Source organism: Pseudomonas sp. FSL R10-2964 (assembly GCF_009600035.1).
Lineage (GTDB): Bacteria > Pseudomonadota > Gammaproteobacteria > Pseudomonadales > Pseudomonadaceae > Aquipseudomonas > Aquipseudomonas bubulae.
The window spans coordinates 1-57,671 of record NZ_WIWH01000023.1 but is presented as its reverse complement, the minus strand read 5'-3'; the positions used below and the strand labels follow the sequence as shown (position 1 = coordinate 57,671).

The following is a 57,671-nucleotide window of genomic DNA, read 5'->3' as shown; positions in this document are numbered from 1 at the left end:
CGCTCGCCATAGCGTACGAACTTGTCATAGGTTTTGGACTGCTGCCAGTCCAGCGGGCTGATGCGCCAGCTGTGCAATGGGTCATCCTTGAGGGTTTGCAGGCGTTCCTTCATTTGTTTTTTGGACAGGTGAAACCAGAACTTGAAGATCACTGCGCCCTCATTGCACAGCATCTTTTCCAGACGTTCGGCGCCCGTGATCGCCTGATCAAGCACGGCATTCTTGAACAGGCCGTGAACCCGGCCCTGGAGCATCTGGCTGTACCAATTGCCAAAAAACACGCCCATCCGCCCCTTGGCGGGCAATTGACGCCAGTAACGCCAGGCCGGCGGATGAGCCAGCTCTTCATCGGTCTGGTTATCAAAAGTCCGCACTTCGATCAGACGCGGATCCATCCATTCACTAAGCAGTTTGACTGTTTCACCCTTGCCGGCGCCTTCAATGCCATTGATCAGCACAATGACCGAAGCACGCTTTTGCTGATGGAGCTCAAACTGGGCTTCAAGCAACGCTTCACGTAAAGCGGGGGCTTCCCTGTCGTAGGTTTCTTTATCGATGAAATGGCCGATTTCAGCTGATTCGAACATGGAATGCTCCCTGGCAAGATGAACCAAGCCTAGCGGATTGCTCTGCAATATGCAGGAAGAAACCGAGCAAACCTGTCATGGATCAGTCCCGGCCTGACTGATCGGCTAGAATGGCTGCCTTGCCGTTGCCGAGCCACACATGACTACTGAAACTGCCAATGCCCAGATCGACTGGGATGACCAAGGTCGCCCCCATTCACGGGTGTTTGATGACGTGTATTTTTCGGACAAGTCGGGGCTTGAAGAAACCCGCTATGTCTTTATCGAACAGAACGCCCTTGCAGAGCGTTTCGCCGCCCTGCCCGCTGACGGCCATCTGGTTATTGGCGAAACCGGTTTCGGCACCGGGCTGAATTTTTTGTGCGCATGGCAGCTGTTCGAGCAACATGCCCACCCCGATGCGCGCCTGCAGTTCATCAGCGTCGAAAAATACCCGCTGACCCGCAACGACCTGCAACGCGCGCTGGCCCTGTGGCCGGAGCTGACGCCCCTCAGCGAACAATTGCTGGCCGTGTATTTTGCAATCCATCCGGGCTTTCAGACCCTGACCCTGGCCGAAGGCCGGGTCACGCTCACGTTGTTGATCGGCGATGCACTTGAACATTTGCCGCAACTCGACGCCAAAGTTGATGCATGGTTTCTCGACGGTTTTGCCCCGGCGAAAAACCCCGACATGTGGACCCCGGAACTGTTCGCGCAATTGGCACGTCTGGCGGCACCCGATTCGACAATCAGCACATTCACCAGCACCGGCTGGGTACGCCGCGCGCTGAATGACGCCGGATTCAAGATGCGCCGCACGCCAGGTATAGGCCATAAGTGGGAAATCCTGCGCGGCACCTTTGTCGGCTTGCCGGACACCGCTTCAACAGCACCCACAGTCAAACCCTGGTTTGCCCGCCCGCCCCGGGTCAAAGGCCCGCGTACAGCACTGGTCATCGGTGGCGGCCTGTCGGGTTGCGCCAGCGCCAATAGCCTGGCCCGCCGCGGCTGGACGGTGATATTGCTGGAGCGCCACGAAAGACTGGCCAAGGAAGCGTCGGGCAACCCGCAAGGCGTTCTGTACCTCAAGCTCTCGGCACACGGTACGACTTTGTCGCAGATGATCGTCAGCGGCTTTGGCTACACCCGTCGTCTGCTGGAACACCTGCAGCGCGGGCGCGACTGGGATGATTGCGGGGTCCTGCAATTGGCTTTCAACGCCAAGGAAGCCGCACGACAGGCCCAACTGGCCGCAGCCTTCCCCCCGGCGCTGGTGCATCTGCTTGACCAACCCCAGGCACAAGCCCTGGCCGGGATCGAACTGGCCCACGGCGGCCTGTTCTACCCCGAAGGCGGCTGGGTTCACCCTCCAGCGCTTTGCCACTACCAGGCCTTGCACCCCAAGGTTCGGGTGCTGACCCACCATGACGTTTTGCAACTGCACAAGGTCAATGAGCAATGGCAGGCGTGCCATAACGACCAGGTACTGGCCAGCGCTCCGGTTGTCATTCTGGCTGGCGCTGCCGAGGTCAAGCGCTTCCCGGCCAGCAGCGGCCTGCCACTCAAACGGATTCGCGGGCAAATCACTCAACTGGTAGAAACCCCTGCCAGCGCCGTATTGAAAATCGTAGTGTGTGCCGAGGGCTATGTGGCTCCTGGCCGCCTCGGTGAGCACACGCTGGGCGCCAGCTTCGACTTTGATAACGAAGACCTGACCACCACCCCGCAGGGGCATCAAGGTAACCTCGAGCTGCTCGAGGAAATCTCACCGGACCTGGCCCATCGGCTCGGTGACGAACAACTCAACCCTGACACCCTGAGTGGATGGGCAGCGTTCCGCTGCACCAGCCCGGACTACTTGCCAATTGTAGGCCCGTTCGCGGATCCGGAGCAGTTCGCCAGCGCCTATGGCGTGTTGCGCAAAGATGCCCGACAGGTGCCTGACGTCCCCTGCCCGTGGCTTGATGGCTTGTACGTCAACAGCGGCCACGGCTCTCGCGGGCTCATCACCGCACCCCTGTCTGGCGAAATACTCGCCGCCTGGATCAACGATGAACCCCTGCCCGTATCCAGAGCAGTGGCCGAAGCCTGCCTGCCGAACCGGTTCGGGCTGCGGGCCCTGATCAAAGGGCTGTAGAGGGCGACCCCTCAAGGGACTTGGGCGCCAGCAGCGCCTCGGTCTTTTGCAGGCTCCAGACATCGACAGCCGCGTCCATCTGATGGCGAACTTCGCTGACCTCGCGCAGATAGCGCTCACTGTTCATTTCTGGAGATCTTTTAAGCAAGTTGCTTAACGCCTCGAAGTACGGCTCGGTCAGCGCGCCATATTGCGTCCTGTGGGTACGTATCAAGTACTCCCGCCAAAACTGGCGGGTGCTGATAAAGATGTTCAGCGAGGCCGTTTTCTCGGCCTTTTCGACTTCCAGCCGCGCAATGTCCAGATCTGCCTGAGTCACCCCGGCCAGTGATTTAAACACCATGCTTTCAGGTTGCCCCGGCAGCTCAAGGGCTCGCGCCAGGCCCACACGGTAAGCCAGGTGCATCTCAAGCTCGTCCGGTGCCGGGCCTGCCCCCTCAAGGCGTAACAAAAAGTGCTCGTGGGCGATTCTGGCGAGCCTGTCGAGCCTGAAAAGCCCTTTGCTCAAAGTCAGCAGTTGCTGCTTCTGAGGCGAGCCCGCGCCTGAAAGCCCGGACAGTTCCATTTGCACTTCCATCTCGCTGAACGTAAAAGCCACACTGTCTGTACAGCTACGCGGCGAAGCCGCAATATCCAGCACATCACGGCGCAAGGAGGAGCTCTCGTTGGCCGCTTCAATCATTTCCCAGACACGTCGGCTGAAATCCTGACGCACTTCATGGGCGTCCGCAGTCGATGTCAAACGGCTGAGCACCGTAAAAAAATCGTCTGAAGCCGCATCGGCTCGCAAGCTGTTCCATAACAGCTCTCTTCTTCGCAATTCCTGAGCAGTAATACCCGCCGTCCAGAACTCGAACGCCGCCGCCTCGCTCATCAACTGTTCGCTGTTGATGCCCATGCTGCTGCCACCCTGCATGGCATAGCGGGCCAGACGCAGGCGGCTGGTGGCGGACAACGGGTTGCCGGCCAGGGAAATATTGCGCGTCACAGTGGGCGAGGCCTGATAGACATGTTCAGGTATGTCGATAATACGGTTTTCCCGCAGATCGGCCGACTCAAGAAACGGGCGGGATATCAGGTCTTGCGGCCATTGGTCGATCCAGGTACGACGCAAATAGACCCGACGCAAAAAACCCAGATTACTGAGGCTAAGGTTCGGACCCAGCAGGTTGTCATTGAGGTTGAGCACTTGCAGCTTGCCCAGCGAGTTCAATACCGACAGGTTGCCCGGGTTCAGATACAACAGGTTACGGGCCAGGGACAAACGCTGCAGATTGGGCATGCGCTCCAACTGCCTGGGCAGGTTGACCATGCGATTGTTATCCATTTCAAGGGCAACCAGCCCGCTGAAATGTTCAAGGAATGCATTGGCCGTGTCCCGGCAATTCATGTTGCTGAGTTTCAATTCCCGCACATGGCTGAAGTCGGCAATGGCTGGCAGATCCGGAAAGTTGCCCAATCGAAAGCCGTCCAGGCTCAGGCTGTGCAACTCTTCGTTGTGAGCCCAGGGAATATGAGCGGGGTTTTTACGCCAGCAACGCTCAATCAGCCCTGCAGCCTGATATCGGTTCTCGGGGTAGTCATATAGGGTATCGGTCGGAACAACTTCACCCGGAGTGGCATCGATCCAGGCTTGCAGGCTCGTTAGCAAGGCCCTTCTCTCGCGCTTGCGCTCACGCAGGATATTGAGCGGTTCAAGCCCCCGCTCGACCAGGGTGTCGAGGTATTCAATGACTTGCTCATCTTCAAAGTCGGAGTAAATCCTGCGCACACGGCGCTGCAATTCCCAGGAGTGCTCACCGGATGTCACTCCGCACAGGGGGTAGCCCACCTGACCATCTGCCAGGGTAATCGGCGGTTTGAACCCCGGTTTGATCGGCTGTATGCGCAACACCTGGGCGGACTCCTGACGGGCATTGGCCGCCCGCTTTGCCAGGGCCGCATTGAACGCCGGGGCATCCGTGTTTGCAGCAAAGCCCATGGCATCGCGCTCAAGATCGGTCAGGGATTCAAACACGGCAGTGGATAATGGCAGAGGACCGCCAGGCGCAAGCAAATGGACATGACCGCGAGGCCGGTAACGCTCGTAGCCCCGCAGCGTTTTGACCAGCACGTGCGGTGGGGTCGTCTGTACGCCGCCCCAATAATGAGTCATGGCGCCTGAAATCGAATCTTCGCGAATCTCCAGCGCCTTGTCAGCAGGCCAGCCGGGCAGTTGATCCAGATAATGCAAGGCCAGCCGCTCAGTGTCGTCATTGGCCTGATGCTCAAGATAAAAGCCTTCGATCGCCCGGTTTATCCTGGCCTCACGCAGGTGCATGCGCGCCAGCTCGGCCAGTTCCAGAGGCACCCTACCCCTGCGCAAATGTTCAAGCTGCGGATTACTGGCCGACTCGACCAACGCTTGCGCTACCGTACGGGGCAACCCCGGAAAGTCACGTTCGATGGGCAAAGCTTCTGCCGCAGACGAGATATTGAAAAGCCCATACAACCTCTCGAAGACCTGACGTTTGTTATCCCGCGCATGACTGCCCAATACCAGGGCCAGTCTGCGGGCCAGTGCCCCCGGAGCAGGCAGGTCATTGCCCAGCAGTGCCCTGACCTGTGAGTCGGACAAGGCAGCAAGAACAGCATCCAGCAACTTGCCTTGCTCAACGACAGAGCTTGTCAGGTTGATATGGGACGTAGCCGGCCACATCACACTGGCATAGTGCGCAAGGCGGTTTCCCGTATCGTCGGCAACCGTCAACACCTTGCCCGCTGGCCATTTCGGCAATGCCGGCAAGAGCTGTAATTGCAGCTCGCTCCAGCGCCGGGAGGCATACTGGTCGGTACTCATCTGTGCGACAAAGGTGTCGATAAGCTGGTTGATTTCAAAGCGCTTGAGGCTGACTTTCAGCAAGGAAGGCGGCGCCAGACTTTCCAGATGCATGCGGCGCAGGACGCCCGGTGCGGTGTCAGTCAGTTCCCGAATCCGTTCCAGTGTCTGCCTGTCCAGTGCTGCTGTTGCCGATCCCAACCGGCCCAGTAGCGTCGCACTGTCTTGCCACTCCAGTGGCCGCTCATGGGCATGCTGCCAGGCCCCTTCGTTGTTATGTAGCAAGGCAGGCTTGAAAGCATCGGCCCTGCGCGGATGAGGTATGCGCCATTGCCTGCGCTCGCTGTCGAATTCGACAGGATAGTGCTTGCCGTCCACGTCTACATACTGCCTGCCATGAAGGCTGAGTAAACCTTGGGCATCAGCTGTATAGCGATGCTCGCCCATTACTTTATGCTCGTAGTGCTGCAGGTTTTTATTCCATAACCGGGTGGTGCCATCATCACGACTGACGGGTTGATGGCCTTCAAAGTGCGCCCGGGTGGCTGCACTCAAACGACTGGCAGCGGCTTTGACAGCTCCCAGCCCGACCACTACCCCTGCGTTGACGGCCAGATCCGTGGCGACATTGAGCAAGTGCTCGCGAGCATGGTCAACATCGCCCTGGGCCCAGTCTTCCACCCCCTCATAGACTTCTTTGAGCATCTCCCCAATGGCCACCGCCAGCATCAGATCGCCCAGCACCGGCACAAAAAGGGCCGCGACGTTTACCAGAAACAACCCTGCCGTTTTGTACATCTGCCAGCGCTCTTCGCGTTCGCGCTCGTCCAGCACGCCGGTGGGCACGGCCAGTTGCCGGGCATCGGCAAACATGCTCCTGAGCTGCACCGTGCACAGGTAATGCGCTGCGCTGATGGTCAGAGGGGTTGCGGTAAGGGCCAGATGCTCGGGACTGCCAGCGACCTTTTGCATAAACAGCGGCCGTACATTCAAGGCCGTGAAGCGGGAGAAAAACCTGGCATACCCCGGATCCAGCAGGCGATGCTTCAACTCATCGGTGAATACCTGCAATGAACTGAACTCGAACAAGGGTGCCCGCGGGTCATTGGGGATATAGGCAATCAAGCGGTTGCCGGGGTGCAACAACAAGGTGTCGGAAGAGAAGACCACCACCCCGTCAATTGCCGTGTCCAGTATCGACAAGGAACTTGGCACCATCGGCTTGCCGTCCAGTTGCACCCCGTGCACCTGGGCAGTACTGGCGGGCAGAGCCAGGGCGGCAAGCAGTGTGGTATAGGCTGCCTGACTGATTTGTTTCTTGAGGTAGGCGACATGCGCGTCGACCGCCATGTCATGGGTTTTTAAAAGCCTGAGGTTCGACTCTGTCGCCAAATGCCTGGGCCCGGGAGTTCCCGACGCCGTAACGCCCAAAGCGTGCTCCAGATACTGTTGATACTTGAGCCCCAGATCCAGCCTGCGGCATAGCGCGGCAAAGTGGCAGGGCTCAAGAGGGCTGATCTGCTGAGGATGGCCACCGTAGCGGATATGGCTTTGCGGATTAAAGCCGTTTGCAAGGGCCTCGTCGGCCGAAAAATTCTGCAGGGCTGCCCACAGCAGGGTTTTCGGCTCGTCATGCACCAGGTAATGGCGAACGGAACTGAACAACGTGATATTGGGGATCAGGTGAACATGCACCACCGCCAGATAGTCACGGTGAATATTCAGTGACGACCCGAACTCACGCCTGACCTCGGCTGCCAGCAATGCCCCGCAGTACACCTCGACACTTTGCAGCTCACCGAACTTCTTGCCGACCAGGCCATGATAGAAACGGCTACTGGCCATGGATGCATTCATGGCCGCAATGACCTGTGGATCAGCGCCCAACAACCATTTGGGCATATGGCTGTGGACCAGCTCCAGGGGTTCCAGGTCACTGAGCGTGGTATCGCGAGCATCCAGCGGGGGCATATGGCGGGGCATATCCGGTCTTCTGCAGGTCAGAGAGCGCCTAACCTAACGTGGCGTCGCAGGGGATGTGACATAGATAAATAGTGCTCTTCAGCCAAAACCCTGCTGGCCTCCCAAGCCCCGACAAAACAACCACTTGTAACTTTTATTGAACGATCCGGGCACAGGTCACTCGATAAAACACGGTCATTTATGCCGGAGCGAGTGCCTTGTGCCTTGCACCGCAAGGGCTGGCGATGCAGTCAAAAACTGCATCGCCCTTTAAAACCGGGCCCAAAGCGCTACCAGGCGTCCTGCAAAGACGCTGACTCATCCCTGTAGCACCACATGCCGAAAGACCAAGGATTTACACACCATGTGCGGATTAGCTGGCGAGTTACGTTTTGATCAACACCCTGCCGACCTGGCAGCCATCGAACGCATCACCCACCACCTTGCACCACGTGGCCCCGATGCCTGGGGTTTTCACAGCCAGGGGCCGATAGCCCTGGGCCATCGCCGCCTGAAAATCATGGATTTGTCGGATGGTTCAGCCCAACCGATGATCGACAGCCAGCTGGGTTTGTCGCTGGCCTTCAACGGCGCAATCTATAACTTCCCCGAGCTGCGCGCCGAGCTTGAAGCCCTGGGCTACAGCTTTTATTCGGGTGGCGATACCGAAGTGCTGCTCAAGGGCTATCACGCCTGGGGCGAAGCGCTGCTGCCCAAGCTCAATGGCATGTTTGCCTTTGCCATCTGGGAACGCGATGCCCAGCGCCTGTTTCTGGCCCGCGATCGTCTCGGGGTCAAGCCGCTGTATCTGTCGCGTACCGGTGAGCGCTTGCGCTTTGCCTCGACCCTGCCGGCGCTGCTCAAGGGCGGTGATATCAGCCCCATGCTCGACCCGGTGGCGCTTAATCACTACCTGAATTTTCATGCCGTTGTACCAGCGCCACGCACGCTGATTGCCGGTATCGAAAAGCTGCCACCCGCGACCTGGTTGCGTATTGACGCCAATGGCCACACCGAGCAAAAAACCTGGTGGACCCTGCCCTACGGCCCCCGTGCCGATGAAGTCAATCTGACCCTGGAAGATTGGCGCGATCGTGTCCTCGACAGCACCCGCGAAGCCGTGGCCATCCGCCAACGGGCGGCGGTGGATGTCGGCGTGCTGCTCTCTGGCGGTGTCGACTCCAGTTTGTTGGTGGGGTTGTTGCGCGATGTGGGCGTACAGGATCTGTCGACTTTCTCCATCGGCTTTGAGGACGCAGGCGGCGAGCGCGGGGATGAATTCCAGTATTCGGATTTGATTGCCCGGCATTACGGCACGCGCCATCACCAACTGCGCATTGGCGAGCACGAAATCATCGAGCAACTGCCAGCGGCCTTCCGCGCCATGAGCGAGCCGATGGTCAGTCATGACTGCATCGCCTTTTATCTGTTGTCGCGTGAAGTGGCCAAGCATTGCAAGGTGGTGCAAAGCGGCCAGGGCGCTGACGAACTGTTTGCCGGCTATCACTGGTATCCACAAGTAGATGGCGCCAGCGATCCTTATGCCGCGTACCGCGAAGCCTTTTTCGACCGCAGTTACGACGAGTACAAGGCCACCGTCCAGCCACAATGGCTGACAGCCAATGACGCCGCTGGCGACTTTGTGCGTGAGCATTTCGCACAGCCGGGGGCCCAGGCCGGGGTGGACAAGGCCTTGCGCCTGGACAGTACCGTGATGCTGGTGGATGACCCGGTCAAACGGGTGGACAACATGACCATGGCCTGGGGCCTGGAAGCCCGCACGCCGTTTCTCGATTACCGCCTGGCCGAGCTGTCAGCGCGGATTCCAGCGCGCTTCAAACTGCCCGACGGCGGTAAGCAGGTACTCAAGGAAGCCGCACGACTGGTGATCCCCAGCGAAGTCATCGACCGCAAAAAAGACTATTTCCCGGTGCCGGGGCTCAAGCACTTGCAGGGCAACACCCTCAACTGGGTGCGCGACCTGCTGCTGGACCCGAGCCAGGATCGCGGCCTGTTCCAGCCAGCCATGCTTGACCAGTTGCTGACCAACCCGCAAAGCCAGCTGACCCCCCTCAACGGCTCCAAGCTGTGGCAACTGGCCGCCCTGAACCTGTGGCTGAGCGAACAAGGAATCTGATCGATGAAACCTCTCGCTACGGCTTATAGCCAGCGTTTACTGCGTGGCCAGACGCCTTCCTATGAACGCCTGCAAGCCCGCTTTGCCGAAGACGGCAGCGAACTGAATGCCTGCCCCGTGGCCGTACACTGCGGCTGGGGCCGGCTGTTGATCGGGCATACCTTTCCCGATCCCGTCACCCTGGCCGAAGAGCTGCTCAACGAGCAGCCCGGCGAGCGCGATATTGCCCTGTATGTCGCCGCGCCCCAGCAGGTGCTGGCGCAGTCGCCGCAACAACTGTTTCTCGACCCCTCGGATACGCTGCGCCTGTGGTTTACCGATTACCGCCAGGCCACCCGAGTGTTTCGCGGCTTCCGTATCCGCCGCGCACAAAGCGAGGCGGACTGGAACGCGATCAACACCCTGTACCTGTCACGCTCCATGCTGCCCATCGACCCGACCCTGCTGACCTCGCGCCACGACGGCGGCCCGGTGTACTGGATGGCCGAAGACGAGGACAGCGGCGCGGTGATCGGCAGTGTCATGGGCTTGAACCATCACACCGCATTCAACGACCCCGAAAACGGCAGCAGCCTCTGGTGCCTGGCGGTCGACCCGCTCTGTTCACGCCCGGGAGTGGGTGAAGTGCTGGTGCGGCATTTGGTCGAGCACTTTATGAGCCGCGGCCTGAGCTATCTCGACCTGTCGGTGCTGCATGACAATGCCCAGGCCAAGAACCTCTATGCCAAACTGGGGTTTCGCACCCTGTCGACCTTTGCCATCAAGCGCAAGAACGGCATCAACCAGCCGCTGTTTCTGGGGCCTGGCCCCGAGGTCGGACTCAACCCCTATGCCAGCATCCTCGTTGAAGAAGCCTACAAACGTGGCATCGACGTGCAAATTGACGACGCGGCCGCCGGCCTGTTCACCCTTAGCCACGGCGGGCGACGGATTCGTTGCCGCGAGTCCCTCAGCGACCTGACCAGCGCCATCAGCATGAGCTTGTGCCAGGACAAGTGCCTGACCCACAAGGTGCTCAGCCAGGCCGGCCTGAACGTGCCGACCCAGCAACTGGCGGGCAATGCCGATGACAACCTGGCGTTTGTCGAAGAGCACGGCCGGGTGGTGGTCAAACCGGTGGATGGCGAGCAAGGCAATGGCGTAGCGGTGGACCTGGACAGCATCGAACAGGTGCAACAGGCCATCGAGGCAGCGCGGGCGTTCGACAGCCGGGTGCTGCTCGAGAGCTTTCACGAAGGCCTCGACCTGCGCATTGTGGTGATCGGCTTTGAAGTGGTGGCTGCCGCCATCCGCCGTCCCGCGCAAGTGATCGGCGACGGTCAGCACCGCATTCAGCGCCTGATCGAGGCGCAAAGCCGCCGACGCCAGGCCGCCACCGGTGGCGAAAGCCGCATCCCGCTGGACGCCGAAACCCTGCGCACCGTGCAGGCCGCAGGCTATGACTACGACAGCATCCTGCCCGCCGGGCAAGTACTGGCCGTGCGCCGCACCGCCAACCTGCACACCGGCGGCTGCCTGGAAGACGTCACCGCCGTGCTGCACCCGGTGCTGGCCGACGCCGCCATTCGCGCAGCCCGGGCCCTGGATATTCCGGTGGTGGGGCTCGACCTGATGGTGCCCGCCGCCGACCAACCCGACTATGTATTTATTGAAGCCAACGAACGCGCCGGGCTGGCCAACCATGAACCACAGCCCACCGCCGAGCGCTTTATCGATCTGTTGTTTCCCCACAGTCAGCCTGCTCAATAGCTGACCGGCCCTCAGGAGTTTTTATGAACCGCAGCCTCCCTGAACCCGACCTCGACTACCTGCAACGGGTATTGCTGGAAATGCTCGCCATTCCCAGCCCCACCGGTTTTACCGACACCATCGTGCGCTATGTCGCCGAACGCCTCGACGAATTGGGGATCCCTTTTGAACTGACCCGCCGCGGCACTTTGCGCGCCACCCTCAAGGGCCAGAAAAACAGCCCGGACCGCGCCGTGTCCGCGCATCTGGATACGATTGGCGCCAGCGTGCGGGCGATCAAGGACAACGGCCGGCTGGTGCTGGCACCTGTTGGTTGCTGGTCGAGCCGGTTTGCCGAAGGCAGCCGCGTCAGCCTGTTTACCGACAACGGCGTGATCCGTGGCAGCGTCCTGCCATTAATGGCTTCTGGCCACGCCTTCAATACCGGCGTGGATGAACTGCCGATCAGTTGGGACCATATCGAGTTGCGCCTGGATGCCTACTGCGCCACCCGCGCGGATTGCGATTCCCTGGGGGTCAATATCGGTGACTTCGTAGCGTTCGACCCACTGCCGGAATTTACCGAAAGTGGCCATATCAGTGCGCGGCATCTGGATGACAAGGCGGGTGTGGCGGCCCTGCTCGCCGCCCTGAAAGCCATTGTCGACAGTGGCGAACAGCCCCTTATCGACTGTCATCCGCTGTTTACCATCACCGAAGAAATCGGCAATGGTGCGGCAGCGGCCTTGCCGTGGGATGTGAGCGAGTTTGTCGGGATTGATATTGCTCCGGTGGCTCCGGGCCAACATTCCAGCGAGCATGCGGTCAGTGTGGCGATGCAGGATTCGGGCGGCCCCTATGACTATCACCTGTCGCGGCATTTGCTGGGGCTGGCCAGTGACAATGAGTTGCCGGTGCGCCGGGACATGTTCCGTTATTACTTCAGCGATGCTCATTCGGCCGTGACGGCGGGGCATGATATTCGCTGTGCGTTACTGGCGTTTGGCTGTGATGCCACCCACGGGTATGAGCGCACCCATATTGATAGCCTGGCGGCGTTGAGTCGTTTGCTGGGTGCCTACATCCTCAGCCCGCCGGTGTTTGCCAGCGATGCCCAGCCGGCGCAGGGCTCACTGGACCGCTTCAGCCATCAGATCGAACATGATGCGCAGATGGAAAGCGATACGCGAGTGCCGTCGGTAGAGAGTCTGGTGGGGGAAAATCGGAGCTGAAGCAAAGCCCCAACCCTCTCCCAGAGGGAGAGGGTTGGGGTGAGGGCAGACGTCAGACCTGAGCCTGAGCCCCTTCAAACCATGCCAGTTTCTCACGCAGCAAAACCACTTCGCCCACGATCACCAGCGTAGGCGCATGCACTTCATGCTCCGCCACCAATGTCGGCAAGTCGGCCAGGGTACCGGTAAACACGCGCTGGTTGGACGTAGTGCCCTGCTGAATCAACGCAGCCGGGGTATCTGCCGAACGACCATGCTTGATCAACTGCTCACAGATGATCGGCAAGCCCACCAGGCCCATGTAGAACACCAGGGTTTGCGCCGGAGCAACCAGGTCGCTCCAGGGCAGGTTGCTGGTGCCGTCTTTCAGGTGGCCGGTAACAAAGCGCACAGACTGCGCGTAGTCGCGATGGGTCAACGGAATACCGGCATACGCCGCGCAACCACTGGCGGCGGTAATACCCGGCACCACCTGGAACGGAATCCCGTGGGCGGCCAGCTCTTCGATTTCTTCACCGCCACGGCCAAAGATGAACGGATCGCCACCTTTGAGCCGCACCACGCGCTTGCCCTGCTTGGCCAGGTCGACCAGTTGCTGGTTGATCTGGTCTTGTGGCACCGCATGGTCAGCGCGACGCTTGCCCACATAAATACGTTCGGCGTCGCGACGGCACAGTTCAAGAATCGCCGGAGCCACCAGACGGTCGTAGAGCACCACGTCTGCCTGTTGCATCAGGCGCAATGCACGGAAGGTCAGCAGATCGGGATCACCCGGCCCGGCACCCACCAGATACACCTCACCGGTGGTTTCGGCGGCCTGACCTTCAATCTTGGCCAGCAGCAAGCGCTCGGCTTCAGCGCCCTGCCCGGCCAGCAAACGATCGGCAATCGGGCCCTGGAACACATCTTCCCAAAACCCGCGACGCTGCTGCACATCCGGAAACAAGCCTTTGACCCGGCTACGGAAGCGCGCCGCAAGGCCCGCCAACTGGCCGTAGGTCGACGGAATCCAGGTTTCGATCTTGGCCCGGATCAACCGCGCCAGCACGGGCGCATCACCACCACTTGAAATGGCAATTACCAGCGGCGAACGGTCGACAATCGCCGGGAAGATCACGCTGCACAAGGCGGGCGCGTCGACCACGTTGACCGGTACGCAACGGCGATGGGCGTCGGCGGAAACCTGAGCGTTAAGTGGCTCATCGTCGGTGGCGGCGATGATTAGGACGCACCCTTCAAGGTCGGCCTCGGCATATCCGCGCAGCACCTGTTCGCCACCGCTGCTGTTTATCAACTCGCACAACTGTGGCTCCATGGCGGGTGCGACCACCCGCAGCACGGCACCGGCATCGGCCAGCAGGCGGGATTTGCGCAAGGCAATCTCCCCACCGCCAACCACCAGTACACGGCTGCCACGCAGGTTATGAAACAGCGGCAGAAACTCCATTTAGCCGATGACCTCAATACCGCCCATGTAAGGCTTGAGCACGTCCGGCACACGGATCGAACCGTCAGCCTGCTGGTAGTTTTCCAGCACGGCGACCAGGGTGCGGCCTACCGCCAGACCGGAACCGTTAAGGGTGTGTACCAGTTCCGGCTTGCCGGTTTCCGGGTTACGGAAACGCGCTTGCATGCGACGGGCCTGGAAATCACCGCAGTTGGAGCACGACGAAATTTCGCGGTACTTGTCCTGGCTCGGGACCCACACTTCCAGATCGTAGGTTTTAACTGCGCTGAAACCCATGTCACCGGTGCACAGCGCCAGGGTGCGGTAAGGCAGTTGCAGCAGTTGCAGAACCTTCTCGGCATTGCCGACCAGGCCTTCAAGGGCGTCCATCGAGGTGGACGGCTCAACGATCTGGACCATCTCGACCTTGTCGAACTGGTGCTGACGTATCATGCCGCGGGTATCGCGCCCCGATGCACCGGCCTCGCTGCGGAAGCACGGCGTGTGCGCCACCAGCTTGATCGGCAGGGCCTTGTGTTCAACGATTTCGCCGGCAACGATATTGGTCAGGGTGACCTCAGCGGTCGGGATCAGGTAGAAATCGGCTTCGCCTTCACGGCTGATCTTGAACAGTTCTTCTTCGAACTTTGGCAACTGGCCAGTGCCTTGCAGCGCCGGGGCCTGTACCAGATAAGGCGTGTAGGCCTCTTCGTAGCCATGCTCACCGGTGTGCAGGTTGATCATGAACTGTGCCAGAGCACGATGCAGACGGGCAATCGGGCCGCGCAGCAAGGCAAAACGGGCACCGGACAGTTTGGCGGCGGTTTCAAAGTCCAGCCAGCCGTGCTGCTCGCCCAGGGCGACGTGGTCCTTGATTTCGAAATCAAAAACAGTCGGGGTGCCCCAGCGACGGATTTCGACATTGTCGTCTTCGTCAGCGCCTACCGGCACGGACGCATCCGGCAGGTTGGGCAGGCCCAGCAGGATCGCGTCCAGTTCAGTCTGGATGGCTTCCAGTTCAACCTTGCCATTGGCCAGGTCGCTGCCCATGGTCTCGACGCTGGCCATCAGTGGCGCGATGTCTTCGCCGCGAGCCTTGGCCTGGCCAATGCTTTTGGAGATGGCATTGCGCTCGGCCTGCAGCTTCTCGGTCAGGGTCTGGACTTCTTTACGCTTGGCTTCCAGCGCGTCAATGCGCGCCACGTCCAGCTTGAAGCCACGGGATGCCAGGCGATCCGCTACGTCCTGCAGGTTGCTACGTAACAGTTTGGAATCAAGCATGTCGGTTTCTCGTTTATCAAAGTTTGGTCAAGGACAGGCCAGCCCAGGTTGCGAGCAGCCCGCCGAATACGCTGAGGGCCGCATAGCCCAATGCCAGTGGCACCTGCCCGCTTTCCAGCAGGCGCACCGTATCCAGTGAAAAGGATGAAAAAGTGGTCAAGCCACCCAGGAAACCGACCATCAGCCCGGCGCGGACTTCAATCGGTACTTCCGGGCGTATCAGAAAAAGTCCGTACAGGACGCCAATCAGCAGGCAGCCCACGATATTAACGGCCAATGTCGCGGTATAAAAGTGCCGCGGCCAATTGGCGTTGATCCAGTTACCCGTAGCGAAGCGCAACAATGTACCTGCAATGCCACCCACCGAGACCGCTGCAATCAATGGAATCACGGTTTTCTCCGCTGTTTGGGGCTGGCCCGGTCCAGTGCGGCGAGGTATTTCAACTTTTCGCCGATTTTGAGCTCAAGGCCCCGTGGCACCGGCTGATACAGGTTCAAGGGTTCAAGTTCGTCCGGGTAATAGTCTTCCCCGGCCGCGTACGCGTCAGGCTCGTCATGGGCATAGCGATACTCGTCGCCATAACCCAGTTGCTTCATCAGCTTGGTCGGCGCATTGCGTAAATGCAGCGGCACTTCCAGCGAGCCGTGTTCTGCCGCGCTGCGCAGTGCGGCCTTGAAACCCATGTACACCGCGTTGCTTTTCGGTGCGCAGGCCAGGTAAGTGATGGCCTGGGCCACTGCCAGTTCGCCTTCCGGGCTGCCGAGCCGCTCTTGCACATCCCAGGCCGACAGGCACAGGCTCAGAGCTCGCGGGTCGGCGTTGCCGATATCCTCACTGGCCATGCGTACCACGCGCCGGGCGATGTAAAGCGGATCGCAGCCGCCGTCGATCATGCGTGCAAACCAGTACAGGGCACCGTCAGGATTCGAGCCGCGCACCGACTTGTGCAAGGCAGAGATCTGGTCATAAAAGGCTTCGCCGCCTTTGTCGAAACGACGCTGGGTATCGCCCAGCAGGTTGTGCAGCAGCTCGGTGCCGATTTCGCTGTGGTCTTCGGCGAGGTCCGAAGCGTTTTCCAGCAGATTGAGCATGCGCCGGCCATCGCCGTCAGTCGCCCGCAGCAAAATCTGAAAGCTTTCTTCGCCAAGGGTCAGACCGCGCTTGCCCAGGCCCTTGTCCTCGGTCAGCGCACGCTGCACCAGCTTGCGTAGCGCCGCTTCGTCCAGGCTTTTGAGCACATAGACCCGCGCCCGCGAGAGCAAGGCGTTGTTCAGTTCGAACGAGGGGTTTTCCGTGGTGGCACCGATAAAGATCAGGGTGCCATCTTCGACGTAGGGCAAAAAGGCATCTTGCTGCGACTTGTTGAAGCGATGCACTTCGTCGACAAACAGGATGGTGCGCCGGCCGTACTGGCCCGCCTGCTGCTTGGCGATTTCGACGGCCTGGCGAATCTCCTTGACCCCGGCCAGGACCGCCGAGACCGTTTCAAAGTGGGCATCCGAGACTTCCGCCAGCAGCCGCGCCAGGGTGGTCTTGCCCACGCCCGGCGGGCCCCAGAAGATCATCGAATGCAGTGCACCCTGCTCCAGTGCCTCACGCAAGGGCTTGCCGCGGGCGAGCAGGTGCTGCTGGCCGACATACTCGTCCAGGTTGGCCGCACGCAAACGGGCAGCCAGTGGCTGGGCTATCGGGGCACTTCGAAACAGATCCATGGGCAGCGTTTGAAACCTCTTCCAGGGCTTATTCCTGGATAACATCAGCCCCTTTCGGGATATCGAACTTGAACTTGGAAGCCGGGATCGGCTCGTTGACCTTTACCCCGGTGAACAGGATGTTGGTGCGCTGACCCACGCTGTCGATCAACTGCATGTCGTTGATCTTGCCGCCGCGAAACGACAGGCGCAGGGAGTCGAACAAGGTGTCCTTGGTCTTGGGCTTGAGGGTGAAGTCCATTACATCACCGGCCTGTTTGGAGGTGATGTCAAAACTTTCACTGATTTTTGATACATCACCGGACAGCAACAAGGCCGGGGTCTGGGTCAGGCGCTGATCGAGCTTCTTGATCGTGACCTGCTCCAGGTCCGGGTCCCACAGCGAGACTTTCTGGCCATCGGAGACCATCAGTTGCTCCTGAGGAGCATCGGTGTGCCAGTAGAACAGCCCAGGACGCTTTACCGACATTTCGCCGGCAGTTTCCTGCAACTGGGTGCCACTGCCGTCGAGAGTCAGCTGGGAAAAACGGGCCGTGATGGTATCAGAGCCCAACAGTTGGCCAAGACGCTTCACACTCTCGGCGTCGGCATGGGCCGACAGCGAGGAAAAGGCCAGTACCGGTAGCAACAGCATGCTGACAAAACGCATGGACATCCTCATTGATTAGTTAGAAGCCCTGGGGCTGATCAATCGCGCATCGGGGCCGGCGCCAGTACTTCGCGCGAGCCATTAGTGTTCATAGAGGTTACGACCCCGGCCATTTCCATGGATTCAATCATTCGCGCAGCGCGGTTGTAACCGATCTTCAATTTGCGTTGTACAGCAGAAATGGAGGCACGACGGCTTTCCAGTACAAACTGTACGGCTTCGTCATACAAGGCATCCGTTTCAGGGTCGTCCCCACCTTCGCTGCCACCGCCTTCAAAGCCGCTGCCCGCCTCTTCAACACCGTTGAGGATATCTTCGTTGTAGTCCGGAGCGCCGCGCAGCTTCCAGGCTTCAACCACGCGGTGAACTTCATCGTCGGACACAAACGCGCCATGAACCCGGATCGGCAAGCTGGTACCTGGCGGCATATAGAGCATGTCACCGTGACCCAGCAGTTGCTCGGCGCCACCCTGATCGATGATGGTACGCGAGTCGATCTTGCTCGATACCTGGAACGCCATGCGGGTCGGGATGTTGGCCTTGATCAGGCCGGTAATCACGTCCACCGACGGGCGCTGGGTCGCGAGGATCAAGTGGATGCCCGCAGCCCGAGCCTTCTGGGCAATACGGGCGATCAATTCTTCAACTTTCTTGCCGACGATCATCATCATGTCGGCAAATTCGTCGACCACTACCACGATGGTCGGCAACTTCACCAGCAGCGGCGCTTCGTCGTGAATGCTTTCGCGCTTGTACAGCGGATCGACAAGTGGCTCGCCGGCATCCTGGGCGTCCTTGACCTTCTGGTTGAAGCCGGCGAGGTTACGCACGCCCATTTTGGCCATCAGCTTATAGCGGCGCTCCATCTCGGCAACGCTCCAGCGCAGGGCGTTGGCGGCGTCCTTCATGTCCGTTACAACCGGGCACAGCAGGTGCGGGATGCCTTCGTAGATCGACAATTCAAGCATTTTCGGGTCGATCATGATCAGCTTGGCGTCTTCCGGGCCAGACTTGAACAGGATCGACAGGATCATGGCGTTAACGCCTACAGACTTACCAGAACCGGTAGTACCGGCTACCAGCAAGTGCGGCATTTTCGCCAGGTCGGTGATCACTGGCCGCCCACCAATGTCATGGCCCAGGGCCAGAGCTACCGGCGACTTGGCGTTATCGTACTCAGGGGTCGACAACACTTCGGAGAAGCGCACGATCTGGCGGTCTTCGTTGGGAATCTCGATACCGACGGTGGTTTTGCCAGGAATGACCTCAACCACCCGCACACTGGTCACGGCCAGCGAGCGCGCGAGGTCCTTGGCCAGGTTGGCAATGCGGCTGACCTTTACGCCAGCAGCAGGTTGAATTTCGTAACGGGTAATCACCGGGCCCGGGTGGATGGAATCCACCGTCACTTCGACGCCGAATTCCTTGAGCTTGATTTCCAGCAAGTGGCCAACGGCCGCCAGGGATTCGGGGGAATAATTGAGCTGTTTTTTCTCGGCCGGATCCAGAATCGAGATCGGCGGCAAGGTACCTTCAACCGCGCTGTCCACAAACAACGGCGCCTGTTTCTCTTTTTGCACGCGCTTGCTCGGCTCGGGCGCCTTGGGCGGTGCCGGGGCAATCACTGCCGGCACGTGTTTTTCACGCTCGGACATGTGCTTGCTCAACGCCTGCTCGCGCTCGATCAGACGCTCTTTGGCCTTGGCCTGCTCACGCTTGTCGGAAACGCTTGGCGCGACCACTTCATTGACCCGGGCATCCACTTCGCGCAGCTTGGCCTGCAGTTGCTTACGCTCGTTACGTTCGGCCCACCAACGGTTGGCTGCGCCCTGGATCAGCTCGAACAGGTCGAGGGTGATCTTGCCCGTCACGTCCATGACCTTGAACCATGACAGGTCGGTAAACACCGTCAGGCCAAACAGGAACAAGGCAATCAATAGCAGGGTACTGCCCTGGATATTCAGTGCATTCCTGGCCAGGTCGCCCAGGCTTTCGCCCAGCGCACCGCCCGCCCCCGCAGGCAGACCCGAGGCAGAGTGAAAATGGATATGGGCCAGCGCCGCACCGGAGAGCACCAGAAAAATCAGGCCGACCAGCCGCCACGAAAACAGCCAGCCGCTCCACTGCCAGGGCTGATGCCGCTCGCGGAAGATCTGGTAGGCCTTGACCGCCAGCAGCAGCGGAAAAATATAGGCAAAGTAACCCAGCACCATAAACAGGATGTCGGCACTGTAGGAGCCGGCTGGCCCGCCGAAGTTCTGTACATCGACAACCCGGCTGTTATGGCTCCAGCCGGGGTCATCCTTGCCATAGGTCAGCAGGGCCATCATCAGGAACAGGCACAGGGCGCCGATAGCGATCAATGCACCTTCCTTGAGCCGGTAGTGCAATTGCTGACGCCAGAGAGGAACTGCTTTGGGTGCTGCTGTGGATTTCTTCAAAACGGGTCTTTTCCTGCGCCTGTGGCGCGCCCAACTATTAATTGACTAATGTGACTGCAAAATACTGCTCATAGCGAGCAGACGACAAGTTCGGACTTGAAATGAGCCCTGCCCTTATTATTGCGTGCTGCAACGTGGAGCAGTTTAGATCAGCTCATACAGGCAGGCCATTGTACGGGTTTGAGCCGCTGATGCCATGCTGGCCATAACTCGCCGGGAAGCGCCAATTTGAGCATGTATTACCTTTTGTGACAAAGACTTATACCACCACCAAAACACAGCTTGTAATTAACTGGCAGATCGACTGAGACCGCACTTGCGTGACAGAGTTGCAGCCGCCCTCCCCTTCTTGTGCAAGACTCAATGCCATGCTGACCTGGTTAAAACGCGACACCCTGACATTTCCGCCACTGGCCAACGCCATGCGCGAACCCAATGGCCTGCTGGCCGCTGGCGGTGACCTGTCCGCCGACCGGCTGATCCAGGCCTATCGCCATGGCTGTTTTCCGTGGTTCAGCGAGGGCCAGCCAATCCTGTGGTGGTCGCCTGATCCGCGCACGGTGCTGTTTCCCGAAGAGCTGCATATCTCCCGCAGTTTGGGCAAACTGCTGCGCAAGCAACGCTACCAGGTGAGTTTTGACCGCGACTTCGCAGCCGTGATCCAGGCCTGTGCCGCTCCACGAGACTATGCGGATGGCACCTGGATTACCGACGACATGCAAAACGCCTATATCGAACTGCATGCCCGCGGCCATGCCCATTCGGTGGAAGTCTGGGACAACGGTGAGCTGGTGGGCGGATTGTATGGCCTGGCCATGGGCCAGTTGTTTTTTGGCGAGTCCATGTTCAGCCGTGCCGACAACGCCTCAAAGTTCGGCTTCGCCACGCTGGTCAGACAGCTGCAGGTCTGGGGGTTTGTGCTGATTGACTGCCAGATGCCCACAGATCACCTGCAAAGCCTGGGAGCGCGTTCAATCCCGCGCCAGATATTTGCTGAGTATTTGCAAAAACATCTGGATCTTCCCACAACTGCGCAGTGGGTTTAGTAGGCGACTTTTGCGCGCTGGCTTACACTTAATTTAAAGATTTTCCGAGGGTTCATCATGACCGAGTTGGCGCGCTTGAAGTTTTATGCCACTCAACCTCACGCATGCAGCTACTTGCCTGGCGAACAGGCCACCACGCTGTTCCTCGACCCCAGCCAGCCGATGGATGTGCAGGTTTATGCCGATTTGTCCGAGATGGGTTTCCGGCGCAGTGGCGACCATCTTTATCGCCCGCATTGCCTGAAGTGCGATGCCTGCACCCCGGCGCGCATCCCTGTTGCCCGCTTCCTGCCCAACCGCCAGCAAAAACGCATTTTCAAGCGCAATGCCGACTTGCAGGTAGAGGCGGTAAAACCGGCGTTCAGTGAAGAGAACTTTGATCTTTACCAGCGCTATATCGAGCAGCGCCATGCCGATGGCGATATGTACCCGCCCAGTCGCGATCAATTTTCGACCTTCCTGGTGCGCGACCTGGCGTTTTCCAGGTTTTACGAATTCCGCCTTGATGGCCGTTTATTGGCGGTCGCCGTCACGGACGTGCTGCCCAATGGCCTGTCGGCGGTCTACACCTTCTACGATCCCGACGAAGAGCGGCGCAGCCTGGGGCGCTATGCAATCCTCTGGCAAATCGCCGAAGCGCGCCGCCTGGAGCTGGATGCGCTGTATCTGGGGTACTGGATCAAGAACTGCAAGAAGATGAATTACAAGACCGAATATCGGCCCATTGAGCTCTTAATCAATCAGAGATGGAGCTCTCTTGATTGAACCCTTGGCTTAACCCCCATTTTTCGGGCACAATGCACGCCGCTTTTGCCTGGCGCAGTTGCACCGGGCCATTCATTGGACACCGAGGGCTTTACTGCATGTCGAAAGAAGACAGCTTCGAAATGGAAGGCACTGTCGTCGACACCCTGCCCAACACCATGTTTCGTGTGGAGTTGGAAAATGGGCACGTCGTAACCGCGCATATCTCCGGCAAGATGCGCAAGAACTACATTCGTATTCTTACCGGTGACAAAGTGCGCGTCGAGCTGACGCCCTATGACTTGAGCAAAGGGCGCATCACTTACCGCGCTCGCTAAGCAAGTCAATACAAAACGCCCGGCTCTGCCGGGCGTTTTTGTTTGTCTGCGATTTGAGCCTGCCGTGGGAGCAAGCCTGCTCGCGAAGCAAACGACGCAATTTTTCGGGCAAACCGCAGTGATCCCTTCGCGAGCAGGCTCGCTCCCACAATCAGGGCTCAACATATAAAGTTTGAACTCCTGTAACTGTTTTGTCTTATTAGCTATATACCCAAACCTAACTTCCAAACTTCCTGAACCCTGGCTGTACCAGCCACACTTGCCGGGTTTAAACATTGACTTGCACCCGCGGCCTGAGTAGATTGCACAGGCCGGTCATTCAGGCCGCCTATAAACTTCACAAAAGAAGCCAATGGACACAGTATCTAGTCGCTGTCCGGTCACCGTCACTACGGCGATCCGGGCGCTAAATCCAGACATTGACAGGACTCGCCTGCACGGCGGGGTCAACTGCGCTAGAGCCTGACGCTCCATCGTAACGACCTCACCGGCGACAGTCCGGTCACGAGGTGTGTTATGACCTTTAAAACCCATGTACTACCCGGCGTTCAAGCCTTTGCCTCAAGCATGCGCGTGAAACTTTCACGCGAGCCCACCCTGGCCCGCTCGACCCGCTCACCCTTTTCCACATCCGTTGCCGACGCAAAACCTGCGCACCGCCAGGTGCATTGGCGCGTCAGCCCTGCCACAGGCCAACTGGAGCAGCGCTGGAGCATGGCCGACACCCAGGACCCGCAGAGTCGGTTCTTGCGCTGATTCATAATTAATTAAAACCCTGCCAACCCACTGGAGTTCCTTATGGAAGAAGCCAGTAGTCACCCGCTGCCCGCGTATTAATTACTTCGCAGCAGCGGGACTTTAAAGCGCACTTAACACTTCAATTAAACCGATTGCGAAGTTTGCGACTCGGCATACATTGGCACGCCTGTTAAAAGGCCATTCAATATATGCCCGGTCAAGAGTTGGCGACAGGAGTACTCATCATGAGCGCCGTAAAAAATACTAAAGTTCGGGACAAGAACAGCGCCAGCGACAGCAATAAACTGTCCATGCGTGCCGCTAGGGAAGCACAAAACGGCCTTTCAGCCACCCTGGCCAATGTACGCGCCACTACCGCAGGCCTGACCGAGCAGGAAGCCACTGAACGCCTGCAAAGCGATGGCTACAACGAAGTGGCTCACGACAAGCCGCCTCACGCACTGGTGCAGTTTCTGCTGGCCCTGCACAACCCTTTTATCTATGTGCTGCTGACCCTGGGCGTGATCAGCTTTGTCACTGACTACTGGCTGCCAGAACGCGATGGCGAAGAAGGCGACCTGACCAAAGTCATCATCATTGGCCTGATGGTTGGCCTCAGCAGCCTGCTGCGGTTCTGGCAGGAGCACCGCTCGGCCAAGTCCGCCGAAGCCCTCAAGGCCATGGTCCGCACCACCGCGACCGTGGTGCGGCGCGACAACAGCGGTACCCGCACCTCGGTGCACGAAGTACCGATGCGCGAACTGGTGGCCGGCGATATCGTGCAGCTGTCGGCCGGCGATATGATCCCGGCGGATATTCGCCTGATCGAGTCCCGCGATCTGTTTATCAGCCAGGCCGTGCTCACCGGCGAAGCCTTGCCGGTGGAGAAGTACGACACCCTGGGCGATGTGACACAAAAGTCCGCCTCCAGCACCGCCGCCGACCAGAGCAACCTGCTGGATCTGCCCAATATCTGCTTTATGGGCACCAACGTGGTCAGTGGCACTGCTCGCGCCGTAGTCGTGGCCACCGGCCCGCGCACCTACTTTGGCTCGCTGGCCAAGGCCATCGTCGGCTCGCGCACGCAAACCGCGTTCGATCGCGGAGTCAACAGCGTCAGCTGGCTGTTGATCCGCTTTATGCTGGTTATGGTGCCCATTGTGTTTTTCCTCAATGGTTTCTCCAAGGGCGACTGGGGCGATGCCTTCCTGTTTGCCCTGGCAGTGGCCGTGGGCCTGACCCCGGAAATGCTGCCAATGATTGTCAGCGCCAACCTGGCCAAGGGCGCAACGGCCATGGCCAAACGCAAGGTGGTGGTCAAACGCCTCAATGCCATCCAGAACCTGGGCTCGATGGACGTGCTGTGTACCGACAAGACCGGCACCCTGACCCAGGATCACATCATCCTCGAGCATCACATCGACGCCAGTGGCCAGCGCGATGAGTCGGTACTGGCCCTGGCCTGGCTCAACAGCCATCACCAAAGCGGCATCCGCAACCTGATGGATCAGGCCGTGGTGCAGTTTGCCCTGCAGGACCCAAAATTCAACGCGCCGCACAACTACAGCAAGGTCGATGAACTGCCCTTTGACTTCGTACGGCGGCGCCTGTCGATCATCGTCAAGGACAACCGTGGCGACCACCTGCTGGTGTGCAAGGGCGCAGTCGAAGAAATGCTCGGCATCGCCACCCATGTCATGGAAGGCGACACCCGCGTGGTTCTGGACCCCACACGCCGCGAGCAACTGCTGGCCCTGGCCAACGAGTACAACAAGGACGGCTTCCGCGTACTGCTGGTCGCCACCCGCGAAATCCCCAAGGCACAGGCGCACAAGCAGTACAACACCGCAGACGAGCGCGACCTGGTCATCCGCGGCATGCTCACCTTCCTCGATCCACCAAAGGAAACTGCCGGGCCGGCGATTGCAGCCCTGCAAGAAATCGGCGTAGCGATCAAGGTGCTGACCGGCGACAACGCTGTAGTCACCGGCAAAATCTGCCGGCAGGTGGGCCTGGAGCCAGGCACGCCACTGCTTGGGCCACAAATCGAAACAATGGACGACGCCGCACTGCAACTGGAGGTTGAGCAGCGCACGGTGTTTGCCAAGCTCACCCCGCTGCAGAAGTCCCGGGTGCTGAAAGCGCTGCAAGCCAATGGCCATACCGTCGGTTTTCTCGGTGACGGTATCAATGACGCGCCAGCCCTGCGCGATGCCGACGTAGGCATTTCGGTAGACAGCGGCACGGATATCGCCAAGGAGTCGGCTGACATCATCCTCCTGGAAAAGAGCCTGATGGTGCTCGAAGAAGGCGTACTCAAGGGGCGCGAGACCTTCGGCAATATCATGAAGTACCTGAACATGACCGCCAGCTCCAACTTCGGCAACGTGTTCTCGGTATTGGTAGCCAGCGCCTTCATCCCTTTTCTGCCAATGCTGTCGATCCACCTGCTACTGCAAAACCTGATGTACGACATCTCCCAGCTGGCCTTGCCGTGGGACAAGATGGACAGGGAATACCTGCAAAAACCGCGCAAGTGGGACGCCAAGAACATCGGCCGCTTCATGATCTGGATCGGGCCAACGTCGTCGATCTTCGACATCACTACCTTCGCCCTGATGTGGTACGTGTTCTCGGCCAACAGCGTGGAAATGCAGACCCTGTTCCAGTCCGGCTGGTTTATTGAGGGACTGCTGTCACAAACCCTGGTGGTGCACATGCTGCGCACGCGCAAGATTCCGTTCTTCCAGAGCACTGCAGCATGGCCGGTGATCATGATGACCCTCATCGTGATCGTGCTGGGTATCTACGTACCGTTCTCGCCCCTGGGCACCATGGTGGGCCTGGAACCACTGCCGTTGTCGTATTTCCCTTGGCTGGTGGCCACCCTGTTCAGCTATTGCTGTGTCGCGCAACTGATGAAAACGATCTACATCCGCCGTTTCAAGCAGTGGTACTGAGTTGAAACAACGCGGGCCGGCGCCACACCGCGCCAGCCCGCGCGCAAAAAATGAATGCGTGTTCTGTGGAGATTCCTCATGTCGGGAACCACTCTGTTACTCAACCTCGCGGGCGCCATCGCACTTTTGCTGTGGGGCACCCATATGATTTCCACGGCCCTGCTGCGCGGGTTTGGCACCCAGCTGCGCAACTGGATGGGGCGCAATCTGAATAACCGCTGGATGGCACTGATGAGCGGCATCGGCATTACCGGCGTACTGCAAAGCAGTACGGCGGTCAGCCTCATGGCCACGTCCTTTACCGCAGCCGGCACCCTGGGCCTGGCGCCCGCCCTGGCCGTGATGCTGGGGGCCAATATCGGCTCGACCCTGGTGGTACAACTGCTGAGTTTTGATACATCGCTGGCAATGCCGGTGATTTTGCTGACAGGTTATATCGTCTTTCGCCTGCGCGATGATTCGCGCCATGAAAGCGTGAGCTGCGCACTGATTGGCCTGGGCCTGATGCTGCTGGCTTTGGGCCTGCTCAGTGCCACCCTGGGCCATATGGAAGCCACCTCGGTATTTCGCGCCGTGATGCAGAGCCTGGAGGGCGACGCGATCATTGCGGTGGTCGCTGCCGTGCTGCTGACCTGGATCTGCCACTCCAGCGTCGCGGTGGTGCTGTTGATCGCCTCGCTGGCAGGTGCTGGCCTGATGACGCCCGCCACCGCCATCGCCTTGATGCTAGGCGCCAATATCGGCGGCGCCTTGCCCTCCGTGATGAGCGCCAGTTCGCCAGTGGCGCGACGCCTGCCTATGGGCAACTTGCTGGCGCGCCTGCTGGGCTCCCTGGCGCTGCTGCCCTGCCTGCCGCTGATAGCCAACTTGCTGGCTCGCAGCGATATCGGCCTGGCACATTGGGTGGTTTACCTGCATACCGCGTTCAATCTGCTGCTGGCCGTGGTGTTCATCGGCCTGACCGAACCTTGCGCACGCCTGCTGACTTACCTGTTTCCCCAGCAGGAGCCACCGGCAGACCCCGGCATGCCGCAATACCTGGACGAGGCCGGGCTTGAAGTGGCCAATATCGGCCTGTCCAATGCCGTACGCGAAGCCCTGCGCCTGGCGGACATGACCTCGCTGATGCTCAACCAGGTGTTGCAGCTGTTCGAGAAACCCGATCCGGACACAGCGGACAAGGTGCGCCAACTGGATCACTCCATCGACCTGCTAAGTGCCGCGATCCGCGCCTATCTTGCAGACATTGGCCAGGATGGCCTGAGCGATGACGATGCCGATCGCGCCCAGGAAGTGCTGATGTTCGTGATCAACCTTGAGCACGCCGGCGACATCCTCGGCAACCTCGCGCAACTGGCTGTTCGCCGCACACGCCGTGGCGAACGCTTTTCCTCATTCGAACTGATCCAGATCCAGGCCATGCACCTGGCCCTGCTGGACAGCCTGAACCTGGCCATTACCGCGTTTTTGCGTGAGGACGTGAGCGCTGCCAAGGCTCTGATCGGCCACAAGGAGACCGTGCGCAAGCTGGAAGCCAGCGCCAGCCGCGAGCACTTTCGCAAGCTGCAGAACGACAAGACGGCCTGGGCCGAATCCGGGGATATCTTCCAGCGGGTGCTGCGCGACTACCGACGCGTCCATCATCATATTGCCGCACTCGGCTATACGGTACTGGAGCGCAATACCGCGTCGGCCCAGGCCGCTTGATCGCAGACAGCAAAAAGGCGCCCAAGCACCAATGCAAACCAGTCATGGGCATTGTGGGAGCGGGTTTTCCCGCGATACAGACGACGCGGTTCAACTATCAAACCGCGCTGTTCCAATCGCGAGCAAGCCCGCTCCCACAGGGATTTTGCATCCCGCCCAACTGATCGTCACTGGCCCGAAGGCGCCTTTTATCACTACGGTGTTACATCAAGCCATTTCGACTGCGGTTTCAAACTCGAAGGTCAACTCGCCGTTTTCCAGGTCGATGTGTACCACACCGCCATGATCGGCCAGTTCACCAAAGAGAATCTCCTCAGCCAACGGACGCTTGATCTTGTCCTGGATCAAACGGGCCATCGGCCGTGCCCCCATCAGCGCGTCATAACCACCCGCTGCAAGCCAGCCACGCGCCGCATCCGACACCTCGAGCTGCACGTGCTTGTCTTCCAGCTGCGCCTGCAGTTCGGTAAGGAACTTGTCCACCACATGCTTGATAACCTCATGGCTGAGGCGACCAAACTGGATAATGGTGTCCAGACGGTTACGGAACTCGGGGGTGAAGCTCTTCTTGATCGCTTCCATGGCATCGGAAGCATGATCCTGATGGGCAAAGCCCATCGAAGCCCGAGAGGCGGTTTCGGCACCGGCGTTGGTGGTCATGATGACGATCACGTTGCGGAAGTCCGCCTTGCGCCCGTTGTTGTCGGTCAGCGTGCCGTGGTCCATGACCTGCAGCAGCAGGTTGAAGACTTCAGGGTGCGCCTTCTCGATTTCATCGAGCAGCAGTACGCAGTGAGGTTGCTTGGTGATGGCCTCGGTCAGCAAACCGCCCTGATCGAAACCGACATAGCCCGGAGGCGCACCGATCAGACGCGATACGGTGTGGCGCTCCATGTACTCGGACATGTCGAAGCGAATCAGCTCGATACCCAAAGCTTTGGCCAACTGGCGTGCTGCCTCGGTTTTACCGACACCGGTGGGCCCTGCGAACAGGAACGAACCGACCGGTTTGTCCGGCGACTTGAGCCCCGCACGGGACAACTTGATTGCCGTGGACAACGAATCGATCGCCGCATCCTGGCCGAACACGGTCAGGCGCAGGTCGCGTTCAAGGTTGCGCAACAGCTCCTTGTCCGAGACCGAGACGTGTTTAGGCGGAATACGGGCGATTTTCGCCACGATATCTTCAACCTGCGCGACCTCAATGCGTTTAACCCGGCTTTCAACCGGTTGCAGACGCTGGAAGGCACCCGCCTCGTCGATCACGTCAATGGCCTTGTCGGGCATGTGCCGGTCATTGATATAGCGCGAGGCCAGCTCCGCCGCTGCGCGCAGGGCTTCATCGCTGTACTCGATGCCATGGTGCTGCTCGAAACGACCTTTAAGCCCGCGCAGAATGCTGATGGTATCTTCAACCGAAGGTTCGGATACGTCGACTTTCTGGAAACGGCGCGCCAGGGCGCGGTCTTTTTCGAAGATCCCGCGAAATTCCTGGAACGTGGTAGAACCGATGCAGCGAATGTCACCCGAAGACAGCAGCGGCTTGAGCAGGTTGGACGCATCCATCACCCCGCCCGAAGCCGCACCGGCACCGATGATCGTATGGATTTCGTCGATAAACAGGATCGCTTGCGGGCGTTTCTTCAGCTCGCCCAGCAGCGCCTTGAAGCGCTTCTCGAAATCGCCACGGTACTTGGTACCTGCCAGCAAGGCGCCGAGATCCAGGGAGTAGACGATGCTGTTAGCCAGCAGGTCAGGCACCTGGTTATCGACGATGCGCTTGGCCAGACCCTCGGCAATCGCGGTTTTACCCACGCCTGCCTCACCCACCAGCAACGGGTTGTTTTTGCGCCGACGCGCCAGGATCTGGGCGACACGCTCAACTTCCATTTCCCGACCCACCAGCGGATCGATCCGGCCCTGGCGGGCCAGTTCATTCAGGTTACTGGCATAAGCGTCCAGAGGATTGCTGGAAGACGACGATTCGCCGCCCTCTTCATCCTGCATCTCATGATCGCTGTCGCTGTGCTCGCCATGCCCGGGCACCTTGGAGATGCCGTGGGCAATAAAGTTGACCACATCGATGCGCGCCACGCTCTGTTGCTTGAGCAGGAATACGGCCTGGCTTTCCTGTTCGCTGAAGATGGCTACCAGCACATTGGCGCCGGTGACTTCACGCTTGCCGGAGCTCTGCACGTGGAACACGGCACGCTGCAAGACCCGCTGAAAACCCAGGGTTGGCTGCGTTTCGCGGTCTTCGTCATGGACGGGGATCAGGGGGGTTGTGGAATCAATAAACTCTTGCAGGTCATGCTTGAGTTTTTCGAGGTTTGCGCCACAGGCGCGTAGAACGGTTGCGGCCGCCTCATTATCCAGAAGCGCTAAAAGGAGGTGCTCAACCGTCATGAATTCATGACGTTTGGAGCGGGCTTCCTTGAAGGCAAGATTGAGGGTGACTTCGAGCTCGCGATTTAACATGGCTTCACCTCATACCCAAGTGGTCGGCGTTAACCGTCCTTCTCGATTTCACAGAGTAGCGGATGCTGGCTTTCACGTGCGTACTGATTTACCTGCGCTGCCTTGGTCTCGGCAATGTCGCGGGTATAGATGCCGCACACAGCCCGTCCTTCTGTATGGACGGCCAGCATGACCTTGGTCGCCAATTCGCGATTCAAGTTAAAAAACACCTCAAGGATCTCTACAACGAAATCCATTGGCGTGTAGTCATCATTAAACAAAACCACCTTGTACATCGGCGGCGCCTGAAGCGCAGGCTTAGCCTCTTGCACAGCCAAGCCAGCGGAGTCTTCGTCATCAAAATCGGGGTGATCCTGATTAAATGTTAGTCGAGTCTGGCTAATTGCATGCATGGAAAGAAAGGTTCGTCGTTGGTTGTGCAACTACAGTGATGGAGGCAAAGATGTCAAATTTCAACACCGCCGCCGCGTGACCTTGACTATCGGTAAAACGGTGTTACAACCATATAGTACCCACAGTGGGGAAAAATGGTCCGCGCAGTCAACCACTTTTACTGGTTTCTGTGCGAGTTGACTGGATGATACTCCAGTGATGGAGTTGTTTGCAGCAGAGGGATATGAGTATGCAAGGCAAGGTCAAGTGGTTCAACAACGCCAAAGGCTTCGGCTTCATTAATACGCAGGCCAAGGAAGGCATCGATGAACACGGAAACCCGATCGACTTTTTTGCGCATTTTTCGGCAATCCAGATGGACGGTTACAAGACGCTCAAGGCAGGCCAACCCGTGAGCTTCGAAATAATCCAGGGCCCCAAGGGCCTGCATGCTGTTGCAATCACCAACGCTCAAGTTCCAGCCAGCGCTTCAGCGACCGCGCAAGAGGTGACCAGCCTCCCGGTCTGACCCGCTGCCCAAGAAACCGGCCGATTCGATCATGCGAATCGGCCGGTTTTTTTATGCCCGTGCCATCACGAGGAAAAATTGAGGTTGCCGAAAAACCCCGTAATCACGGGGCAAACCGCGAAAAATCAGGGCATTTTGCCGCAGGGACTTAGACCAATGGATGATTCGTGTTAGGCCGCCCCCCTCGCAGCAACCTTGGTGACCTATGTATACTGCGCCGGTGACCATGGAGTCACCTGCAAACACATGCTGGAATGAGTCTTTCAGGCCTAGAAAGGCTGGGCCGTTACCCCGGCCCGACCGCTTGACGCTCTACTGATGCATTCACATCACCGCGAAGAACCTCGACTTTCGGCTCATTGTTCACTGTGAACGAAAGCGCCTACCCTGCGCATCTCGAGTATCTGAGCACGCTCAGCAAAGAAGAGAGTTAATCCGAAATGCCCAACCGTTCGAAGATCATCTATACCTTCACCGACGAAGCTCCGGCGCTCGCCACCTATTCACTGCTGCCTATCATCGAGGCGTTTACCGCCAGCGCCGATATCGCCGTTGAAACGCGCGACATCTCTCTGGCTGGCCGCATCCTCTCAAGCTTCCCCGAGCAATTGGGTGACAAGGCTGTAGCAGACCACCTCGCCGAACTGGGCGCCCTGGCCGTTACCCCTGAAGCCAACATCATCAAGCTGCCCAATATCAGCGCCTCGGTCCCGCAGTTGCAGGCCGCGATCAAAGAACTGCAAGCGCAGGGCTTCAACATCCCGGACTACCCGGAAACCGTCACCACTGACGCTGAAAAAGAAATCAAGGCGCGTTACAGCAAAGTGATGGGCAGTGCCGTAAACCCGGTACTGCGCGAAGGCAACTCCGACCGCCGCGCACCGCTGTCGGTCAAGAACTACGCGCGCAAGCACCCGCACAAAATGGGCGCCTGGGCTGCAGACTCCAAGTCCCACGTTGCTCACATGAGCGAAGGCGACTTCTACGGCAGCGAAAAAGCCGCCCTGATCGAAGCACCGGGCAGCGTTAAAATCGAACTGATCGCTCAAGACGGCACCACCACCGTCCTGAAAGAAAAAACCGCCGTCCAGGCTGGTGAGATCATCGATTGCTCGGTCATGAGCAAAAAAGCCCTGCGCGAGTTCGTAGCGGCCGAAATCGAAGACGCCAAAAAGCAGGGCGTACTGTTCTCGGTTCACCTGAAAGCCACCATGATGAAGGTTTCCGACCCGATCATGTTTGGCCAGATCGTGGCCGAGTTCTACAAGGATGCGCTGGAAAAACACGCTGACGTCCTCAAAGAAATCGGTTTCAACCTGAACAACGGTATCGGCGACCTGTACGCCCGCATCAAGGCGCTGCCAGCCGAGAAGCAGGCTGAAATCGAAGCCGACATCGAAGCCGTGTACGCCAACCGCCCTGCGCTGGCCATGGTCAACTCCGACAAAGGCATCACCAACCTGCACGTGCCGAGCGACGTAATCGTCGACGCCTCGATGCCGGCCATGATTCGTGATTCCGGCAAGATGTGGAACACCGAAGGCCAGCTGCAAGACACCAAGGCCGTGATCCCGGATCGCTGCTACGCCACCATCTACCAGGCCACCATCGAAGACTGCAAGAAACACGGCGCCTTCGATCCGACCACCATGGGCAGCGTGCCAAACGTTGGCCTGATGGCGCAAAAAGCCGAAGAGTACGGTTCCCACGACAAGACTTTCCAGATCAAGACCCCGGGCGTTGTGCGGGTAACTGACAGCAACGGCAACGTGCTGATGGAACAGAACGTCGAGGAAGGCGATATCTGGCGCATGTGCCAGGCCAAAGACGCGCCGATCCGCGACTGGGTCAAGCTGGCCGTCAACCGTGCCCGCGCCAGCAACACTCCGGCCGTGTTCTGGCTCGATCCAAAGCGTAGCCACGACGCCGAAATGATCAAAAAGGTTGAAACCTACCTGAAAGATCACGACACCAGCGGCCTGGACATTCGCATCATGGCGCCGGTAGAGGCCATGAAGTTCACCCTGGAGCGCACCCGCGCTGGCCTGGATACCATCTCGGTAACCGGCAACGTGCTGCGTGACTACCTGACCGACCTGTTCCCGATCATGGAACTGGGCACCAGCGCCAAAATGCTGTCGATCGTACCGCTGATGAATGGCGGCGGCCTGTTCGAAACCGGCGCCGGCGGCTCGGCCCCGAAGCACGTTCAACAGTTGCTGGAAGAAAACTTCCTGCGCTGGGACTCGCTGGGTGAGTTCCTGGCACTGGCGGCTTCCCTGGAGCACCTGGGCACAACCTACAACAACCCGAAAGCGTTGGTGTTGGCCAAGACCCTGGACCAGGCTACCGGTCAGTTCCTCGACAACAACAAATCGCCATCGCGCAAAGTCGGCAACATCGACAACCGCGGTAGCCACTTCTACCTGGCGCTGTACTGGGCACAAGCCCTGGCTGCCCAGACTGAAGACAAAGAGCTGCAAGCCCAATTTGCTCCAGTAGCAAAAGCCATGGCCGAGAACGAGGCAAAAATCGTTGCCGAACTCAACGCCGTGCAGGGCAAGCCGGTCGATATCGGTGGTTACTACCACGCCGATGCCGACAAGGTAAGCAAAGTAATGCGCCCTAGCGCCACACTGAACGCGATCATCGCTTCGGTGTAAGGGCAACAGGCAACACCACAGACCCCGGCCCACGACGCCGGGGTTTGTGTTTTTACGGCCTACACAAACCCGGTGGGAGCGGGCTTGCCCGCGATAGCATCACCGCGTAAAAAGCACAGACCGAAGCGCCTGCATCGCGAGCAAGCCCGCTCCCACAGGGGATATGCATCCACCTATAAACCGAGACCCACCCCATGGAATGGAAACCCCACATCACCGTCGCCACTGTCGTCGAAGACAATGGCCGCTTCCTGATGGTCGAAGAACTCAAGCGCGACCGCGCCGTGCTCAATCAACCGGCCGGTCATCTGGACCCCGACGAAAGCCTGATCGAGGCCGCCATCCGCGAAACCCTCGAAGAAACCGGCTATGACGTCGAACTGACCGGTGTGATCGGCATTTACCTCTACACCGCTCCCAGCAACGGCGTGACCTACCAGCGCATCTGCTTTGCCGGCAAGGCGCTCAAGCACCACCCCGACTACCAGCTGGACACCGGCATCATTGGCCCGCTGTGGCTGACTCGCGACGAACTGCTTGCACAGCGCGAACGCTGGCGCAGCGAGCTGACCCTGCAGTGCATCGATGATTATCTGGGCGGCAAACTGTTCGACCTGACGTTAATCCGCCCTTCGGTTTAGCCTTGAGCGCTCGGGCCTGCTAGAATCGCGTCCTTTTTCAAGACACTCATTGAATCCTTATGCGTGATCCAGCCCTAGTCGCCCCCGAAAAACAGCGCGTCATCGTCGGCATGTCCGGCGGTGTCGACTCTTCCGTTTCCGCCGTTCTGCTTATGGAGCAGGGCTACCAGGTGGAAGGCCTGTTCATGAAGAACTGGGAGGAAGACGACGGAACGGATTACTGCACCGCCATGGATGATCTGGCAGACGCCCAGGCCGTGTGCGACAAAATCGGCATCAAGCTGCACACCGCCAACTTTGCCGCCGAGTACTGGGACAACGTGTTCGAGCACTTCCTGGCCGAATACAAGGCCGGTCGCACGCCGAACCCGGACATCCTGTGCAACCGCGAAATCAAGTTCAAGGCTTTCCTGGACTACGCCCTGATGCTGGGCGCCGACCTGATTGCTACCGGCCACTATGTGCGCCGTCGCGACATTGACGGCCGTACCGAGCTGCTCAAGGGCCTGGACCCGAACAAAGACCAGAGCTACTTCCTGCACGCCGTCGGCGGCGAACAGATCGCCCGCACCCTGTTCCCGGTAGGCGAGCTGGAAAAACCGGAAGTGCGACGCATTGCGGAAAAACACGATCTGGCCACCGCGAAGAAAAAAGACTCCACCGGGATCTGCTTTATCGGCGAACGCCGCTTCAACGACTTCCTCAAGCAATACCTGCCGGCACAGCCGGGCGAGATCAAGACCACAGAAGGTGAAGTGATCGGCCGCCATCATGGCCTGATGTACCACACCATCGGTCAGCGCCAGGGCCTGGGCATTGGCGGCCTCAAGGACGCCAGCGACGAGCCGTGGTACGTGCTGGTCAAGGATCTGGAGCACAACGAGCTGATCGTCGGCCAGGGCAACGACCACCCGTGGCTGTTCTCCGGCGCCCTGCTCGCCTCCGAGATCTACTGGGTCAATCCGATCGACCTGAGCACCCCGCTGCGCCTGACGGCCAAGGTTCGCTATCGTCAGAGCGATCAGCCCTGCACCCTGGAAAAAACCGCCAACGGCTACCGCGCCACCTTCGACGACCCGCAACGCGCGGTCACCCCCGGCCAGTCCGTGGTGTTCTACGACGGCGAAGTCTGCCTGGGCGGCGGCGTGATAGAAGTGGCCGAGCCCTGGTCGAGCAAGGGCAAACGCCCATGAACGCCACTCAGGAGCAACTGGTAGCCCTCGGCGGCGTATTTCTGGCCGCGGTGCTGGTGGATAAAATTGCCAAGACCGGCCAGGTCAGCGAAGCCGACCTGAGCTGCATGCTCGGCAGCCTGCTGGTGCGTGACCCCAAGGACACCCTGGAAGTCTTTGGCGGCGACGACATCAACCTGCGCGAAGGCTATCGTGCCCTGATCGGTGCTCTTGAGCGCGATCCCAACACCCTGCAGCGCGAGCCCCTGCGTTACGCACTGTCGATGCTCGGCCTTGAGCGCCAACTGGCCAAGCGGGACGACATGCTGGAGCTGATCGGCAAGCGCCTGCCGCAGATCCAGTCCCAGGTCGAGCATTTCGGCCCGGCCCATGAAAACGTGGTGGCCGCCTGTGGCGCGTTGTACCAGGACACCCTGAGCACCCTGCGCCAGCGTATCCAGGTGCACGGCGACATGCGCAACCTGCAACAACCGAACAACGCGGCAAAAATTCGCGCCCTGCTGCTGGCCGGTATCCGCTGCGCAAGGCTGTGGCGCCAATTGGGCGGCCACCGCTGGCAGCTGGTCATCAGCCGACGCAAGCTGCTCAAAGAGCTTTACCCGATGCTGCGCGGCAACTGAAACACGCCGGCAGGCACAGAATTTAAAATCGATACGCGTATGACGCCGGTCACTTGGCAACGGACCGGCCGTTTTTTCATGTATGATACGCGCCCCATTTCGTTGCCCGACTGTCCGAGAACACCCCATGAAGCTCTCTTCGCTCACTGCGGTTTCCCCTGTTGACGGCCGCTACGCCGGCAAAACCCAGGCCCTGCGCCCAATTTTCAGCGAATACGGCTTGATCCGTGCTCGCGTTCTGGTTGAAGTTCGCTGGCTCCAGCGCCTGGCCGCCCACGCTGCCATCCCTGAAGTCCCGGCCTTCTCTGCCGAAGCCAACGCCGTTCTGAATGAACTGGCCGAGAACTTCTCTCTTGAGCACGCCGAACGCGTCAAAGAGATCGAGCGCACCACCAACCACGACGTCAAAGCCATTGAGTACCTGCTCAAAGAACAGGCCGCCAAGCTGCCTGAACTGGCCAACGTCAGTGAGTTCATCCACTTTGCCTGCACCAGCGAGGACATCAACAACCTGTCCCACGCCCTGATGCTGCGTGAAGGTCGTGATGACGTGATGCTGCCGCTGATGCGTCAAACCGCAGAAGCCATCCGCGAACTGGCGATCAAGTTCGCCGACGTACCCATGCTGTCCCGCACCCACGGTCAACCGGCTTCGCCGACCACCCTGGGCAAAGAGCTGGCCAACGTGGTCTACCGTCTGGAGCGTCAAATCGCTCAAGTCGCTGCTGTACCGTTGCTGGGCAAGATCAACGGCGCCGTGGGCAACTACAACGCCCACCTGTCGGCCTACCCGCAGATCGACTGGGAAGAAAACGCCCGCGCCTTTATCGAAGACGAGCTGGGCCTGGGTTTCAACCCGTACACCACCCAGATCGAGCCGCACGACTACATTGCCGAGCTGTTCGACGCCATCGCCCGCTTCAACACCATCCTGATCGACTTCGATCGCGATATCTGGGGCTACATCTCCCTGGGCTACTTCAAGCAGCGCACCATTGCCGGCGAAATCGGTTCTTCGACCATGCCGCACAAGGTCAACCCGATCGACTTCGAAAACTCCGAAGGCAACCTGGGTATCGCCAACGCCCTGTTCCAGCACCTGGCCAGCAAATTGCCAATCTCCCGCTGGCAGCGCGACCTGACCGACTCCACCGTACTGCGCAACCTCGGCGTGGGCTTTGCTCACAGCGTGATCGCGTACGAAGCCAGCCTCAAGGGCATCAGCAAGCTTGAACTGAATGCACAGAAAATCGCTGCTGACCTGGACGCCTGCTGGGAAGTCCTGGCCGAGCCGATCCAGACCGTGATGCGTCGTTACAACATCGAAAACCCGTACGAAAAGCTCAAAGAGCTGACCCGCGGCAAGGGCATCAGCCCTGAAGCACTGCAAACTTTCATCGACGGCCTTGAAATGCCGGAAGCGGCCAAAGCCGAGCTGAAGCTGCTGACTCCGGCCAACTACATTGGCAACGCCGTCGAGCAAGCCAAGCGCATCTGATCGCTGCAACGACCTATTAACGCCCGGCCGTGCCGGGCGTTTTTATTCCCGATTACAAAGTGCAATTTTTCAATAGGTTACACATGAATCCTGACATTCCTCTTCAACTTCTGGGCGGCATCACTGCGCGCGAGTTCATGCGCGACTACTGGCAGAAAAAACCGCTGCTGGTGCGCCAGGCAATTCCTGACTTCGAAAGCCCGATCGACGCCGACGAACTGGCCGGTCTGGCCCTTGAAGAAGAAGTCGAATCGCGCCTGATCATCGAACACGGCGAGCGCCCATGGGAACTGCGCCGCGGTCCGTTCGCCGAAGACGAATTCGGCAAACTGCCAGAGCGCGAGTGGACTCTGCTGGTGCAGGCCGTTGATCAGTTCGTGCCTGAAGTCAATGAACTGCTGGAAAACTTCCGCTTCCTGCCGAGCTGGCGTATCGACGACGTGATGATCAGCTACGCCGCCCCAGGTGGCAGTGTTGGTCCGCACTTCGACAACTACGACGTGTTCCTGCTGCAGGGTCATGGCAAGCGTCACTGGCAGATCGGCCAGATGTGCGACTCCGACAGCAAGCTGCTGGAGCACGCGGACCTGCGTATCCTCGCTGATTTCCAGGCCACCGACGAGTGGACCCTTGAGCCCGGCGACATGCTCTACCTGCCACCGCGCCTGGCCCACTGTGGCGTAGCCGTAGACGACTGCCTGACCTACTCGGTGGGCTTCCGTGCACCGAGCGCCGCTGAAGTACTGACCCACTTCACCGACTTCCTCAGCCAGTACCTGCCGGACGAAGATCGCTACACCGACGCTGACGCGCAACCGGTCAGCGACCCGCACCAGATCCAGCACGACGCCCTTGATCGCCTCAAGAGCCTGCTGACCGAGCACATGAGCGACGAGCGCATGCTGCTGACCTGGTTCGGCCAGTTCATGACCGAGCCACGTTATCCGGAACTCGTGGTCGGCCCTGAACTCGAAGAAGAAGACCTGCTGGGTAGCCTGGAACAGGGCGCAATCCTGATCCGCAACCCGAGCGCACGCCTGGCATGGTCCGAGGTCGATGACGACCTGTTGTTGTTCGCCAGCGGCCAAAGCCGCCTGCTGCCGGGCAAGCTGCGCGAACTGCTGAAAATGATCTGTGCCGCCGACGCGCTGCACAGTGACAACCTCGGCACATGGCTGGCCGATGAAGATGGACGCAACCTGCTCTGCGAGCTGGTTAAACAAGGAAGCCTGGGGTTCGCTGATGAATAGCATTCACGTACGTGTCGCCGACTGGCAAAAGGACAACGCCGAACTTCGACGCATTCGTGAGGCGGTATTTATTGCCGAACAATCTGTACCTCCAGAACTGGAGTGGGATGCAGACGATGCCGATGCCGTGCATTTTCTGGCCTATGAAGGCGACTTCCCGATTGGTACCGCCCGGCTCCTGCCGGACGGCCATATCGGCCGCGTATCGGTTCTCAAGGACTGGCGCGGCCTGAAGGTTGGCGACGCACTGATGCAGGCCACGATTCTTGAAGCCGAAAAACGTGGCCTCAAGCAACAAATGCTCAGTGCCCAAGTGCATGCCACACCCTTCTACGAGCGCCTTGGCTTCAAGATCGTCAGCGATGAATTCCTCGAAGCAGGGATTCCCCACGTTGATATGGTGCGGGTGAGCTAACTGCCACGCCGATCTCTGTGGGAGCGAGCCTGCTCGCGAAGGCTGCTAGCGCGGCACTCTTGAGAATTTCGCGAGCAGGCTCGCTCCCACAGCAGTTTTGCAAAACGCCCTGCCATCCCCGGATCGCAGGGCGTTTTGCTATCTGGCACACTCAGACCCAGCCCTTTCAAGCATTGCGGAGATAATGGACATGTCCCTACGCCCCTTCATCGCTGGCCTGCTGCTGATCGCTAGCTTCAGCGCGATCGCCGACACCCGCGTCATCACCCTGCAAAACCGCACCAGCGCCGATTTGCTGCCCATCGCGCAGAACTTTATCGGCAAAAACGGCAAAGTCAGCGCCTATGGCAACCAACTGATCGTCGAGGCAGGCGCCTCGAAAATCCAGAACCTCGAAGACCTGCTTGCGCAACTCGACACACCCGCCCGGCGCCTGCTGATCACGGTCGATACCAGTGACAACAACCTGGCCACTAATGATCCGGACACCCGGGTGATCAGCACCGCCAGCCGCGACGGCGGCACCCAGCAAATCCAGACCAGCGAAGGCACCCCGGCATTTATCCAGACCGGCCAGAGCGTACCGCTGACCAGCACCCAGACCGACGCCTACGGCCGCTTGCTCACCCAGACCGACTACCGCAACGTCACCCGGGGTTTTTACGTCACCGCCAGCGTCACAGGTGAAACGGTACACCTGGCGATCAGTACGACTCGCGATCGCATGAGCCAGGAGCAACCCGATGTAGTGAACACGCAAAGTACCGACACACAAGTCAGCGGCCCTCTGGGGCAATGGATAACCGTGGCGGGCAACAACGCTCTTAACCAGACTGACAATCCGCCGCAAACCCGCAGCTACTCTACGCAAAGCCGGGATGACATGACCATTCGGGTCAAAGTCGATGTACTCGACCAAAAGGGCCAAAACTGACCGACGAGTCGTTTTTCGCAAATTATGTAGTGTTATAAAAAAAGCACTACAAAACATTTGACGCCTCAAAAATGCAAAGGCATGATGGCCCCGCTCCCGCTGATCAGAGGCCCCGCAAAGGCCCTGGGGCCTGTACTGCCCGTAGCGAGCCGCCATTCACGCACTTATACAAACAACAGTGTTGTGTGCCTGGTGGAGCAACCATTTTTCAACCCAGACCTATGCGACGAGGTTTATCACCATGGCACTGACACGCGAACAGCAAATTGCAGCCCTTGAGAAAGACTGGGCCGAAAACCCACGCTGGAAAGGCGTGACTCGCGATTACTCCGCTGCTGACGTGGTCCGCCTGCGCGGCTCGGTTCAACCCGAGCACACCTTTGCAAAAATGGGTGCCGACAAGCTGTGGAAACTGGTGACACAGGGCGCACACCCGTCCTTCCGTCCTGAGAAAGATTTCGTCAACTGCATGGGCGCCCTGACCGGGGGCCAAGCGGTACAACAGGTTAAAGCCGGTATCCAGGCTATCTACCTGTCGGGTTGGCAAGTGGCGGCAGACAACAACTCTGCCGAATCCATGTACCCGGATCAGTCGCTGTACCCGGTGGACTCCGTTCCAACCGTGGTCAAGCGCATCAACAACTCATTCCGTCGTGCCGACCAGATTCAGTGGAAAGCCGGTAAAAACCCGGGCGACCAGGGTTATATCGACTACTTCGCACCGATCGTGGCTGACGCTGAAGCCGGTTTCGGCGGCGTACTCAACGCTTACGAGCTGATGAAAAGCATGATCGAAGCGGGCGCTGCAGGCGTTCACTTCGAAGACCAGCTGGCCTCGGTGAAAAAATGCGGTCACATGGGCGGCAAGGTACTGGTTCCGACCCAGGAAGCTGTGCAAAAACTGACAGCAGCACGTCTGGCAGCTGACGTTGCCGGTACGCCGACCATCATTCTGGCTCGTACCGACGCCAACGCGGCTGACCTGCTGACTTCCGATTGCGACCCGTACGACCAGCCATTCGTGACTGGCGAGCGCACCAAGGAAGGCTTCTATAAAGTACGTGCCGGCCTTGATCAAGCCATTGCCCGTGGCCTGGCTTACGCGCCGTATGCCGACCTGATCTGGTGCGAAACCGCCAAGCCGGATCTGGAAGAAGCGCGTCGCTTTGCCGAAGCAATCAAAAAGGAATACCCGGACCAGTTGCTGTCGTACAACTGCTCGCCTTCCTTCAACTGGAAGAAAAACCTGGACGACGCGACCATCGCCAAATTCCAGCGCGAGCTGTCGGCAATGGGCTACAAACACCAGTTCATCACCCTGGCGGGTATCCACAACATGTGGCACAGCATGTTCAACCTGGCGCACGACTACGCCCGCAACGACATGACCGCCTACGTGAAACTGCAAGAGCAGGAATTTGCTGACGCAGCCAAAGGCTACACCTTTGTGGCGCACCAGCAGGAAGTGGGCACTGGCTACTTCGACGACATGACCACCGTGATCCAGGGTGGTTCGTCTTCGGTTACCGCCCTGACCGGCTCTACAGAAGAAGAACAGTTCCACTGATAATGGAACCACGGCCATTGCCCAGCCTGTAAAGAACAAACGCAATGCCATGCCCATGACGCCCCGACTGGTTCGGGGCGTTTTTTGCCCGGCGACTTGTTCACCCCTCCCCTGTGGGAGCGGGCTTGCTCGCGATGGCATCACCGCGCCTGCCTGGAGGACCGAGTTATCAGCATCGCGAGCAAGCCCGCTCCCACAGAAAGACATCCCGCTGCCCTGCCCATCCGACAAAACACTGACCCAGATCCATGCTTCGATCGCCAGACCGGGTTAAAAAGCCAAGTTCCAAACTTGCTAACAGCGCTTATATAAGCCAAGTTCTACAAGCCTGCGACATAGCGACACAACAAATAACCACTCAAACGATATTAATTATCATTACGAGTTGCTTTTGTTGAATACATGAACACTGAAAAACAAACACTGAAAAACGCTGTAACGCCCACAGTTCAAGGCCTGCATAGACATTGATGGAGGTTCTACAACTAAAGGACTGAATTAATTCATCTTAGAAAATTTACTTGCTGGGTGTTTAGCCATAAAATCCCGGCAATCAATAGCACTGCGACATAACGTCACTGCTTTATCACCTTTTCTAGCTCAGAGACCTTTGCTCTCTGTTAAGGATTTCCAGCATGCCCGAAGCGACAGGACTCATAGCCCACAACTGGGGCTTTGCCATTTTCCTTCTCGGCGTTGTCGGCCTCTGTGCCTTCATGCTTGGCGTCTCCAGCCTCCTTGGGTCAAAAGCCTGGGGTCGCAGCAAAAATGAACCGTTCGAGTCCGGCATGCTACCTACCGGTGGCGCCCGCTTGCGGCTCTCAGCCAAATTCTATCTGGTCGCGATGCTGTTCGTGATCTTCGATATCGAAGCCCTCTTTCTCTTTGCCTGGTCTGTGTCTGTTCGCGAAAGCGGCTGGACCGGATTCGTCGAAGCTCTCGTTTTCATAGCAATTCTGTTGGCAGGCCTTGTCTACCTATTTCGGGTGGGTGCTCTTGATTGGGCACCGGAAGCTCGTCGTAAGCGGCAGGCCAAGCTGAAACAATGAGGCTTTGGCGATGCAATACGAACTCACCAGGATCGACCCGGATGCTCCTAACGAGCAATACCCGATCGGCACACGGGAAACCGTTGCCGATCCGTTAGAAGATCAAGTCCACAAAAACATTTTCATGGGCAAGCTCGAAGACGTGCTGAACGGCACGGTCAACTGGGGACGTAAAAATTCCCTGTGGCCGTACAACTTCGGCCTGTCGTGCTGCTATGTGGAAATGACCACCGCCTTCACGGCGCCCCACGACATCGCGCGCTTTGGCGCCGAGGTTATCCGGGCTTCGCCGCGTCAGGCGGATTTCATGGTTATTGCCGGGACCTGCTTTATCAAGATGGCGCCGATCATCCAGCGTCTCTACGAGCAAATGCTTGAACCTAAATGGGTCATTTCCATGGGTTCGTGCGCCAACTCCGGTGGCATGTACGACATCTACTCCGTGGTTCAAGGGGTCGACAAGTTCTTGCCTGTGGACGTTTACGTACCCGGCTGCCCGCCCCGCCCTGAGGCTTTTCTGCAAGGCTTGATGCTCTTGCAAGAGTCGATTGGCCAGGAGCGTCGCCCACTTTCCTGGGTCGTTGGCGAACAAGGCGTGTACCGCGCCGAGATGCCATCGCAAAAGGAACAGCGCCGCGAACAGCGTATTCAGGTAACCAACCTGCGCAGCCCCGACGAAGTCTGATCCAGCGCCGTTTCTACTCAATAGAACGAATCACTGGCTTCATTCTTTACGTTGACCGAAAGCGATAAAAAACCATGACTGCAGGCTCCGCTCTGTACATCCCGCCTTACAAGGCTGACGACCAAGATGTGGTTGTCGAACTCAACACCCGTTTTGGCCCTGAGGCGTTCACCGCCCAGGCCACGCGCACCGGCATGCCGGTGCTTTGGGTTAGCCGCGCAAAACTGGTCGAAGTACTGACCTTCCTGCGCAACCTGCCAAAACCCTACGTCATGCTCTATGACCTGCACGGTGTGGACGAACGTCTGCGTACCAAGCGTCAGGGCCTGCCATCGGGTGCAGACTTCACCGTCTTCTACCACCTGATGTCGCTGGAACGTAACAGCGACGTCATGATCAAGGTGGCCCTGTCTGAAAAAGACCTGAGTGTCCCTACCGTGACCGGTATCTGGCCGAACGCCAACTGGTACGAGCGTGAAGTCTGGGACATGTTCGGCATCGATTTCAAAGGCCACCCGCACCTGTCGCGCATCATGATGCCGCCGACCTGGGAAGGTCACCCGCTGCGCAAGGACTTCCCGGCCCGTGCTACCGAGTTCGATCCGTACAGCCTGACCCTGGCCAAGGTGCAGCTGGAAGAGGAAGCCGCGCGCTTCCGCCCGGAAGACTGGGGCATGAAACGCTCCGGTGAAAACGAGGACTACATGTTCCTCAACCTGGGGCCGAACCACCCTTCGGCTCACGGTGCCTTCCGCATCATCCTGCAGCTGGACGGTGAAGAGATCGTCGACTGCGTGCCTGACGTCGGTTACCACCACCGTGGCGCCGAGAAAATGGCCGAACGCCAGTCCTGGCACAGCTTCATCCCGTACACCGACCGTATCGACTACCTCGGCGGCGTGATGAACAACCTGCCGTACGTGCTCTCGGTCGAGAAGCTGGCCGGTATCAAAGTGCCTGACCGGGTCGACACCATCCGCATCATGATGGCCGAATTCTTCCGTATCACCAGCCACCTGCTGTTCCTGGGTACCTATATCCAGGACGTGGGCGCCATGACCCCGGTGTTCTTCACGTTCACCGACCGTCAGCGCGCTTACAAGGTGATCGAGGCCATCACCGGTTTCCGTCTGCACCCGGCCTGGTACCGCATCGGCGGCGTTGCCCACGACCTGCCGAACGGCTGGGATCGCCTGGTCAAGGAGTTCATCGACTGGATGCCCAAGCGTCTGGACGAGTACCAGAAAGCTGCTCTGGACAACAGCATCCTGCGTGGTCGTACCATCGGCGTTGCCGCCTACAACACCAAAGAGGCCCTGGAATGGGGCGTCACCGGTGCCGGCCTGCGCTCCACCGGTTGTGACTTCGATATCCGCAAGGCGCGCCCGTATTCCGGCTACGAGAACTTCGAATTCGAAGTCCCGCTGGCAGCCAACGGCGATGCCTACGATCGTTGCATCGTGCGCGTCGAAGAAATGCGCCAGAGCCTGAAAATCATCGAGCAGTGCATGCGCAACATGCCGGCCGGCCCGTACAAGGCGGATCACCCGCTGACCACACCGCCGCCTAAAGAACGCACGCTGCAGCATATCGAGACCTTGATCACGCACTTCCTGCAAGTTTCGTGGGGCCCGGTGATGCCGGCCAACGAATCCTTCCAGATGATCGAAGCGACCAAGGGCATCAACAGTTATTACCTGACGAGCGATGGCGGCACCATGAGCTACCGCACCCGGATTCGCACCCCAAGCTTCCCGCACCTGCAACAGATCCCTTCGGTGATCAAAGGTGAAATGGTCGCGGACTTGATTGCGTACCTGGGTAGTATCGATTTCGTTATGGCCGACGTGGACCGCTAAGCATGAACAGCACGCTTATCCAGACAGACCGTTTCGCCCTGAGCGAAACCGAGCGCTCGGCCATCGAGCATGAGATGCATCACTACGAAGACCCGCGCGCGGCGTCGATCGAAGCCCTGAAGATCGTTCAGAAGGAACGCGGCTGGGTGCCGGACGGCGCGATTTACGCCATCGGCGAACTGCTGGGCATCCCTGCCAGCGACGTTGAAGGCGTGGCTACGTTCTACAGCCAGATCTTCCGTCAGCCGGTCGGCCGCCACATCATCCGCGTGTGCGACAGCATGGTCTGCTACATCGGTGGCCACGAATCCGTGGTCGGCGAAATCCAGAACAAGCTGGGCATCGGCCTCGGTCAGACCACCCCGGACGGCCGCTTTACGCTGCTGCCGGTGTGCTGCCTGGGCAACTGCGACAAGGCGCCGGCGTTGATGATCGACGACGACACATTCGGTGACGTGCAGCCTGCTGGCGTCGCCACGTTGTTGGAGGCCTACCCATGAGCCTGACTTCTTTCGGCCCTGCCAACCTGATCAAGCGTTCGGCAGAAACCCACCCCCTGACCTGGCGTCTGCGTGACGACGGCGAGCCGGTATGGCTTGACGAGTACCAGGCCAAGGACGGCTACGCCGCTGCGCGCAAGGCCTTCGCCGACATGGCCCAGGACGATATCGTCCAGACCGTGAAAGACGCCGGCCTCAAGGGTCGCGGCGGTGCCGGCTTCCCGACGGGTGTGAAGTGGGGGCTGATGCCCAAAGACGAATCCATGAACATCCGTTACCTGTTGTGTAACGCCGATGAAATGGAACCCAACACCTGGAAAGACCGCATGCTGATGGAGCAACTGCCCCATCTGCTGATCGAAGGCATGCTGATCAGTGCCCGCGCACTGAAAACCTACCGCGGCTATATCTTCCTGCGTGGCGAATACACCACTGCAGCGGTGCATCTGCGCCGTGCCGTCGAAGAAGCCAAGGCAGCCGGCCTGCTGGGCAAGAATATCCTCGGTTCGGGTTTCGACTTCGAACTGTTCGTGCACACCGGCGCCGGGCGTTACATCTGCGGTGAAGAAACCGCACTGATCAACTCCCTCGAAGGCCGTCGCGCCAACCCGCGCTCCAAGCCGCCGTTCCCGGCCGCTGTGGGCGTATGGGGCAAGCCGACCTGCGTGAACAACGTGGAAACCCTGTGCAACGTACCGGCCATCATCGGCAACGGCGTTGACTGGTACAAATCCCTCGCCCGCGAAGGCAGCGAAGACCACGGCACCAAGCTGATGGGCTTCTCCGGCAAAGTGAAGAACCCTGGCCTGTGGGAACTGCCATTCGGCGTGACCGCTCGCGAGCTGTTCGAAGACTACGCCGGCGGCATGCGCGACGGCTTCAAGCTCAAGTGCTGGCAGCCAGGCGGCGCCGGTACCGGCTTCCTGTTGCCCGAGCACCTGGACGCACAAATGTATGCCGGCGGCATCGCCAAGGTTGGCACCCGTATGGGTACTGGCCTGGCCATGGCCGTGGACGACAGCGTCAACATGGTCTCCTTGCTGCGCAACATGGAACAGTTCTTTGCCCGTGAGTCGTGCGGCTTCTGCACCCCTTGCCGTGATGGTCTGCCGTGGAGCGTCAAGCTGCTGATGGCGATCGAACACGGCGAAGGTCAGCCTGGCGATATCGAGACCCTGCTGGGTCTGGTCGGTTTCCTCGGCCCTGGCAAGACGTTCTGTGCTCACGCACCGGGCGCCGTGGAACCGTTGGGCAGCGCGATCAAGTACTTCCGTCCAGAGTTCGAAGCCGGTATTGCGCAAGCAAAACCCGGTGTTCCACCTCTGGCACGCCCGATTGTTATCGGCGCGTAACGCTCTGAATGAAGGGGGTCCGTGCCCCCTTCTGATCGTTCGATAACGCCGTAAGGCTGGGTTGCTTCGAACGCATAACAAGATTCCATTAGCCACGCCCGCTGACACCGGGCCAACGAAGACCTTTGAACCATGGCCACTATCCACGTAGACGGCAAAGATCTCGAAGTCGATGGGGCAGACAACCTGTTACAGGCATGTCTGTCGCTGGGCCTCGATATCCCGTATTTCTGCTGGCACCCTGCCCTGGGCAGTGTTGGCGCCTGCCGCCAATGCGCCGTCAAGCAGTACACCGACGAGAACGACAAGCGTGGTCGTATCGTCATGTCATGCATGACTCCGGCCACCGACGGTAGCTGGATTTCCATCGACGACGAAGAAGCGAAAGTGTTTCGCGCCAGCGTTGTTGAATGGCTGATGACCAACCACCCGCACGACTGTCCTGTGTGCGAAGAGGGCGGCCACTGCCATCTGCAAGACATGACCGTGATGACCGGCCACAACGAGCGCCGTTATCGCTTCACCAAGCGTACTCACCAGAACCAGGAACTCGGCCCGTTCATTTCCCACGAAATGAACCGCTGCATCGCCTGCTATCGCTGTGTGCGTTTCTATAAAGACTACGCGGGCGGCACTGACCTCGGTGTATTCGGCGCCCACGACAACGTGTACTTCGGTCGCGTTGAAGACGGCGTGCTCGAAAGCGAGTTCTCGGGCAACCTCACAGAAGTCTGCCCGACCGGTGTGTTCACCGACAAAACTCACTCCGAGCGTTACAACCGCAAATGGGACATGCAGTTTGCACCAAGCATCTGCCACGGTTGTTCCAGCGGCTGCAACATCAGCCCGGGCGAGCGTTACGGTGAACTGCGTCGCATCGAAAACCGTTTCAACGGTTCGGTTAACCAGTACTTCCTGTGTGACCGTGGCCGTTTTGGCTATGGCTACGTCAACCGCACCGACCGCCCACGTCAGCCATTGTTGGCCGACGGCAGCAAACTGAGCGTTGACGCTGCACTGGATAAAGCCGCCGATCTGTTGCGCGGTCGTAACATCGTCGGTATCGGATCGCCGCGCGCCTGCCTCGAAAGCAACTACGCGTTGCGCGAGCTGGTCGGTGCCGAGCACTTCTACTCGGGTATCGAAGCCGGTGAGCTGGAGCGCATCCGCCTGGTGCTGCAAGTCTTGAAAGACAGCCCGCTGCCCGTCCCGAACATGCGCGAGATCGAAGATCACGACGCCATCTTCGTACTGGGTGAAGACCTGACCCAGACCGCCGCCCGTATGGCGCTGTCGCTGCGTCAGTCGGTCAAGGGCAAAGCTGAAGAAATGGCCGACGCCATGCGCGTTCAGCCGTGGCTCGACGCTGCGGTGAAAAACATCGGTCAGCACGCGCTGAACCCGCTGTTTATTGCCAGCCTGGCTGAAACCAAGCTCGACGACGTGGCTGAAGAATGCGTACACGCTGCGCCGGATGACCTGGCCCGTATCGGTTTCGCCGTGGCTCACGCCATCGACGCCAGCGCCCCTGCCGTTGCCGGCCTGGACGCTGAAGCCCTGGAGCTGGCCAAACGCATCGCCGACGCCCTGCTTGCAGCCAAACGCCCATTGATCATTGCCGGTACCTCGCTGGGCTCCAAGGCCCTGATCGAAGCCGCAGGTAACATCGCCAAGGCGCTGCACCTGCGTGAGAAAGCCGGCTCCATCAGCCTGGTCGTGCCGGAAGCCAACAGCCTCGGTCTGGCCATGCTCGGCGGCGAATCGGTAGACGCTGCATTGCAAGCAGTGATCGACGGTAAAGCAGACGCCATCGTGGTACTGGAAAACGATCTGTTTACCCGTGTCGATGCGGTCAAGGTCAACGCAGCACTGGACGCGGCCAAAGTGGTGATCGTTGCCGATCATCAGAAGACCGCAACCACCGACCGTGCCGATCTGGTTCTGCCAGCGGCAAGCTTTGCTGAAGGCGACGGTACGTTGGTGAGTCAGGAAGGTCGTGCCCAACGCTTCTTCCAGGTGTTCGAGCCGCGCTACCTCGATTCGAGCAACTTGATCCACGAAGGCTGGCGCTGGTTGCACGCCCTGCGCAGCACCCTGCTGAACAAGGCGGTTGACTGGACCCTGCTCGATCACGTGACACAGCAAACAGCGGCAAGCACGCCAGAACTGGCCGGCATCGTTGATGCGGCACCGTCGGCAGCATTCCGTATCAAAGGCATGAAGCTGGCGCGCGAACCTTTGCGCTACAGCGGCCGTACTGCCATGCGCGCCAATATCAGCGTGCACGAACCGCGCACCCCGCAAGACCCGGACACCGCATTCGCCTTCTCCATGGAAGGTTACTCGGGCTCCGTCGAACCGCGCCAACAAGTGCCGTTCGCCTGGTCGCCGGGCTGGAACTCGCCACAAGCCTGGAACAAGTTCCAGGACGAAGTGGGTGGTCATATCCGTGCGGGCGACCCGGGCATCCGCCTGATCGAAAGCAAGGGCGACTCGCTGAATTGGTTCGCCAGCATTCCGGGCGCGTTCAACCCGGCTCGCGGCACCTGGCAAGTCGTGCCGTTCTACCATCTGCTGGGCAGCGAAGAGAACTCTTCGAAAGCCGCACCGGTGCAAGAACGCATTCCAGCCGCTTATATCGCACTGGCCAAATCCGAAGCCGACCGCCTGGGTGTCAACGATGGCGCCCTGCTCAGCCTCAACGTTGCCGGTGTGACCCTACGTCTGCCACTGCGTATCAATGAAGAGCTGGGTGCAGGCCTGGTAGCACTGCCAGCAGGCCTGGCCGGTATCCCGCCAGCGATCTTTGGCCTTACCGTTGACGGTTTGCAGGAGGCAGCCCAATGACCTGGTTTACGCCTGAAGTGATCGACGTGATTATCTCGGTGGTCAAAGCCGTGGTAATCCTGCTCGCCGTAGTGGTGTGCGGCGCGCTGCTGAGCTGGGTTGAACGTCGCCTGCTGGCCCTGTGGCAGGACCGTTACGGTCCGAACCGCGTGGGCCCGTTCGGTGCGTTCCAGATCGCAGCCGACATGATCAAGATGTTCTTCAAGGAAGACTGGACCCCACCGTTTGCCGACAAGGCGATTTTCACCCTGGCGCCGGTTGTGGCCATGAGTGCCTTGCTGATCGCCTTTGCGATTATCCCGATCACCCCGACCTGGGGCGTGGCGGATCTGAACGTCGGTATCCTGTTCTTCTTCGCCATGGCCGGTCTGTCGGTCTATGCGGTGCTGTTCGCCGGCTGGTCGAGCAACAACAAGTTCGCCCTTCTGGGTGCCTTGCGTGCCTCGGCGCAAACCGTGTCCTACGAAGTGTTCATGGGCCTGGCGCTGATGGGCATCGTGGTGCAGGTTGGCTCGTTCAACATGCGCGACATCGTTGAATATCAAGCGCAGAACCTGTGGTTCATCATCCCGCAGATCTTCGGTTTCCTGACCTTCTTTATCGCTGGCGTGGCCGTGACTCACCGTCACCCCTTCGACCAGCCGGAAGCGGAACAGGAACTGGCCGATGGTTACCACATTGAATACGCCGGCATGAAATGGGGCATGTTCTTCGTGGGTGAGTACATCGGGATCGTGTTGATCTCGGCGTTGCTGGTGACTTTGTTCTTCGGTGGCTGGCACGGACCTTTCGGTCTGCTGCCCCAGATTCCGTTTATCTGGTTCGCTCTGAAGACCGCGTTTTTCATCATGATCTTCATCCTGCTGCGCGCTTCCATTCCGCGCCCACGGTATGACCAAGTGATGGACTTCAGCTGGAAGTTCTGCCTGCCGCTGACCCTGATCAATCTGCTGGTGACCGCCGCAGTCGTGTTGTTGAACACGCCTGCCGGCGCGGTTCAGTGAGGATAGAGACCCATGTTCAAGTATCTGTTTGACATCGTGCATGGCACCTACACCCAGCTTCGCAGCTTGGTGATGGTGTTTGGCCATGCCTTCCGCAAGCGTGACACGCTGCAGTATCCGGAAGAACCGGTGTACTTGCCGCCGCGCTACCGTGGCCGGATTGTCCTGACCCGCGACCCGGACGGCGAAGAGCGCTGTGTAGCCTGCAACCTGTGCGCCGTGGCGTGCCCGGTCGGCTGCATCTCGCTGCAAAAAGCCGAAACCGAAGATGGCCGTTGGTACCCGGAGTTCTTCCGCATCAACTTCTCACGCTGCATTTTTTGCGGCCTGTGTGAGGAAGCCTGCCCGACCACCGCGATCCAGCTGACACCGGATTTCGAGATGGCCGAGTTCAAACGTCAGGATCTGGTGTACGAGAAAGAAGATCTGCTGATCTCCGGTCCCGGTAAGAACCCTGATTACAACTTCTATCGTGTTGCGGGTATGGCCGTGGAAGGCAAGCCGAAAGGCGCTGCCCAGAACGAAGCCGAGCCGATCAACGTGAAGAGCTTGCTGCCTTAAGGAAGAACGATGGAATTCGCTTTCTATTTCGCATCGGGTGTCGCTGTCGTGTCCACGCTACGCGTGATCACCAACACCAACCCTGTGCACGCCCTGCTCTACCTGATTATTTCGCTGATTGCCGTGGCGATGACGTTCTTTAGCCTGGGCGCACCCTTTGCCGGTGTGCTCGAAGTGATCGCCTACGCCGGTGCCATCATGGTGCTGTTTGTGTTCGTGGTGATGATGCTCAACCAGGGCCCCGCCTCGGTGACGCAAGAACGCCACTGGCTCAAGCCGGGCATCTGGATCGGGCCGAGCATTCTGTCCGCCATCCTGCTGGCCGAATTGCTGTACGTGCTGTTCGCTCACCCGAGCGGTGCGGCAATCGGTCAAACCACCATCGATGCAAAAGCCGTGGGCATCAGCCTGTTCGGTCCGTATCTGCTGGTGGTCGAACTCGCCTCGATGCTGCTGCTTGCTGCAGCTGTGACGGCGTTCCACTTGGGCCGCACTGAGGCGAAGGAGCAATAACATGCCAGGAATACCTCTCGAACATGGTTTGGCCGTTGCCGGCATCCTGTTCTGCCTCGGTCTGGTTGGCCTGATGGTACGTCGCAACATTCTCTTCGTATTGATGAGTCTGGAAATCATGATGAACGCCGCTGCTCTGGCCTTCATCGTTGCCGGTGCACGCTGGGCGCAGCCGGATGGACAGGTCATGTTCATCCTGGTGATCACCCTGGCAGCCGCCGAGGCCAGTATCGGCCTGGCGATCCTGCTGCAGCTGTATCGCCGCTTCCATACGCTTGATATCGATGCTGCCAGTGAGATGCGCGGATGAACCTTCTCTTTCTGACTTTCGTATTCCCCCTGATCGGCTTTTTGCTGCTGTCGTTCTCCCGTGGACGCTTCAGCGAAAACCTCTCGGCGCTGATCGGCGTCGGCTCCATTGGCCTGTCGGCCATCGTGGCCGCGTTTGTGATCTGGCAATTCAATGTCGCACCACCACCGGGCGGCGAGTACACCCAGGTACTGTGGCAGTGGATCTCGGTAGAAGGCTTCAAGCCCAACTTCGCCCTGCACCTGGACGGCCTGTCGGTCACCATGCTCGGTGTCGTGGTCGGCGTGGGCTTTCTGATCCATGTCTTCGCCTCGTGGTACATGCGCGGTGAAGACGGCTACTCGCGTTTCTTTGCCTACACCAACCTGTTTATCGCCAGCATGCTGTTCCTGATCCTGGCCGATAACCTGCTGTTCGTGTACTTCGGCTGGGAAGGCGTGGGCCTGTGCTCGTACCTGTTGATCGGTTTCTACTACAGCAACCGCAACAACGGCAACGCGGCACTCAAAGCCTTTATCGTGACCCGTGTCGGCGACGTGTTCCTGGCCATCGGCCTGTTTATCCTGTTCCAGCAACTGGGCACGCTGAACATCAAGGAACTGCTGGTGCTGGCACCGCAGAAGTTCCAGGCCGGTGATTTCTGGATCGTGCTGGCAACCCTGATGCTGCTGGGTGGTGCTGTCGGTAAATCCGCGCAACTGCCGCTGCAAACCTGGCTGGCAGACGCGATGGCCGGCCCTACCCCGGTTTCGGCACTGATCCACGCCGCAACCATGGTAACCGCCGGTGTGTACCTGATTGCCCGTACCCACGGCCTGTTCACCCTGGCACCTGAAGTGCTGCACCTGGTGGGCATCGTCGGCGGTGTGACCCTGGTACTGGCCGGTTTCGCCGCACTGGTACAAACCGACATCAAACGTATCCTTGCCTACTCGACCATGAGCCAGATCGGCTACATGTTCCTGGCATTGGGCGTGGGTGCCTGGGACGGCGCGATCTTCCACCTGATGACCCACGCCTTCTTCAAGGCGCTGCTGTTCCTTGCCTCCGGTGCGGTCATCGTTGCCTGCCATCACGAGCAGAACATCTTCAAGATGGGCGGCCTGTGGAAAAAACTGCCATTGGCCTACGCCAGCTTTATCGTCGGTGGCGCGGCGCTGTCTGCCTTGCCATTGCTGACGGCCGGTTTCTACTCCAAGGACGAAATCCTCTGGGAAGCCTTCGCCAGCGGTAACAACGAACTGTTGTATGCCGGTCTGGTCGGTGCGTTCATGACCTCGCTGTACACCTTCCGCCTGATCTTCGTCACGTTCCACGGTGAAGCCAAGACTGAAGCCCATGCAGGCCACGGCGTGACCTACTGGCTGCCACTGAGCGTGCTGATCGTACTGTCGACTTTTATCGGCGCCATGATCACCCCGCCACTGGCCGGTGTACTGCCACAAAGCGTTGGCCATGCTGGCGGTGAAGCCAAGCACAGCCTGGAAATCGCCTCGGGTGCCATCGCCCTGGCCGGTATCCTGCTGGCTGCCCTGCTGTACCTGGGCAAGCGTCGCTTTGTAAGCGCCGTCGCCAACAGCGGCATCGGTCGCTTCCTGTCAGCCTGGTGGTTCGCTGCCTGGGGCTTCGACTGGCTGTACGACAAACTGTTCGTCAAACCGTACCTGTTGATCTGCCGCTTGCTGGCCAAAGATCCTCTGGACCAGACCATTGGTTTGATCCCGAAGATGGCCAAGGCCGGGCATAACGCCCTGAGCCGCAGCGAAACCGGTCAACTGCGTTGGTACGCTGCATCCATGGCCGCCGGTGCTGTACTGGTCATGGGCGCCATCGTGCTGGTAGCGGTCTGATATGAACCTTCGACTTTGCGAAAGGAATTGAGCCCGTCATGATTCTGCCTTGGCTAATCCTGATCCCCTTTATCGGCGGCCTGCTGTGCTGGCTGGGTGAGCGCTTCGGCTCTACCCTGCCACGCTGGATTGCGTTGCTGACCATGTCCCTTGAGCTTGCCCTCGGCCTTTGGCTGTGGTCCCAGGGGAACTACTCATTTGCACCGGCGCCTGGCGCCGACCCGACCTGGGCCCTTGAGTTCCAGCACACCTGGATTGCCCGCTTCGGTATCAGCGTGCACCTGGCGCTGGACGGCCTGTCGCTGCTGATGATCCTGCTCACCGGCTTGCTCGGTGTGCTGTCGGTGCTGTGTTCGTGGAAAGAAATTCAGCGTCACGTGGGCTTCTTCCACCTGAACCTGATGTGGATCCTGGGCGGTGTGGTTGGCGTGTTCCTCGCCATCGACCTGTTCATGTTCTTCTTCTTCTGGGAAATGATGCTGGTGCCGATGTATTTCCTCATCGCGCTCTGGGGTCATAGCTCGTCGGACGGCAAGAAAACCCGTATCTACGCCGCCACCAAGTTCTTCATCTTCACTCAGGCTTCCGGCCTGATCATGCTGGTGGCGATCCTGGGTCTGGTGCTGGTCAACTTCAACAACACCGGCGTGATTACCTTCAGCTACGCCGAGTTGCTGAAAACCAAGATGTCGCTCACCACCGAGTACATCCTGATGCTGGGCTTCTTCATTGCTTTCGCCGTGAAGCTGCCGGTCGTACCGTTCCACTCCTGGCTGCCGGATGCTCACGCACAGGCACCTACCGCAGGTTCTGTGGACCTGGCCGGTATCCTGTTGAAGACCGCTGCGTATGGTTTGCTGCGTTTCGCCTTGCCGCTGTTCCCGAATGCCTCGGCCGAGTTTGCGCCGATCGCCATGACCCTGGGTCTGATCGGGATTTTCTACGGTGCTTTCCTGGCGTTCGCACAAACCGATATCAAGCGTCTGATCGCGTTCTCCAGCGTTTCCCATATGGGTTTCGTGCTGATCGGTATCTACTCCGGCAGCCAGCTGGCCCTGCAAGGCGCCGTGATCCAGATGTTGGCCCACGGTGTTTCGGCAGCTGCGCTGTTTATCCTCAGCGGCCAGTTGTATGAGCGTCTGCATACCCGTGACATGCGTGAAATGGGTGGTTTGTGGTCCAAGATCGCTTACCTGCCGGCCATTAGCCTGTTCTTCGCGGCGGCGTCCCTGGGCTTGCCGGGCACCGGCAACTTTGTCGGCGAGTTCCTGATCCTGATTGGCTCGTTTGCCAGCTTCCCTTGGGTCACCGCGATCGCCACAACCGGCCTGGTGTTTGGTTCGGTCTACTCGCTGATCATGATTCACCGTGCCTACTTCGGCCCATCCAAATCGGACGATGTACTGGCCGGTATGGATGCACGTGAACTGATCATGGTGCTCGGTCTGGCGGTACTGCTGGTGTTTATCGGCGTGTACCCACAACCGTTCCTCGATACCTCCGCTGCGACCATGCATGGCGTGCAGCAATGGCTCGGCACCGCCTTCACTCAACTCGCTTCGGCCCGGTAAGAGCGCTATGGAATTCACGATCCAACACTTTATCGCGCTTGCTCCACTGCTGATTACCAGCCTCACCGTTGTTGTGGTGATGCTGGCAATCGCGTGGCGCCGCAACCATTCACAGACCTTCCTGCTTTCGGTGGCGGGTCTTAACCTGGCCCTGTTGTCGATCTTCCCGGCGTTGAAAGTTGTACCACTGGCTGTCACCCCGCTGTTGATGATGGACAACTTCGCCTATCTGTATATCGGCCTGATCCTGGTCGCGACCCTGGCCTGCGTCACCCTGGCGCACGCCTACCTGGGTGAAGGCGGCACGGGCTATCCGGGCAACCGCGAAGAGCTGTACCTGCTGATGCTGCTGGCAGCGACCGGCGGTATTGTGCTGGTCAGCGCGCAACACCTGGCCGGTTTGTTTATCGGTCTGGAACTGCTCTCGGTACCGGTTTACGGCCTCGTGGCCTATGCCTTCTTCAACAAGCGCTCCCTGGAAGCCGGCATCAAGTACATGGTGCTGTCGGCAGCCGGTTCCGCGTTCCTGTTGTTCGGCATGGCCTTGCTGTACGCCGAAGCCGGCAGCTTGAGCTTCAGCGGTATCGGTCACGCCCTGGCGGCCACTGGCGCTCCTAGCGCCATTGCCCAACTGGGCCTGGGCATGATGCTGGTGGGCCTGGCCTTCAAACTGTCGCTGGTGCCTTTCCACCTGTGGACGCCGGACGTATACGAAGGTGCTCCGGCGCCGGTCGCCGCGTTCCTGGCTACCGCGTCGAAAGTTGCCGTGTTTGCCGTGATGGTGCGTCTGTTCCAGATCACCCCATCGGCAACCACCGGTGTGATGAGCGATGTCCTGACCGTGATCGCGATTGCCTCGATCCTGTTCGGTAACTTGCTGGCACTGACCCAGAACAACCTCAAGCGTCTGCTGGGTTACTCGTCCATCGCTCACTTTGGCTACCTGCTGATCGCCCTGGTGGCGAGCAAGGGCATGGCCATGGAAGCCATCGGCGTGTACCTGATCACCTATGTGCTGACCAGCCTGGGTGCATTCGGTGTGATCACGTTGATGTCCTCGCCGTACAAAGGCCGTGACGCCGACGCCCTGTACGAGTACCGCGGCCTGTTCTGGCGTCGTCCGTACCTGACTGCGGTGATGACCGTGATGATGCTGTCGCTGGCGGGTATCCCGCTGACCGCCGGCTTTATCGGCAAGTTCTACATCATTGCCACCGGTGTTGAAGCTCACCAATGGTGGCTGGTGGGTTCCCTGATCCTGGGTAGCGCCATTGGCGTGTTCTACTACCTGCGTGTGATGGTGACCCTGTACCTGGTCGAGCCGAAACTGCATCGCCACGATGCACCGCTGAACTGGGAACAGAAAGCGGGCGGCGTGATGCTGCTGGCGGTCTCGGTACTGGTGTTCTTCCTGGGTGTCTACCCGCAGCCGATGCTGCAGCTGGTGCAACAGGCAACCCTGGGCCTGGTTGGCTAAGCGTTAGCGGCTGTACCCAAAACCCCGTGGAGGCCTGGCCTTCACGGGGTTTTTTGTTGCACCACAAATCATGTGGAAGTTGTAAATACTCAGGATTTCTATGCGACGCTAAACCTGTGGGAGCTGGCTTGCCTGCGATGCAGACGGCGCGGTGTTACGGTAAGTAAACGTTGCAAAACAACTGACCCACAGCGTACATATCCAGCATCTGTAGTGGTCTAATGAAACCGGACACCCATTTAGGCGAGAATGCTCGCCAGATCGAGGTGTCAGATGACCAAACAAC

43 protein-coding genes (1 of these 43 running past the window's edge) are annotated in these 57,671 nt (G+C 59.2%); 33 read left to right on the top strand and 10 right to left on the bottom strand.

The window, feature by feature from the left end:
• A protein-coding gene (gene pap, locus GHN92_RS14475) for a polyphosphate:AMP phosphotransferase (protein WP_133144940.1) crosses the window boundary here: on the bottom strand, positions 1-587 show its start. It extends 931 nt beyond the left edge of the window; 587 of the gene's 1,518 nt are visible here — the first part of the coding sequence; it begins with the start codon at positions 585-587; its stop codon lies beyond the left edge, outside the window.
• A 139-nt stretch (positions 588-726) separates the two neighbouring features.
• Between pap and mnmC the strand changes: the two genes are divergently transcribed.
• Positions 727-2,706 carry a bifunctional tRNA (5-methylaminomethyl-2-thiouridine)(34)-methyltransferase MnmD/FAD-dependent 5-carboxymethylaminomethyl-2-thiouridine(34) oxidoreductase MnmC gene (gene mnmC / locus GHN92_RS14470; RefSeq protein WP_153380436.1) on the top strand — a complete coding sequence of 660 codons (1,980 nt, stop codon included), beginning with the start codon at positions 727-729 and terminating at the stop codon, positions 2,704-2,706.
• Here mnmC and GHN92_RS14465 read toward each other — a convergent pair.
• Positions 2,693-7,507, bottom strand: coding sequence for an NEL-type E3 ubiquitin ligase domain-containing protein (locus tag GHN92_RS14465; protein ID WP_153380434.1), 4,815 nt, complete (start codon positions 7,505-7,507; stop codon positions 2,693-2,695). The two genes, mnmC and GHN92_RS14465, sit on opposite strands and share 14 nt — an antisense overlap.
• A 343-nt stretch (positions 7,508-7,850) precedes the next feature.
• Here GHN92_RS14465 and GHN92_RS14460 point away from each other — a divergent pair, with 343 nt between their 5' ends.
• Genes GHN92_RS14460 through GHN92_RS14450 form a run of 3 tightly spaced genes read left to right on the top strand, consistent with a single transcriptional unit; the run spans position 7,851 to position 12,583 of the window.
• Positions 7,851-9,623, top strand: a complete 1,773-nt coding sequence (locus GHN92_RS14460) for an N-acetylglutaminylglutamine amidotransferase (protein WP_153380432.1) — start codon at positions 7,851-7,853, stop codon at positions 9,621-9,623.
• A gap of 3 nt (positions 9,624-9,626) precedes the next feature.
• The gene (ngg, locus tag GHN92_RS14455) at positions 9,627-11,372 is read left to right on the top strand and encodes an N-acetylglutaminylglutamine synthetase (RefSeq protein WP_095025108.1); all 1,746 of its coding nucleotides are present in this window, start codon (positions 9,627-9,629) and stop codon (positions 11,370-11,372) included.
• Between the two features lie 23 nt (positions 11,373-11,395).
• Positions 11,396-12,583 (top strand): osmoprotectant NAGGN system M42 family peptidase, encoded by a 1,188-nt coding sequence (locus GHN92_RS14450; protein ID WP_095003282.1) that lies wholly within the window; start codon positions 11,396-11,398, stop codon positions 12,581-12,583.
• Between the two features lie 52 nt (positions 12,584-12,635).
• Here GHN92_RS14450 and cysG read toward each other — a convergent pair whose 3' ends face one another.
• Genes cysG through ftsK form a run of 6 tightly spaced genes read right to left on the bottom strand, consistent with a single transcriptional unit; the run spans position 12,636 to position 20,114 of the window.
• Positions 12,636-14,030 (bottom strand): siroheme synthase CysG, encoded by a 1,395-nt coding sequence (gene cysG / locus GHN92_RS14445; RefSeq protein WP_133144938.1) that lies wholly within the window; start codon positions 14,028-14,030, stop codon positions 12,636-12,638.
• Complete coding sequence (gene serS, locus GHN92_RS14440; RefSeq protein ID WP_095025109.1) at positions 14,031-15,311, bottom strand: serine--tRNA ligase; 1,281 nt, start codon at positions 15,309-15,311, stop codon at positions 14,031-14,033.
• A 16-nt stretch (positions 15,312-15,327) separates the two neighbouring features.
• On the bottom strand, positions 15,328-15,702 hold the full coding sequence (gene crcB, locus GHN92_RS14435) for a fluoride efflux transporter CrcB (protein ID WP_095003285.1): 375 nt from the start codon (positions 15,700-15,702) through the stop codon (positions 15,328-15,330).
• On the bottom strand, positions 15,699-17,024 hold the full coding sequence (locus GHN92_RS14430; protein ID WP_095019126.1) for a replication-associated recombination protein A: 1,326 nt from the start codon (positions 17,022-17,024) through the stop codon (positions 15,699-15,701). The genes crcB and GHN92_RS14430 overlap by 4 nt, the downstream gene beginning before the upstream one ends.
• Positions 17,025-17,052: 28 nt before the next feature.
• Positions 17,053-17,673 (bottom strand): outer membrane lipoprotein chaperone LolA, encoded by a 621-nt coding sequence (gene lolA, locus GHN92_RS14425; protein ID WP_046809214.1) that lies wholly within the window; start codon positions 17,671-17,673, stop codon positions 17,053-17,055.
• 38 nt (positions 17,674-17,711) lie between these two features.
• On the bottom strand, positions 17,712-20,114 hold the full coding sequence (gene ftsK / locus GHN92_RS14420) for a DNA translocase FtsK (protein ID WP_095003287.1): 2,403 nt from the start codon (positions 20,112-20,114) through the stop codon (positions 17,712-17,714).
• A 368-nt stretch (positions 20,115-20,482) separates the two neighbouring features.
• Between ftsK and aat the strand changes: the two genes are divergently transcribed.
• The 6 genes from aat (at position 20,483) to GHN92_RS14390 (ending at position 27,647) form a co-directional block, all read left to right on the top strand.
• A complete protein-coding gene (gene aat, locus GHN92_RS14415) occupies positions 20,483-21,160 on the top strand; it encodes a leucyl/phenylalanyl-tRNA--protein transferase (protein ID WP_153380430.1) in 678 nt (225 codons plus the stop codon).
• Positions 21,161-21,217: 57 nt separating this feature from the next.
• A complete protein-coding gene (locus GHN92_RS14410) occupies positions 21,218-21,925 on the top strand; it encodes an arginyltransferase (RefSeq protein WP_095003289.1) in 708 nt (235 codons plus the stop codon).
• A 98-nt stretch (positions 21,926-22,023) separates the two neighbouring features.
• Positions 22,024-22,242 carry a translation initiation factor IF-1 gene (gene infA / locus GHN92_RS14405; RefSeq protein ID WP_002553999.1) on the top strand — a complete coding sequence of 73 codons (219 nt, stop codon included), beginning with the start codon at positions 22,024-22,026 and terminating at the stop codon, positions 22,240-22,242.
• A 516-nt stretch (positions 22,243-22,758) separates the two neighbouring features.
• Positions 22,759-22,998, top strand: coding sequence for a hypothetical protein (locus GHN92_RS14400; protein WP_095003290.1), 240 nt, complete (start codon positions 22,759-22,761; stop codon positions 22,996-22,998).
• A 227-nt stretch (positions 22,999-23,225) separates the two neighbouring features.
• Complete coding sequence (gene mgtA / locus GHN92_RS14395) at positions 23,226-25,940, top strand: magnesium-translocating P-type ATPase (protein ID WP_133144936.1); 2,715 nt, start codon at positions 23,226-23,228, stop codon at positions 25,938-25,940.
• A 78-nt stretch (positions 25,941-26,018) separates the two neighbouring features.
• On the top strand, positions 26,019-27,647 hold the full coding sequence (locus GHN92_RS14390; RefSeq protein WP_153380428.1) for a Na/Pi cotransporter family protein: 1,629 nt from the start codon (positions 26,019-26,021) through the stop codon (positions 27,645-27,647).
• A 207-nt stretch (positions 27,648-27,854) separates the two neighbouring features.
• Here the strand turns inward: GHN92_RS14390 and clpA are convergent, their stop codons facing one another.
• Positions 27,855-30,125: an ATP-dependent Clp protease ATP-binding subunit ClpA gene (clpA, locus tag GHN92_RS14385; protein WP_095003293.1), complete on the bottom strand. Its 2,271-nt coding sequence runs from the start codon at positions 30,123-30,125 to the stop codon at positions 27,855-27,857.
• Between the two features lie 29 nt (positions 30,126-30,154).
• Complete coding sequence (gene clpS / locus GHN92_RS14380; RefSeq protein WP_016780211.1) at positions 30,155-30,517, bottom strand: ATP-dependent Clp protease adapter ClpS; 363 nt, start codon at positions 30,515-30,517, stop codon at positions 30,155-30,157.
• A 230-nt stretch (positions 30,518-30,747) separates the two neighbouring features.
• Between clpS and GHN92_RS14375 the strand changes: the two genes are divergently transcribed.
• The 23 genes from GHN92_RS14375 (at position 30,748) to nuoN (ending at position 57,385) form a co-directional block, all read left to right on the top strand.
• Complete coding sequence (locus tag GHN92_RS14375) at positions 30,748-31,026, top strand: cold shock domain-containing protein (RefSeq protein ID WP_095003305.1); 279 nt, start codon at positions 30,748-30,750, stop codon at positions 31,024-31,026.
• A 440-nt stretch (positions 31,027-31,466) separates the two neighbouring features.
• Positions 31,467-33,689, top strand: coding sequence for an NADP-dependent isocitrate dehydrogenase (locus GHN92_RS14370; protein WP_095003294.1), 2,223 nt, complete (start codon positions 31,467-31,469; stop codon positions 33,687-33,689).
• Positions 33,690-33,883: 194 nt separating this feature from the next.
• Positions 33,884-34,330, top strand: coding sequence for an NUDIX hydrolase (locus tag GHN92_RS14365; RefSeq protein ID WP_095003295.1), 447 nt, complete (start codon positions 33,884-33,886; stop codon positions 34,328-34,330).
• A 59-nt stretch (positions 34,331-34,389) separates the two neighbouring features.
• Positions 34,390-35,523 (top strand): tRNA 2-thiouridine(34) synthase MnmA, encoded by a 1,134-nt coding sequence (gene mnmA, locus GHN92_RS14360; RefSeq protein WP_153380426.1) that lies wholly within the window; start codon positions 34,390-34,392, stop codon positions 35,521-35,523.
• Positions 35,520-36,143, top strand: coding sequence for a high frequency lysogenization protein HflD (gene hflD, locus GHN92_RS14355; RefSeq protein ID WP_095003297.1), 624 nt, complete (start codon positions 35,520-35,522; stop codon positions 36,141-36,143). Before mnmA ends, hflD begins: the two co-directional genes overlap by 4 nt.
• Before the next feature lie 127 nt (positions 36,144-36,270).
• Positions 36,271-37,641 carry an adenylosuccinate lyase gene (gene purB, locus GHN92_RS14350; RefSeq protein ID WP_016780205.1) on the top strand — a complete coding sequence of 457 codons (1,371 nt, stop codon included), beginning with the start codon at positions 36,271-36,273 and terminating at the stop codon, positions 37,639-37,641.
• Between the two features lie 83 nt (positions 37,642-37,724).
• Positions 37,725-38,891 carry a cupin domain-containing protein gene (locus GHN92_RS14345; protein WP_095003298.1) on the top strand — a complete coding sequence of 389 codons (1,167 nt, stop codon included), beginning with the start codon at positions 37,725-37,727 and terminating at the stop codon, positions 38,889-38,891.
• A complete protein-coding gene (locus GHN92_RS14340; RefSeq protein WP_095003299.1) occupies positions 38,884-39,306 on the top strand; it encodes a GNAT family N-acetyltransferase in 423 nt (140 codons plus the stop codon). Before GHN92_RS14345 ends, GHN92_RS14340 begins: the two co-directional genes overlap by 8 nt.
• A gap of 190 nt (positions 39,307-39,496) precedes the next feature.
• Complete coding sequence (locus tag GHN92_RS14335) at positions 39,497-40,240, top strand: secretin N-terminal domain-containing protein (protein ID WP_133144934.1); 744 nt, start codon at positions 39,497-39,499, stop codon at positions 40,238-40,240.
• 241 nt (positions 40,241-40,481) lie between these two features.
• Complete coding sequence (gene aceA, locus GHN92_RS14330; RefSeq protein WP_048365296.1) at positions 40,482-41,807, top strand: isocitrate lyase; 1,326 nt, start codon at positions 40,482-40,484, stop codon at positions 41,805-41,807.
• A 635-nt stretch (positions 41,808-42,442) separates the two neighbouring features.
• On the top strand, positions 42,443-42,856 hold the full coding sequence (locus GHN92_RS14325; protein ID WP_003446990.1) for an NADH-quinone oxidoreductase subunit A: 414 nt from the start codon (positions 42,443-42,445) through the stop codon (positions 42,854-42,856).
• A 10-nt stretch (positions 42,857-42,866) separates the two neighbouring features.
• Positions 42,867-43,541: an NADH-quinone oxidoreductase subunit B family protein gene (locus tag GHN92_RS14320; RefSeq protein ID WP_016780200.1), complete on the top strand. Its 675-nt coding sequence runs from the start codon at positions 42,867-42,869 to the stop codon at positions 43,539-43,541.
• Between the two features lie 74 nt (positions 43,542-43,615).
• Positions 43,616-45,400, top strand: a complete 1,785-nt coding sequence (gene nuoC, locus GHN92_RS14315; RefSeq protein ID WP_095003300.1) for an NADH-quinone oxidoreductase subunit C/D — start codon at positions 43,616-43,618, stop codon at positions 45,398-45,400.
• Positions 45,401-45,402: 2 nt separating this feature from the next.
• Positions 45,403-45,900, top strand: coding sequence for an NADH-quinone oxidoreductase subunit NuoE (gene nuoE / locus GHN92_RS14310; RefSeq protein ID WP_088379405.1), 498 nt, complete (start codon positions 45,403-45,405; stop codon positions 45,898-45,900).
• On the top strand, positions 45,897-47,252 hold the full coding sequence (gene nuoF, locus GHN92_RS14305; RefSeq protein WP_086796175.1) for an NADH-quinone oxidoreductase subunit NuoF: 1,356 nt from the start codon (positions 45,897-45,899) through the stop codon (positions 47,250-47,252). The genes nuoE and nuoF overlap by 4 nt, the downstream gene beginning before the upstream one ends.
• 132 nt (positions 47,253-47,384) lie before the next feature.
• Positions 47,385-50,099, top strand: a complete 2,715-nt coding sequence (gene nuoG, locus GHN92_RS14300; RefSeq protein WP_153380424.1) for an NADH-quinone oxidoreductase subunit NuoG — start codon at positions 47,385-47,387, stop codon at positions 50,097-50,099.
• Complete coding sequence (nuoH, locus tag GHN92_RS14295; protein ID WP_016780195.1) at positions 50,096-51,103, top strand: NADH-quinone oxidoreductase subunit NuoH; 1,008 nt, start codon at positions 50,096-50,098, stop codon at positions 51,101-51,103. Before nuoG ends, nuoH begins: the two co-directional genes overlap by 4 nt.
• A gap of 12 nt (positions 51,104-51,115) precedes the next feature.
• Positions 51,116-51,664 carry an NADH-quinone oxidoreductase subunit NuoI gene (nuoI, locus tag GHN92_RS14290; protein WP_016780194.1) on the top strand — a complete coding sequence of 183 codons (549 nt, stop codon included), beginning with the start codon at positions 51,116-51,118 and terminating at the stop codon, positions 51,662-51,664.
• A 9-nt stretch (positions 51,665-51,673) separates the two neighbouring features.
• On the top strand, positions 51,674-52,177 hold the full coding sequence (gene nuoJ, locus GHN92_RS14285; protein ID WP_019412102.1) for an NADH-quinone oxidoreductase subunit J: 504 nt from the start codon (positions 51,674-51,676) through the stop codon (positions 52,175-52,177).
• Position 52,178: 1 nt separating this feature from the next.
• Positions 52,179-52,487 carry an NADH-quinone oxidoreductase subunit NuoK gene (gene nuoK / locus GHN92_RS14280; protein ID WP_019412103.1) on the top strand — a complete coding sequence of 103 codons (309 nt, stop codon included), beginning with the start codon at positions 52,179-52,181 and terminating at the stop codon, positions 52,485-52,487.
• A complete protein-coding gene (gene nuoL / locus GHN92_RS14275) occupies positions 52,484-54,337 on the top strand; it encodes an NADH-quinone oxidoreductase subunit L (protein WP_095003302.1) in 1,854 nt (617 codons plus the stop codon). Before nuoK ends, nuoL begins: the two co-directional genes overlap by 4 nt.
• 38 nt (positions 54,338-54,375) lie before the next feature.
• Complete coding sequence (gene nuoM, locus GHN92_RS14270; protein ID WP_095003303.1) at positions 54,376-55,908, top strand: NADH-quinone oxidoreductase subunit M; 1,533 nt, start codon at positions 54,376-54,378, stop codon at positions 55,906-55,908.
• A 7-nt stretch (positions 55,909-55,915) separates the two neighbouring features.
• Positions 55,916-57,385 (top strand): NADH-quinone oxidoreductase subunit NuoN, encoded by a 1,470-nt coding sequence (nuoN, locus tag GHN92_RS14265; RefSeq protein WP_095003304.1) that lies wholly within the window; start codon positions 55,916-55,918, stop codon positions 57,383-57,385.
• Positions 57,386-57,671: the final 286 nt, after the last annotated feature.

Excerpts from the sequence above, each read along its gene's own strand:
- clpA (WP_095003293.1), bottom strand. The coding sequence starts at position 30,125 with ATGTTAAATCGCGAGCTCGAAGTCACCCTCAATCTTGCCTTCAAGGAA.
- GHN92_RS14400 (WP_095003290.1), top strand. The coding sequence starts at position 22,759 with ATGACCTTTAAAACCCATGTACTACCCGGCGTTCAAGCCTTTGCCTCA.
- lolA (WP_046809214.1), bottom strand. The coding sequence starts at position 17,673 with ATGCGTTTTGTCAGCATGCTGTTGCTACCGGTACTGGCCTTTTCCTCG.
- GHN92_RS14375 (WP_095003305.1), top strand. The coding sequence starts at position 30,748 with ATGCAAGGCAAGGTCAAGTGGTTCAACAACGCCAAAGGCTTCGGCTTC.
- nuoM (WP_095003303.1), top strand. The coding sequence starts at position 54,376 with ATGATTCTGCCTTGGCTAATCCTGATCCCCTTTATCGGCGGCCTGCTG.
- hflD (WP_095003297.1), top strand. The coding sequence starts at position 35,520 with ATGAACGCCACTCAGGAGCAACTGGTAGCCCTCGGCGGCGTATTTCTG.
- clpS (WP_016780211.1), bottom strand. The coding sequence starts at position 30,517 with ATGCATGCAATTAGCCAGACTCGACTAACATTTAATCAGGATCACCCC.
- nuoL (WP_095003302.1), top strand. The coding sequence starts at position 52,484 with ATGAACCTTCTCTTTCTGACTTTCGTATTCCCCCTGATCGGCTTTTTG.
- GHN92_RS14430 (WP_095019126.1), bottom strand. The coding sequence starts at position 17,024 with ATGGATCTGTTTCGAAGTGCCCCGATAGCCCAGCCACTGGCTGCCCGT.
- nuoF (WP_086796175.1), top strand. The coding sequence starts at position 45,897 with ATGAGCCTGACTTCTTTCGGCCCTGCCAACCTGATCAAGCGTTCGGCA.
- GHN92_RS14410 (WP_095003289.1), top strand. The coding sequence starts at position 21,218 with ATGACCGAGTTGGCGCGCTTGAAGTTTTATGCCACTCAACCTCACGCA.
- serS (WP_095025109.1), bottom strand. The coding sequence starts at position 15,311 with ATGCTTGATTCCAAACTGTTACGTAGCAACCTGCAGGACGTAGCGGAT.
- GHN92_RS14335 (WP_133144934.1), top strand. The coding sequence starts at position 39,497 with ATGTCCCTACGCCCCTTCATCGCTGGCCTGCTGCTGATCGCTAGCTTC.
- GHN92_RS14460 (WP_153380432.1), top strand. The coding sequence starts at position 7,851 with ATGTGCGGATTAGCTGGCGAGTTACGTTTTGATCAACACCCTGCCGAC.
- aceA (WP_048365296.1), top strand. The coding sequence starts at position 40,482 with ATGGCACTGACACGCGAACAGCAAATTGCAGCCCTTGAGAAAGACTGG.
- cysG (WP_133144938.1), bottom strand. The coding sequence starts at position 14,030 with ATGGAGTTTCTGCCGCTGTTTCATAACCTGCGTGGCAGCCGTGTACTG.
- mnmA (WP_153380426.1), top strand. The coding sequence starts at position 34,390 with ATGCGTGATCCAGCCCTAGTCGCCCCCGAAAAACAGCGCGTCATCGTC.
- GHN92_RS14325 (WP_003446990.1), top strand. The coding sequence starts at position 42,443 with ATGCCCGAAGCGACAGGACTCATAGCCCACAACTGGGGCTTTGCCATT.
- ngg (WP_095025108.1), top strand. The coding sequence starts at position 9,627 with ATGAAACCTCTCGCTACGGCTTATAGCCAGCGTTTACTGCGTGGCCAG.
- nuoI (WP_016780194.1), top strand. The coding sequence starts at position 51,116 with ATGTTCAAGTATCTGTTTGACATCGTGCATGGCACCTACACCCAGCTT.
- nuoN (WP_095003304.1), top strand. The coding sequence starts at position 55,916 with ATGGAATTCACGATCCAACACTTTATCGCGCTTGCTCCACTGCTGATT.
- aat (WP_153380430.1), top strand. The coding sequence starts at position 20,483 with ATGCTGACCTGGTTAAAACGCGACACCCTGACATTTCCGCCACTGGCC.
- infA (WP_002553999.1), top strand. The coding sequence starts at position 22,024 with ATGTCGAAAGAAGACAGCTTCGAAATGGAAGGCACTGTCGTCGACACC.
- GHN92_RS14320 (WP_016780200.1), top strand. The coding sequence starts at position 42,867 with ATGCAATACGAACTCACCAGGATCGACCCGGATGCTCCTAACGAGCAA.
- purB (WP_016780205.1), top strand. The coding sequence starts at position 36,271 with ATGAAGCTCTCTTCGCTCACTGCGGTTTCCCCTGTTGACGGCCGCTAC.
- nuoC (WP_095003300.1), top strand. The coding sequence starts at position 43,616 with ATGACTGCAGGCTCCGCTCTGTACATCCCGCCTTACAAGGCTGACGAC.
- nuoK (WP_019412103.1), top strand. The coding sequence starts at position 52,179 with ATGCCAGGAATACCTCTCGAACATGGTTTGGCCGTTGCCGGCATCCTG.
- nuoH (WP_016780195.1), top strand. The coding sequence starts at position 50,096 with ATGACCTGGTTTACGCCTGAAGTGATCGACGTGATTATCTCGGTGGTC.
- GHN92_RS14450 (WP_095003282.1), top strand. The coding sequence starts at position 11,396 with ATGAACCGCAGCCTCCCTGAACCCGACCTCGACTACCTGCAACGGGTA.
- GHN92_RS14365 (WP_095003295.1), top strand. The coding sequence starts at position 33,884 with ATGGAATGGAAACCCCACATCACCGTCGCCACTGTCGTCGAAGACAAT.
- nuoG (WP_153380424.1), top strand. The coding sequence starts at position 47,385 with ATGGCCACTATCCACGTAGACGGCAAAGATCTCGAAGTCGATGGGGCA.
- GHN92_RS14370 (WP_095003294.1), top strand. The coding sequence starts at position 31,467 with ATGCCCAACCGTTCGAAGATCATCTATACCTTCACCGACGAAGCTCCG.
- GHN92_RS14390 (WP_153380428.1), top strand. The coding sequence starts at position 26,019 with ATGTCGGGAACCACTCTGTTACTCAACCTCGCGGGCGCCATCGCACTT.
- GHN92_RS14345 (WP_095003298.1), top strand. The coding sequence starts at position 37,725 with ATGAATCCTGACATTCCTCTTCAACTTCTGGGCGGCATCACTGCGCGC.
- GHN92_RS14340 (WP_095003299.1), top strand. The coding sequence starts at position 38,884 with ATGAATAGCATTCACGTACGTGTCGCCGACTGGCAAAAGGACAACGCC.
- mgtA (WP_133144936.1), top strand. The coding sequence starts at position 23,226 with ATGAGCGCCGTAAAAAATACTAAAGTTCGGGACAAGAACAGCGCCAGC.
- nuoJ (WP_019412102.1), top strand. The coding sequence starts at position 51,674 with ATGGAATTCGCTTTCTATTTCGCATCGGGTGTCGCTGTCGTGTCCACG.
- mnmC (WP_153380436.1), top strand. The coding sequence starts at position 727 with ATGACTACTGAAACTGCCAATGCCCAGATCGACTGGGATGACCAAGGT.
- nuoE (WP_088379405.1), top strand. The coding sequence starts at position 45,403 with ATGAACAGCACGCTTATCCAGACAGACCGTTTCGCCCTGAGCGAAACC.
- GHN92_RS14465 (WP_153380434.1), bottom strand. The coding sequence starts at position 7,507 with ATGCCCCGCCATATGCCCCCGCTGGATGCTCGCGATACCACGCTCAGT.